The organism is Akkermansia sp. (assembly GCF_020860705.1).
GTDB lineage: Bacteria > Verrucomicrobiota > Verrucomicrobiia > Verrucomicrobiales > Akkermansiaceae > Akkermansia.
Map to the genome: position 1 here is coordinate 1 of NZ_JAJBTT010000044.1, position 57671 is coordinate 57671.

At 57.8% G+C, this 57671-nt stretch carries 40 protein-coding genes and 1 pseudogene (1 of these 41 running past the window's edge); 29 read left to right on the plus strand and 12 right to left on the minus strand.

Annotation, left to right across the window (positions count from 1 at the left end):
• Positions 1-304 (minus strand): annotated as a pseudogene (locus tag LIO64_RS10215) (hypothetical protein); the annotation flags it as partial.
• A 282-nt stretch (positions 305-586) separates the two neighbouring features.
• Between LIO64_RS10215 and LIO64_RS10220 the strand changes: the two are divergent.
• The 3 genes from LIO64_RS10220 to recJ all read left to right on the plus strand — a co-directional run bounded on the left by LIO64_RS10220 (position 587) and on the right by recJ (position 8632).
• Positions 587-3646, plus strand: a complete 3060-nt coding sequence (locus LIO64_RS10220; RefSeq protein WP_290549342.1) for an autotransporter domain-containing protein — start codon at positions 587-589, stop codon at positions 3644-3646.
• Between the two features lie 217 nt (positions 3647-3863).
• Positions 3864-6725: a beta-N-acetylglucosaminidase domain-containing protein gene (locus LIO64_RS10225; RefSeq protein WP_290549343.1), complete on the plus strand. Its 2862-nt coding sequence runs from the start codon at positions 3864-3866 to the stop codon at positions 6723-6725.
• A gap of 224 nt (positions 6726-6949) precedes the next feature.
• Positions 6950-8632 carry a single-stranded-DNA-specific exonuclease RecJ gene (recJ, locus tag LIO64_RS10230; protein WP_290549344.1) on the plus strand — a complete coding sequence of 561 codons (1683 nt, stop codon included), beginning with the start codon at positions 6950-6952 and terminating at the stop codon, positions 8630-8632.
• An 86-nt stretch (positions 8633-8718) separates the two neighbouring features.
• Here the strand turns inward: recJ and LIO64_RS10235 are convergent, their stop codons facing one another.
• Positions 8719-9000 carry a DUF3892 domain-containing protein gene (locus LIO64_RS10235; RefSeq protein WP_290549345.1) on the minus strand — a complete coding sequence of 94 codons (282 nt, stop codon included), beginning with the start codon at positions 8998-9000 and terminating at the stop codon, positions 8719-8721.
• An 854-nt stretch (positions 9001-9854) separates the two neighbouring features.
• Between LIO64_RS10235 and LIO64_RS10240 the strand changes: the two genes are divergently transcribed.
• The 3 genes from LIO64_RS10240 to LIO64_RS10250 all read left to right on the plus strand — a co-directional run bounded on the left by LIO64_RS10240 (position 9855) and on the right by LIO64_RS10250 (position 13527).
• Positions 9855-11015, plus strand: coding sequence for a 2-isopropylmalate synthase (locus LIO64_RS10240; protein WP_290549346.1), 1161 nt, complete (start codon positions 9855-9857; stop codon positions 11013-11015).
• A 731-nt stretch (positions 11016-11746) separates the two neighbouring features.
• Positions 11747-12574, plus strand: a complete 828-nt coding sequence (locus tag LIO64_RS10245; RefSeq protein WP_290549347.1) for a PEP-CTERM sorting domain-containing protein — start codon at positions 11747-11749, stop codon at positions 12572-12574.
• A gap of 122 nt (positions 12575-12696) precedes the next feature.
• Entirely contained in the window at positions 12697-13527 is an 831-nt protein-coding gene (locus LIO64_RS10250; protein ID WP_290549348.1) for a PEP-CTERM sorting domain-containing protein, read from the plus strand.
• A gap of 64 nt (positions 13528-13591) precedes the next feature.
• Here the strand turns inward: LIO64_RS10250 and LIO64_RS10255 are convergent, their stop codons facing one another.
• Positions 13592-15463: a 4-alpha-glucanotransferase gene (locus LIO64_RS10255; protein WP_290549349.1), complete on the minus strand. Its 1872-nt coding sequence runs from the start codon at positions 15461-15463 to the stop codon at positions 13592-13594.
• A gap of 192 nt (positions 15464-15655) precedes the next feature.
• Complete coding sequence (locus LIO64_RS10260; protein ID WP_290549350.1) at positions 15656-15991, minus strand: hypothetical protein; 336 nt, start codon at positions 15989-15991, stop codon at positions 15656-15658.
• A 225-nt stretch (positions 15992-16216) separates the two neighbouring features.
• On the opposite strand from LIO64_RS10260, the gene LIO64_RS10265 reads away from it, so the two are divergent.
• A complete protein-coding gene (locus LIO64_RS10265) occupies positions 16217-16837 on the plus strand; it encodes a hypothetical protein (protein ID WP_290549351.1) in 621 nt (206 codons plus the stop codon).
• Positions 16838-16957: 120 nt separating this feature from the next.
• On the opposite strand, the gene rimO is transcribed toward LIO64_RS10265, so the two are convergent.
• The 3 genes from rimO to LIO64_RS10280 form a co-directional block, all read right to left on the minus strand.
• Positions 16958-18316 (minus strand): 30S ribosomal protein S12 methylthiotransferase RimO, encoded by a 1359-nt coding sequence (rimO, locus tag LIO64_RS10270; protein ID WP_290549352.1) that lies wholly within the window; start codon positions 18314-18316, stop codon positions 16958-16960.
• A 26-nt stretch (positions 18317-18342) separates the two neighbouring features.
• Positions 18343-19779 (minus strand): NfeD family protein, encoded by a 1437-nt coding sequence (locus tag LIO64_RS10275; RefSeq protein WP_290549353.1) that lies wholly within the window; start codon positions 19777-19779, stop codon positions 18343-18345.
• A gap of 78 nt (positions 19780-19857) precedes the next feature.
• Entirely contained in the window at positions 19858-20895 is a 1038-nt protein-coding gene (locus LIO64_RS10280; RefSeq protein WP_290549354.1) for a tyrosine-type recombinase/integrase, read from the minus strand.
• Positions 20896-21275: 380 nt separating this feature from the next.
• Here LIO64_RS10280 and LIO64_RS10285 point away from each other — a divergent pair, with 380 nt between their 5' ends.
• The 10 genes from LIO64_RS10285 to LIO64_RS10330 all read left to right on the plus strand — a co-directional run bounded on the left by LIO64_RS10285 (position 21276) and on the right by LIO64_RS10330 (position 32331).
• Positions 21276-22076, plus strand: coding sequence for a glycosyltransferase family 25 protein (locus LIO64_RS10285; protein ID WP_290549355.1), 801 nt, complete (start codon positions 21276-21278; stop codon positions 22074-22076).
• Positions 22077-22143: 67 nt separating this feature from the next.
• Positions 22144-22953: a glycosyltransferase family 2 protein gene (locus tag LIO64_RS10290; RefSeq protein WP_290549356.1), complete on the plus strand. Its 810-nt coding sequence runs from the start codon at positions 22144-22146 to the stop codon at positions 22951-22953.
• Positions 22954-23003: 50 nt separating this feature from the next.
• A complete protein-coding gene (locus LIO64_RS10295; protein ID WP_290549410.1) occupies positions 23004-24053 on the plus strand; it encodes a glycosyltransferase family 8 protein in 1050 nt (349 codons plus the stop codon).
• Positions 24054-24214: 161 nt separating this feature from the next.
• Complete coding sequence (dnaG, locus tag LIO64_RS10300; protein WP_290549357.1) at positions 24215-26023, plus strand: DNA primase; 1809 nt, start codon at positions 24215-24217, stop codon at positions 26021-26023.
• Positions 26024-26082: 59 nt separating this feature from the next.
• On the plus strand, positions 26083-28167 hold the full coding sequence (gene rpoD / locus LIO64_RS10305) for an RNA polymerase sigma factor RpoD (RefSeq protein WP_290549358.1): 2085 nt from the start codon (positions 26083-26085) through the stop codon (positions 28165-28167).
• A gap of 20 nt (positions 28168-28187) precedes the next feature.
• Entirely contained in the window at positions 28188-28937 is a 750-nt protein-coding gene (locus tag LIO64_RS10310; protein WP_290549359.1) for a M15 family metallopeptidase, read from the plus strand.
• Positions 28938-29035: 98 nt separating this feature from the next.
• Positions 29036-30088: a TQO small subunit DoxD gene (locus LIO64_RS10315; protein ID WP_290549360.1), complete on the plus strand. Its 1053-nt coding sequence runs from the start codon at positions 29036-29038 to the stop codon at positions 30086-30088.
• 179 nt (positions 30089-30267) lie between these two features.
• Positions 30268-30672, plus strand: coding sequence for a hypothetical protein (locus tag LIO64_RS10320; protein WP_290549361.1), 405 nt, complete (start codon positions 30268-30270; stop codon positions 30670-30672).
• Positions 30673-30898: 226 nt separating this feature from the next.
• A complete protein-coding gene (locus tag LIO64_RS10325; protein WP_290549362.1) occupies positions 30899-31312 on the plus strand; it encodes a hypothetical protein in 414 nt (137 codons plus the stop codon).
• A gap of 5 nt (positions 31313-31317) precedes the next feature.
• A complete protein-coding gene (locus LIO64_RS10330; RefSeq protein WP_290549363.1) occupies positions 31318-32331 on the plus strand; it encodes a hypothetical protein in 1014 nt (337 codons plus the stop codon).
• A gap of 132 nt (positions 32332-32463) precedes the next feature.
• Here LIO64_RS10330 and rpiB read toward each other — a convergent pair whose 3' ends face one another.
• Both rpiB and LIO64_RS10340 read right to left on the minus strand, forming a co-directional pair.
• Entirely contained in the window at positions 32464-34152 is a 1689-nt protein-coding gene (rpiB, locus tag LIO64_RS10335) for a ribose 5-phosphate isomerase B (RefSeq protein ID WP_290549364.1), read from the minus strand.
• Between the two features lie 175 nt (positions 34153-34327).
• Positions 34328-36541 carry a carboxy terminal-processing peptidase gene (locus LIO64_RS10340; RefSeq protein ID WP_290549365.1) on the minus strand — a complete coding sequence of 738 codons (2214 nt, stop codon included), beginning with the start codon at positions 36539-36541 and terminating at the stop codon, positions 34328-34330.
• A gap of 599 nt (positions 36542-37140) precedes the next feature.
• On the opposite strand from LIO64_RS10340, the gene LIO64_RS10345 reads away from it, so the two are divergent.
• The 12 genes from LIO64_RS10345 to LIO64_RS10400 all read left to right on the plus strand — a co-directional run bounded on the left by LIO64_RS10345 (position 37141) and on the right by LIO64_RS10400 (position 55422).
• Positions 37141-38106 carry a phosphatidate cytidylyltransferase gene (locus tag LIO64_RS10345; RefSeq protein ID WP_290549366.1) on the plus strand — a complete coding sequence of 322 codons (966 nt, stop codon included), beginning with the start codon at positions 37141-37143 and terminating at the stop codon, positions 38104-38106.
• Between the two features lie 39 nt (positions 38107-38145).
• Positions 38146-40731: an ATP-dependent helicase HrpB gene (gene hrpB, locus LIO64_RS10350; RefSeq protein WP_290549367.1), complete on the plus strand. Its 2586-nt coding sequence runs from the start codon at positions 38146-38148 to the stop codon at positions 40729-40731.
• A 114-nt stretch (positions 40732-40845) separates the two neighbouring features.
• Entirely contained in the window at positions 40846-43086 is a 2241-nt protein-coding gene (locus LIO64_RS10355) for an inorganic phosphate transporter (protein ID WP_290549368.1), read from the plus strand.
• Between the two features lie 479 nt (positions 43087-43565).
• On the plus strand, positions 43566-44867 hold the full coding sequence (locus LIO64_RS10360; RefSeq protein ID WP_290549369.1) for a hypothetical protein: 1302 nt from the start codon (positions 43566-43568) through the stop codon (positions 44865-44867).
• 8 nt (positions 44868-44875) lie between these two features.
• A complete protein-coding gene (locus tag LIO64_RS10365; RefSeq protein ID WP_290549370.1) occupies positions 44876-46258 on the plus strand; it encodes a CCA tRNA nucleotidyltransferase in 1383 nt (460 codons plus the stop codon).
• A 71-nt stretch (positions 46259-46329) separates the two neighbouring features.
• Entirely contained in the window at positions 46330-48054 is a 1725-nt protein-coding gene (locus tag LIO64_RS10370) for an alpha-amylase family glycosyl hydrolase (RefSeq protein WP_290549371.1), read from the plus strand.
• Positions 48055-48189: 135 nt separating this feature from the next.
• Positions 48190-50709 (plus strand): Amuc_1098 family type IV pilus outer membrane protein, encoded by a 2520-nt coding sequence (locus LIO64_RS10375; RefSeq protein WP_290549372.1) that lies wholly within the window; start codon positions 48190-48192, stop codon positions 50707-50709.
• 21 nt (positions 50710-50730) lie between these two features.
• A complete protein-coding gene (locus LIO64_RS10380) occupies positions 50731-52374 on the plus strand; it encodes a hypothetical protein (RefSeq protein WP_290549373.1) in 1644 nt (547 codons plus the stop codon).
• A 16-nt stretch (positions 52375-52390) separates the two neighbouring features.
• On the plus strand, positions 52391-53119 hold the full coding sequence (locus LIO64_RS10385; RefSeq protein ID WP_290549374.1) for a lysophospholipid acyltransferase family protein: 729 nt from the start codon (positions 52391-52393) through the stop codon (positions 53117-53119).
• Positions 53092-53967 carry a bifunctional methylenetetrahydrofolate dehydrogenase/methenyltetrahydrofolate cyclohydrolase FolD gene (gene folD / locus LIO64_RS10390; RefSeq protein WP_290549375.1) on the plus strand — a complete coding sequence of 292 codons (876 nt, stop codon included), beginning with the start codon at positions 53092-53094 and terminating at the stop codon, positions 53965-53967. Before LIO64_RS10385 ends, folD begins: the two co-directional genes overlap by 28 nt.
• Before the next feature lie 67 nt (positions 53968-54034).
• Complete coding sequence (locus LIO64_RS10395) at positions 54035-54817, plus strand: enoyl-ACP reductase (RefSeq protein WP_290549376.1); 783 nt, start codon at positions 54035-54037, stop codon at positions 54815-54817.
• Positions 54818-55017: 200 nt separating this feature from the next.
• Positions 55018-55422, plus strand: a complete 405-nt coding sequence (locus tag LIO64_RS10400; RefSeq protein WP_290549377.1) for a hypothetical protein — start codon at positions 55018-55020, stop codon at positions 55420-55422.
• A gap of 44 nt (positions 55423-55466) precedes the next feature.
• On the opposite strand, the gene LIO64_RS10405 is transcribed toward LIO64_RS10400, so the two are convergent.
• The 3 genes in view from LIO64_RS10405 to LIO64_RS10415 are tightly spaced (at most 12 nt apart) and all read right to left on the minus strand, a layout consistent with a single transcriptional unit that may run on beyond the window.
• Positions 55467-56324, minus strand: a complete 858-nt coding sequence (locus tag LIO64_RS10405) for a diacylglycerol kinase family protein (protein WP_290549378.1) — start codon at positions 56322-56324, stop codon at positions 55467-55469.
• Positions 56321-57460 carry a transglutaminase-like domain-containing protein gene (locus LIO64_RS10410; protein WP_290549379.1) on the minus strand — a complete coding sequence of 380 codons (1140 nt, stop codon included), beginning with the start codon at positions 57458-57460 and terminating at the stop codon, positions 56321-56323. Before LIO64_RS10410 ends, LIO64_RS10405 begins: the two co-directional genes overlap by 4 nt.
• 12 nt (positions 57461-57472) lie before the next feature.
• Positions 57473-57671: the 3' end of a tRNA-dihydrouridine synthase gene (locus tag LIO64_RS10415; RefSeq protein WP_290549380.1), read on the minus strand. It continues 860 nt past the right edge of the window; the window shows 199 of its 1059 coding nt (coding positions 861-1059); the start codon falls outside the window, past its right edge; it ends in the stop codon at positions 57473-57475.

Consider the following 57671-nt stretch of genomic DNA (forward strand, 5'->3'; position numbering starts at 1 on the left):
TCCTGGCGGTCTGCGGGCTGTTTTGAGGAGAAGGGGCGGGGGACGGTACCCGTACCGGGACGGCGGCGGGAGGCGTCCGGACGGCCTGCACCGGACTTGCCGCAGGGGTGGGAAGGATCTTTCTACTTTCCTCCGGGGCTTTCTGCGGGGAGGAAAGGGAATCCAGGCGTTCCTTCAGTCCGGTGACCTCCTTTTCCAGCGTTCTGACTTTTTGTTCCAGAGAAACGACCTGGCAAGCCTTCACAAACGTGAAGACCATTCCGGAAAGCAGGCCGAGCACCAGCAGAAGAATAAAAAAATCCATTGGGAAGGAAGGGGTAGGGAAGCGTATTCTAACAATAAAGGACGGGATTGCAAAATACAAAAGGGGACATGTCCCGCTCTCCTGAAGGCGCAGAATAATACCGGCCGTGGCAAAGTCCGCGGATGGCGTCGGCCGTAATGACAGAAGTGATTCTCCGCAATCATTTAAAAATGAAGAGTGGAGAGTTTCGGTGCCGGGAAGATGACTCAAAGCGGTTTTTTTGCTATTGCTGCTGGATAACTAATTTGTTATTTTCTGCTATGCATTAACGTGCAAATATTTATGAAAATTACGATTCCTGTTTCATTGCGCCGCAGCCTCGTTGCGGGCTTCTTCCTGTCCCTCTCCGCTTCCGGGGCGGATTATACCGTGGACGTCTCCCGGCCCTCCGACCCTGGCCGGAAGGTGTACCAGACTCTGGCGGAACTGGCCTCTGCCGGAGTCCTGGCAGCAGGAGACACGGTCATTCTGAATAACGACGATTCCACCCTCACTTCCAGTCTGCCCGTTCTGGTCAACTTCCGCTCCAGTGATCCGGAGACGCCGCGTATGGTGGATCTGTCCGGATTGGGAAATGCGCCTTTGTTTAATCCGGCCACAGGCAATTACACGCTGGGTATGGAATCCGTCGTCTTTTCCGACGCTCCGGCCAGAGTGTTTCTCTACCTCGGCAGCTCCAGCTCTGCTCCCATCTCCTTAAAAATTTCCGACAACGCCACTTTTACGGAAAATGACAGTTCCGACAGCGGTTCTGCCTCCCGCTACGGAGGGGTGATTTGCCTGTATTCATCCGCGGCTGCCGCGCTGACGATGGGAAACAACGCGACGTTCACCTATAATCACGCTGCCGGCAATGGGGGAGCGATTGGCGTGCACTCACACGGCAACACCGCTGCGCTGACCCTAGGGAACAACGCCGTATTCACCGGGAATTACGCTTCCAACAACGGCGGAGGAGCGATTCATGTGTACGGGGCAACCGGTTCCGCAGCGGTTATAGGAGACAACGCCACCTTCACCGGCAACTATATTTCAAGAGGCTATAGCGGCTCCGGGGGAGCCATTTACGTCGTCATGCCGGACAGCACCAAATACGGTGGAAACAGCCTTGTCATGGGCGCCAACGCCGTGTTTTCCGGGAATTATGTTTCCGGCCGTTACAGCAACGGCGGAGCGATTGCTCTTTTATCATCATCCCGTTCGGAAACTTCCACGCTGGTTCTTGGGCCCGGCGCGACGTTCACCGGGAATTACGTTTTTTCTTCCGCCGGCCCCTCCTACGATAGCGTATGCTCCGGAGGAGCGATTTACATAGTTTCATCAAGATATTCCAACATTACGGTGCAGGACGGCGCGACTTTCACCGGAAATTACGCGGGAACCAAAGGCGGGGCCATTCTTGTGCAGGGCAGCTACGCAGGCAGTTCCAGCCAGTTCCTGGCCCTGACCCGTGACGTCCTTTTCAGCGGCAACATGACCGGAGGCACGTTTACCCAGCACGCGGACGGTTCCTTCTCCGTGGAAAACGGCATCGCCAACGCGATCCATATGGGAGGCGATCAGAGCATCCAGCTGGCCGCAGCCGAAGGCAGGCAGGTTCGTTTCAATGATCCCGTCACCAGTGCGGCCCTGAGTCTCAGCGGGGAAAACATTGCTTTTTCCATCAACCGGTACACGGACGGCGACAATCCCCGCACCACCGGCGGCACAGTCGTCTTCAGCGGGGAGCTCTACCAGGGGGAAGATTCCCATCTGGTTGCCAGCCGTTATAACAACTTCAAGGGACAAACCACTCTTTACGGGGGTACCCTTGTTTTGGAACACAACGTGGTCTTCGGCAATTCCGACCTGAGGGAGGATACTTCCATGACCCTGCAGAACGGCACTCTGGAAATCACCGGCGGCAGCACGGTCAACGCCGCCTCCTTCACCGTCTCCCATGCGGATATCGTCCTGCGTCCGGGAACCAGCGCCTTCATCAATGCCCGGGACGTAGATATTTCCCACGGCTTCATCTTCGACATGCAGAAACAGCTTCCGGGAGCTTCTTCCCCGCAGTCCTCCCACGGGATTTCCATTTCCGCTGCGAATTCCTTCACGCTGGGCGGTTCCATCGGTATTCTGGACAACAGCGTATCCGCGGACTATTTTTATGCAGACAACTCCTGGGCGCAGGAGCGCGTCTTCGTGGTGCTTACGGACTCGGACAAGACGCATGAGGGCGATTTCTCCGGCCCTCATTCTCTGGCCACGGGCTCCGAGCATGTGGACAGTCCCTACGCCTACACGGGCACCTGGAGCCACCAGTGGCTGGACGCGGACGGCGACGGCTTTGCCGAACAGCTCCGGCTTGTCTGGACGCCCACGCCGGGGGAAGAGATCATCCAGGACATCCTGCCCGAACTGGCAAGTGACATGACCCTGAATTCCATGTGGTCCTCCGCCTCCAACGCCCTCGGCGTGTCGGGCGCCGCCCTCGGCAGCCTGGACGCCCTGCGCTTCCTGACGGGGCCGGAAAACAACTATTGGGTCAAGGGCCTGGGGGATTTCCTCTATCATGGCTCTGAAGGCGCCCGGGACGGGTTCGACTACAACGGCGGCGGATATGCCGTGGGAGCGGACCGCAGGGTGGCGAAGAATACCATCCTGGGCCTGGGATTCGGCGACCTGTACGGCAGGTTGTACAGCCGCAGCTTCGTGGGAGACATCGGCCAGCAGACCCGCATCGCCATGCTTTATGGAGGATGGTACAAGGACCTCGGCAGGAAGGACGCCCTCATGTTGACAGGTTCCGCGGGCTACGGCTGGACGGCCAACAGGATGAATTCCTTCCATACCGGCGGATGGTCCCACGGAAAATGGACCAACCGTACCCTGGCCGCCACCCTCAACGGGAAGTGGAGCCGCCGGGTGAGTGAAGTGTTGGCGGTGGATTTCATGCTCGGGCTGGAATACACGGACGTGACCCAGGGATCGTTCACGGAGACGGGATGGGACGCGAGCCGTTTTGAAAAAGGGCATTTGAAAAATCTGTCCCTGCCTGTGGGCGTGGGCCTGACCTGCCGCAGCGAATTGAAGGGAAGGGAGTGGATCAACAGCGTGGCGGTAAGCTACCTGCCCGATGTGTACCGTGAAAACCCGAGCGCGCCTGCCCTGCGCCTGCTCAACGGTTACCGTTGGGAAGCCAGGGGAACCGCGCCCGACCGGAATGCGGTGAGGGTGAACGTGGCCAGTGCGCTGCAATTGAACGCGCGCTGGAGGGCGTACGCGGGATACGAGTTTGAGGGAAGGGACAAGGCTGTGGCGCACCGGTTTAATGCCGGGGTGAGTTACGCCTATTGATGGCATCCTAAAAGACCCTCCGGCTCCTCTTTCCCATGGAAAAAGGCCGGAGGCTATCCCGTGATCCTGATGTGCTCCGGGAAAGGTTCCGGGAGGCCTGGACGGTGCGTCCGTCCAGGCCTCCGCGCTTGTTCTTTGTTGACATAGTGCCGGATGGGAATGGACGGTTTTTTCTTGAGGTGGAAAGTATTTTCTGATTCCATTATGGCGCATCATCATGAACGGTTTTCAACTTCTCCAATGTGGTTTAAGCGTGGCGACCCTGCTGGGCGGTTCCGCTTTTGCGGCGGCGCCCGCCGTGTATCCGGCTCCCCAGCAGTCCAAACTTTCCTCCCAGACGGTTGCTTTCTCCGGAAAGCCTTCCGTGGTGATCCGTTCCGCCAGGACGGCCGGAAACAAGCTGCTGAACGGCGTTCCGGAGAAATCCGGGGCCTACAAGCTGGTCATCTCCCCGCAGGGAAAAGTGGGCATAGGCGCCCATGACGAGCGCGGCGCGTTTTACGCCATGCAGACGCTGCGGCAGCTGGGAACGAAAACCGGCGGTGAAGGCGTGACGCTGCCCGTAGGGGAAATTACGGACTGGCCGGACATTGAGTTCCGCGGAACGGTGGAAGGATTCTACGGTACTCCGTGGAGCCATGAGGCCCGTTTAAGCCAGCTGCGCTTTTACGGCCAGAACAAGATGAACACCTACATCTACGGGCCGAAGGACGATCCCTACCACTCCTCCCCCCACTGGCGGGACCCCTATCCCGCGGACCAGGCCGCCCAGATCAAGGAACTGGTGAAGGTGGCCAGGGAAAACCATGTGGACTTTGTCTGGGCCATCCACCCCGGCAAGGACATCAAATGGACGGAGGAAGACATGAACAACGTCATCAAAAAATTTGAGATGATGTACAAGCTGGGCGTGCGTTCCTTCGCCGTGTTCTTTGACGACATCTTCGGGGAAGGCACCAAGGCGGACAAGCAGGCCCTGCTGCTGAACAAGATCAACAACGAATTCGTCAAGGCCAAGAAGGACGTCACTCCCCTGGTCATGTGTCCCACCCAGTACAACCGCAGTTGGTCGGATTCCAAGCCGGGAACCTATCTGGACATTCTGGGCGAACAGCTTGATCCCTCCGTCCATATCATGTGGACGGGCGACTCCGTGTGCCATGACATCACGCTGGAGGGCCAGGAATGGGTGAACAAGAGAATCAAGAGGCCGTCCTATGTCTGGTGGAACTTCCCCGTTACGGACTACTGCCGCTCCAACCTGTGCATGGGCCGCGTCTACGGCCTGCCTCAGGAATCCGGATCACGGGAATCCATGAGCGGGCTTGTCTCCAATCCCATGGACAAGCCGGAAGCCTCCAAGGTAACTCTATTCGGCATTGCCGACTACGCCTGGAACATCGACGGGTTCAAGTCGGATGAAGCCTGGAAGGAGGGTGTCGTGCGCCTGTTTCCGCAGGCCGCGGGGGCCATGCAGGTCTTTGTGAACCACAACTCCGACCAGGGACCCAACGGCCACGGCTACCGTCGTGAGGAATCCGTGGAGATAGAGCCCGTGGTGAAGCGCGTACTGGAAGCCGCCCGGGAAGGCAAGGTGGTGAAGGCTGATGCGGACCTGCTCAAAAAGGAATTCGCACGCATGGCCGCCGCTGCGCCCGTGATCCGGGCCAAGGCGGACAATCCCCGCCTCATGAAGGAAATCGGCGCCTGGGTGGACGCCTTTGAACAACTGGGAATTGCCGGGCAGCACGCTGTGGTCGCCCTGGAAAACAGCAATCCCAAGGCGGCCGTGACGGATCTGGTAAAGGCCACGCAGGCGCTGGCGGCCATGGATGGCATTTCCCGCCGTCACAACCAGGAAGGCCAGCTGTACCGCTCCGTGGTGAAAACCGGTTCCCGCGTGATGACGCCCGCCGTCAATGAACTGGCGGACATCGTCTCCAAAAAGGTTTTTCCCTCCCTTGCCGGCGCTCCCGCCCTTTCCCCCAAGCCGCTGGTCAAGGGCGGCAGCATGGACAAGGCGGAACTCTTCTGTGACGGGGACCGCGGCACCTTCTGGCATTCCGGCTCCTATGGTCAGCCGGGAGACTGGTATGGCGTGGACTATGGCATGCCCGTCCCCGTGCGGAGCGTGGAGGTGCTGATGGGCCGCAATGACAAGGACGGCGACTATGTGGACAAGGGGCAGCTGGAAGGCTCCCGGGACATGAAGACATGGAAGCCGCTGGGGCCGGAAACCTCCGGCAGACAGGTGGTATGGCAGGCTCCCCACCCCGTTTCCCTCCGGGCCGTCCGCTACCGCGTTATTGAACCGAAAAAAACGGACAACGGCCGGGCCGTGTGGACCGCCGTGCGGGAAATCGCCGTCAATACGCCCCCTTCAGCCATGGCCTCTTCCAATGTGGCGGGACTGGAAGGCGTTTCCGTACAAAAATCTGACAAAATCGTGCGAATCAACCGTGTGATGGAGACGCACAAGATGAAGCCCGGCGAATTCGTTTCCCTGCAGCTGGAAGGTCCCACGGACGCCACCTGGCTGGAAATCAACCTGGAGCGTGACGACCTTAACTCCTGGGCGGAAGTGGAGCTGGATGTGGAAGGCTCCGCCAAGCCCGTGGTGCAGAAGCTGGACAAACAGGGCAAAAACTTCATTGCCAGGGCAAATCAGCTTCCCAAGGGCATCAAGGGTATGAAACTGGTGAACAAAAGCGGAAAGGAACAGGACGTCATCCTGAACATGTTCAAATTCGATGTGCCTCCCTCCGACCCGGGAACCAGCTTGGCCTCCTTGAGTGACCGGAACCTGAAAACGGTTTACCGCGCCGACGGCCCGCTGGATGTGATCGTGCCCAACCTGGACAATCCCAGGGCCACCAAGGTAATAGTGGTAGGATCTGCCGCCTTTGCCGTTCAGGCGCGCCGGGGCGAAGGCTCCTGGACTCCGGTAGGCAAAAGGAACGCCTCTCCCGGATTCTCCGAATTTTCCATTCCCGCCGGGACTTCCGCCGTGCGCCTGACGTACAAGGCCCCCCAGCCGGGCGCGATCATCAATGAGGTGATCTTCACGTCCAAGAAATAGCCGTTTCAGGCGCGGATTCCGTCTGTTCCAGCTCCGTCCGGGAAAAAAACCGGGCGGAGCGTTTTTACAGATGGAGCCATGCGGCGTGAAGGCCGCTTTTTCCCGGCTTTGACAGCCTGTTGCGGAAACAACCTTGACCCCGTTGGACGCCGGGATAAAATACTGTTATGACACCGGGCTTTCATTGGACTCTCCGCCCCTCCGTGAGGGAGGATGATCCGGTCTTGAAAGCGTTTCCCGCGGAACTGCCCCTGCTGGTCAAGCAGCTTCTGCTTCAGCGCGGATTCACCGGAGGGCCGGAGACGGACCTCTTTCTGGACCCCAGGCTTTCCCACCTGAGCGACCCCTTCCTGATGGGGGAAATGAGAGCCGCCGTGGAACGCATTTTCCAGGCCGTGGACGAGGGGGAAACCGTGTGTATTTACGGAGACTATGATGTGGACGGCGTCACCTCCGTCGCTCTTCTCCGGGCCATTCTGATGTCCTATGACCTGGACCCCCAGTACTTCATCCCCGTCCGTTCCCGGGAGGGCTACGGCCTCAGTGAGGCGGGCATGAAGCGCTGCCTCTCCGAATGTGCGGAAAAACCCAGCCTGCTCATTACGGTGGACTGCGGCACCTCTTCCGTCAAGGAAGTGGACATGCTCAACAGCCAGGGGATAGACGTCATCATTCTGGACCACCATGAAGCGGGGCCGTTGGGCCGTCCGGATGCGGTGGCGGTGGTCAATGCCAAAATTGAGGAAAACAGCCCGTACACCTACCTGTGCAGCGCGGGCGTGGTCTTCAAGCTGGCGCACTCCCTCCTGAAGGAAAGGAAGCTGAAAACCTTTGACCTGAAACTTTATCTGGACCTGGTGGCCGTGGCTACCGTCGCGGACATCGTCCCGCTGGTAGCGGAAAACAGGATTCTGGTGCGCCACGGGCTGGGCAGGCTGGCGCACAGCCGCCATACGGGCCTGAAAACCCTGACGGAAATAGCGGGCATCCGCCCCTCGGACTCCGCCAACCATGCAGGCTTCCTGAGCGCCGCCCATGTGGGATTCAGGATAGGCCCCCGCATCAATGCCGCCGGGCGCATGGACTCCCCGATGGATGCCCTGGAACTTCTGCTGACCATGGACAATCGGCGGGCCGTGCAGCTTGCCCAGATGCTGGACACCCACAACCGCAAGCGGCAGGAAGAAGAGGAAGCCATCCGGACGGATGCGGTGGAAATGCTCCATAACTCCTTTGATCCGGAACGGGACAATGTCATTGTACTGGGTTCCCGCGCGTGGCATCCCGGCGTGGTGGGTATTGTGGCCTCCCAGCTCATGAGGCGGTACCACAAGCCGGCCTTCGTCATCGCCTTTGATGAAAGCGGCGTGGGGAAAGGGTCGGGCCGCTCCATTCCCGGAGTGTCCCTGGTGCAGGCCATCCACCACTGTGCGGATACGCTGGTTTCCGGTGGCGGCCACGACATGGCGGCGGGCCTGGTGATTGAGGAATCCCGCATGGACGACTTCCGCCGGGCCTTCAACCGGTACGTGTCTGAAACCACCACGGAGGAACAGCGCAGCCCCGTGCTGAACATTGACATGGAAGTCTCCTTCCAGGCGCTGACGCTTGACCTGCTGGACAGCTATGAAAAGCTGGAACCCTTTGGCAACTCCAATCCCCAGCCCCTCTTCATGAGCTCCGACGTATTCCCCACGGAACCGCCCAAGCGCGTGGGAACCAACCATCTGAAGCTCTTCATGCGGCAGGGGATGGTGGAGCGTGACGCCATCTTCTTCAACGGAGCGGAGCGGGAACTCCCGGAACCGCCGTGGGACATCGCCTTTACGATTGACCGCAACGTGTACCGCGGCCGCGCCTCCTTGTCCATCTCCATCCAGGAGATACGTTCCCATCAGGAGATGTAGAGGATTAAGCCCATAGAGCAAGGAGTAAAAACGGCCTATTGCCGTGAATAGCAATAAGCCGCTGAATTATGGATGATTTACTCAATCTAGGCTCTGGGCAATCGTAACAGATTGTCATTAGGCGTGTCGTTTGGCTCCGAACGCACATATTTTTCTCCCTTTGGACCTGTGACAGCAATAAGTTTTGGATAATACGGTTCTTTGTACACTCGGATTATGAGACCTTTTTTGACAAATTCATGAACAACTTCTTTATCAAAGAGGACTCTCTCGTTGTTTAACCCAACAAGGTAAATTTTATCGATTTCCAAGACAGATGTAGGATAGCTACATCCTTGCTTCACTGTAATATATCGAGCATATAACATATGTTTGTGAGATTGTACCTCGTTCGCCGAATTGACATCATCGGAGGAATCTTGTATAAGACGAGTATAGTTTAGCAACTCTGATATCAACTTCTGTACGAGGTCGTGTTCAAAAAGAAAAGAGTGAGGTATTGGTGTACCTTGCTCTTTTTTGCTTCGGCACTTCCTTATTAGGGAGAATTTGCACTTTTGTCAAACCATATTTTCCGTATCCCCTAATAGGAACAATTTTTTCATTGGAGGGTTGACACATTTAGACTCTTCAATCATAATCCCGATGTCTAGAGAGTGTTCCTCTCTTTCTTATGTACTCACTTAATTGTTACAGTTCAATTATCCTTTATAGGTGTTTGAATTAGATAATAGTTATTTGTGGTACTTATAGATGAACGATGTCGCATCCTTACGGATGTGTGGATTGAAACCTATTGGGGGAAACGGATAAAAGAGAAAGATGCTCTGCCCAGCTGAATTAGTGTCAGCTGGGCAGTTCTTTATGTCGGAATTATATTATTTTCCAATAGTCCAGTTGACGAAGTAGAACTGACAAGATCATAGAGAATTAGTAGGCTTGACAGAAGTACGGATAAAGAGCATCGTTTAATCCGTTCTGCCCATTCAGGGCGGAACTACGGTAAAAATAAGCAAGATGAATCCCCTGTTCCTGCAAGGTCGTCTATTGCTACTTCTCGGACGGTAGTCCGTGAAGATATCTTGATATGCGCCGGTGAGCCGTTCCGGCGCGAGGGAAGTAAACGGCTGGTCTTGATTTTGCGTCAAAGGAATGATTCCGGAAGAGGAACGTATTCCGTGCGCAGTTTCCAAAGGAATGAACCTTTAACATTTTTACTGTAATGAAAGAACATATACACATTTTTGATACGACACTGAGAGACGGAGAACAATGCCCCGGCGCGGCGATGACCGTGGAGCAGAAAATACAGGTGGCCATGCAGCTGGAAGCCCTGGGAGCGGACATTATTGAGGCGGGCTTTCCCGTCATCTCGGAAGGTGACTTTCTGGCCGTCCGGACCGTGGCGGAACGCACGGAAAAAAGCCGCATCTGTGGGCTGGCACGCTGCGTGGAAAAGGACATTGTAGCCGCTCATGAAGCGCTGAAGGCTGCCGGAGACCGGGAACGCATCCATCTGGTGGTGGCTACTTCCCCTATCCACCGGAAGTACAAGCTGGGAAAAAGCCGTGGGCAAATCAGGGACATGGCCGTCAAGGCCGTCACCATGGCCGCCGGATTATGCGGGGAAGTGCAATTCTCCGCAGAGGACGCGTCCCGCACAGAACCGGAGTTCCTGGCGGAAGTGGTGGAGGCCGTGATTGATGCGGGCGCTGCCGTCGTCAATATTCCGGATACGGTAGGGTACACGATGCCTGAGGAATACTACCAACTGATTTCCTACCTGAAATCCAACGTTCCCAACGTGAACCGCGCCAGGCTGTCCGTCCATTGCCATGATGATATGGGGATGGCCGTAGCCAATTCCCTGGCGGCCATCCGCGCGGGAGCGCAGCAGGTGGAGGGAACCATCAACGGCATCGGGGAACGGGCGGGAAACACCGCTCTGGAGGAAGTCGTCATGGCGCTGCATTCCCGCCCGGACTTCTTTTCCGGCGTGCAGACCGGAATCCGTACGAAGGAGCTGGTGCGCACCAGCCGCATGGTGGCAGCCATGAGTGGCATGCCTGTCTCACGTTCCAAGGCCGTGGTGGGGGCAAACGCCTTTGCCCACGGTTCCGGCATTCATCAGGACGGCGTTCTGAAAAACCGGAGCACGTACGAGGTCATGGATCCGGAGGAAATCGGGTGGGGAAGGACGGAATTGCCCCTGACCAAGCATTCCGGAAGGCACGCCGTAAAAATGCGCCTGGATGCCTTGGGCCACTCTGTTCCGGAGACGGACATGGGGCGCCTGTTTGAACTGTTCAAGCAGCGGGGAGACCAGTGCAAGTTCGTGTACGATGAGGACTTGTCCGCCATGGTGGCCTCCATCCAGGCGTGAGCCTCCGCCGTCCGGGAATTCAGCGGAGAATTCCCGGACGGCCCATTCCGGAAGGAAAGGGCGGATTCCGGTGGTTTTGCTGGGCCAAGTACAATCGTATGTGCCTGGAATTCTTGTTTCTCTTTTATCTGAAGCTGTCTGTTCAAGGCATTACGTTTTAAGCAGGAAGAGGCCTGCGGAGCAGGTTTGTGGAGAGAAGTGCCGTATTGATAAAGAAGCTTGGGAGTAGGAAATGAGACGGCCGGAAATACGGAATCCTTTTCTTCGTTATGCCATGCATCTCGTTTTTCCTATCCATGAGACGGTTCTTGTTTCTTGTTAAAAGAACCGGCACATTGCCCTTGAGCTTTCTTTTTCCACGTGGGAGTACCATATCCACGTCAGGGAATTGTTTCTTGGAAACAAGTGCAAAAAATTATCCATAAGAGTGTTACGAGTCAATTAAACGAAAGACGGATTTGGAATCCGAAGTCAAAGGAAAAATCTGTGGAAAAGTTGGTTAGGGGTAATAGGGAACATAAGGATGATAGGAATAATAGGGGGCGGCAAAATTGCCCTATTGCCCCTATTATCCTTATATTCCCTATCATAGGCATCTTTGACGGCGGCTCTGACTGCTCACGGATTCCAAATTCGTTAAGAACCAGCCGTACGGTATTTCTGTACTTTTGTTCATTCTAACGAAAGTTAAAACTATAAGAAAAACATTATTAATATGTACCTGCGGTGTAATGATAGGTTCCGCATCTGCGGCCTCACTTGTCTGGAATGGGGGAGAATCCGGTGCATGGGGCACGGCCGGAAACTGGATTGATAGCGGTACGGGCAGCGCACCGGCCTCCGTCCCATCCGGCAATATAAGTGCTGCCGCTGCCAATACGTATACTCTGAACGGGCATGTGAATATTACCGAAGGCAGTATGTTCAATAACGGCAATCAGACTATTGTCATCACCAATGGTTCCTCCGTGACGCTGTCCGATGCGACGGCCAACGGTACGGCCAGGAGGTTTGACGGCGTATTCCATATTGAGGAAGGATCTACTCTTACCGTGGGCACCTCCTATTTCTACGGAGCTTCTCAAATTTACGGGACTCTGATCGTTTGTACCCAATTCGCCCCCCAGGAGGGGTCCTCCCTGGACTTTGGCTTCTCCGGCATTATGAAGCTTTCTACCTCCAATACCTATCACGGAATGGAGGGGAACGGACGCACTACGAGCATCAGCGCCACGCTGGATCTTGGTACGGGTTCCAATTACGAAGTGGTTCGGCGCCAATTGTTTGATTTGAACGGCGTTACGGATTTCGATCTGAACAAATGGGGTAATCCGTGGCAAGTTACTGCCGGAACGATCCAGGGCACAAATGGAGAGGCGCTGACGGCTGCGGATGGAGACCTTGTAGCCGGAGCCGATACGCTGGGCCAGTACAAACTGGTGCTGGATGCGAAAGACGGGTTGTACATTGATTACGTGGCGGCAGTTCCGGAACCAGCCACCGCCTCTCTGAGCCTGCTGGGAATGGCCGTTTTAATGATGCGCCGCCGCAGGGCCTGATTCGTTTATTTGCCTGTTGAAATAATCTGCCGGCCGTTTCCCTGCATTTGCCTTTTAGGGAAACGGCTGTTTTCCTGCCGGTTTTTTACGAACCGGGAATAATCCGATCCTGTTGTTCATTCATGAAGACCGCTCTCTTTTACCTTTCCTGCGCTGCGGCGTTTGGCGTTTTTCCGGCGGGCGCCGCATCGTACTGCATTGACTTCGGTCCCTTGAGTTCGGCAGCGTCTTACAAATATATTTCCACGACCAAGTTGCAGGGGTGGAACAATGTGGCTTTTTCCTCAGACCAGACAAAGACGGGGGATATTACTTTTTCGTCCAATTATTACGGAGGGGACAAGGACAAGACGCATGAAAATGCATCCGGGAAGGAGATCATTGTTTACAGTACGGAGGGAGCCGGGCAGAGCATTACCATGTCCGGCGTTAAAAACGGCTCCAGCGGAAATCTGTCCATGATTGGCGGGAGCGGTTTCGCCTACGCCCCGGATTCCCTGTACAAGAAATTTGATCCGGCAGCGGATCTGACGGTCATGCCTTCCACGGCCTATCAGGATTTCGTCACGGCCGACCATGGAGCCAGCTTTACGCTGACTTTTTCCGGACTGGCCGCGGGCGTGTATCATATCTCTCTGGCGGCAGGGCGCACTTACGCCTCCGGAGGAACGGCTCCGGGAGCCTCCTATTCGTTAAACGGAGTGAACCGTACCATTGCCGGGAATGACGGCGCGGCCGGCCAGTATGCAGGCATGCTGGAATGGCAGGAAATGGAAATAGGGGAGGATGGGACGCTGACACTCACGGTGAGCGGCCTGTATGATGAAAGCAAGGGAGAATGGAGCAGCGCCGCCCTGAACGGTCTGGTCATGATGCAGGTTCCCGAACCCTCTGCGGCCTTCCTGAACCTGCTGGGAATGGCCGGTCTGGCGTTCCGGCGCAGAAGGGGGTGAGACCCCGTATTTTCCGTAGCCGCCCGGCAAAGCACGCTTTCCGGGGTTCCCTTTCTGCTTTCCGTTAAAGCGATTTTCCGTTGGGCCACATCAGCATTTTCTTCAGGAACCGTTCATCGTTGACGGTCACTTTCGGGAAGATGCGTCTGCTGGACGCCTTGAGGGCATTGATGGCGTCTTCTCCCTGGAGCGGGGTGCGGTCAGAGCCGTCAATGACGGTGCGCAGCCATGCCGTCTGGGGCATGTTACAAGCTTCCACCGCCTTGAAGGGCATGCGTTCCCTCCAGTTGGTTCCTCCCGTGGTGCCGGGGATGTTCAGGCGCTTGTTGACGTCAAAGAGGGCGGGCCAGAGAATGGCCGCATAACGGGAGTTGGACCGGAACAGGGCATCGTACATGGCCGTCTTGATTTCCAGGTTCCAGTAGGAGAGCCATGTGTCCGGCTGCATGCCGGAAAAGTCCGCAAACCATTTGAGCAGACGCGCTCCGTCTTCCGCCTGGCGGACAATGTTTTCCTGCTCCGGGTTGGAAGGCGTTTTGGGGGAGCTTCCCTTCCACAACCCCAGCTTCCGGGCGCGCTCAATTTTGGCGTAGCTGTCGTTCCAGGTCTGTATGATGGTTTCAAAATCATGCGTGCCGAACGCCGCAAAGGAACATTCGTGATATTCCTTTCCAGGGGTGATGGTGCCATCCGTCCTGATTTCCCAGTGGGGGATCTTGAAGCCGGGGATGTCCAGCTGCCGCATGTTCGGGCGCACGTAATCCGGCACACAGCCCAGGTCTTCCCCCACCACGCTGACTCCGGGAGCGGCGGACAGCAGAAGGCGCAGATACAGGTCTCCGTCCGCCAGGTTCAGGTTGCGGTCCACGGCGTTGTCATCCGTGCGCGGCTTGAAGCCGGGGAGTCTGCCTCCCGTTCTCTGGGCCGCCTGTTCAAGGGTAAGCGGCAGAAAAACCTCGTTTTCCGTGGGTTTCCACGGGAAGGAGTAAATGCGGTAAAAGCCCAGGATGTGGTCAATCCTGTACATGCTGAAAATCTTGGTGCAATACTTCACCCGGCGGCGCCACCAGGCGAAGTTGTCCTGGGCCATGACCTCCCATTTGTACAGGGGAATGCCCCAGTTCTGCCCCCATTTGGCCGTGAAGGGATCCTCCGCGTAATTACCTTCCGCCGGAGCTCCTCCGCACCAGTCCGTATCAAACAGGTAGCGTTCAAAAAAGACGTCAGCGCTGGAGAGGGAGACGCCGATGGGGATGTCCCCCATCAGTTTCACGTTGCGTTCGTCCGCATAAATCCGGATAAACTCCCACTGTTTTTCACAGAGCCATTGAAGCCAGCGGCCGAAGTCCTTTTCTTCCTCGTAATCGGCGGCGATGGCCTTCGCCCGTGCAGGGTCCTGCTCCGGCCAGTGCCACCAGATTTCCGTGCCGAACAGGTCGCAGAGGACCTGAAAACACACAAAGTCTTCCAGCCAGCTGCCCTGTTCTTTCACCCATTCCCGGAACTTGGGCATGATGCCCTCGTACTCCGGCTTGGTTTTGAAGTTGTTCCATGCGCCCCGCAGAATCCACATCTTCCAGAATCTCACCTTGGGGTAGTCCACCAGGTCCGGACCGGAGGGCTGTTCCCATGGCAGGGTGTCTCCGGTTTCATTGAATACGCGTTCTTCCAGGCCGGGAATGGTCCAGGGTTCCAGGGAAAGGTACAGGGGCTCCAGCGCCACGGAGCTGATGGCGGAATAAGGGGATGGGCATTCGTCCCGGCCCAGGGCGTTGACAGGCAGTAATTGAAGGAATCCCACGTGGGCGTCCGCCGCCCAGTCAATCCACTGGCGCAGAGCCGTCAGGTCCCCAATGCCGTGATCGTTGTTACGGCGAAGGGAGAACAATGGCAGAACCACTCCGGCTAATCTCTTTTCATTCATATCAGAACCCATGCTTGAACGGTTCCCCGGATGGACCTGTGCCAGCCGTGGGAACCGTAGGTGGCACCATAGCATTCCCGGAAGGAATGCGGCAAGCCTAATACGTTGCCTTTGCGCCATGATTTGCGGCGTCCGCGTGAAGAGAACATGGGAGGGAGTCCGGGAGGAACGCCTGTTTTTTCCTGCCGGGAGAATCGCTCCCTTTTAAAAAGGCAGGATGTCCGCTTTTTCCATGTGGCCGGATGTGAGGGGAAAGGCATGAGGTCCGGCTGCGGGAAACAACATGATGACCCATTCTCCCTGTTTGTTGATGGAAAGCCCCGTTTTCTGCCTTTCTCCATCCTTCTTCCATGAAGTGAAGGGGCGACGGTATTGTTCAAGCATGACTTCTTCCGTCCGTGGAACTTTGTATTTGCAGAGCGCCGTGGAGAAGTAATCAAAGGAGGCATCGGAACCATGGTAGGACAAGGGAGGGGGAGCCGTCTGGACCATCAGGGGATGCATAAGCTGGCGGCCATGGACTTCCTTTGCTTTCATCATGCAGCATGATGGAACAATAAGTAAAAGTGCCGGAAAACACATCTTGATCATTTGGAAATGAAACTGGTACGTTTTACCACTATCCGGAAAGTTTTCCGATTGTCCAGCATGAAGAAGGCGGGGACTGGCAGGAAAGCGGGAATTTTTCCTTGGAAGTGAAATCCTGCGGAACAGGCGCAAATTCTACTTCCCTCCGCCATTTTCAATGGTTAGTATAACAGGCAAATGAAATTGGCACTTCTCCCTTACGCCCTGCTGGTGCTGCTGGCCTCCTGCGGCACGAACAAGCATGTGAATGCCTGGGACCGTCAGAGTTCGGCGCTGGATCCCGTAGGCATCACTTCCAAGAAAATGGCGGCCAAAAACAAGGCGGACCAGGCGATGTACAAGCCGGGAGAATCCGTGACGTTCAAGAAGGAAAAAATGATGGTGTTCCAGCAGAACCCGGAGAGCAATTTTTCCACAAGCGGAACCGTCAGGGGGGACGTGAAGAACGCCAAAGTACTGGTTTGCGGAGATTTGTTCGCCAAGGTTGAATTTGAAGACGGCAGCCAGGGATACGTGAGCCTGTCCGAGATCGTCAATCCACAGGAAATGATGGGCTTTTATCCTGTCTCCACCCCCGATATGATAGGGCCGGACGGAATGCTGCTTCCGCTGCCTGCCAATATGGGCGCCGTCAGTCCTGAAGCCGCTTCCGCTTCCCGTGAACTGGATTTGTCCCGGATGAACACCTCCCTGAGTCCCGTGCCGCCGTCCGCTTCTTCTTCCCCGGCTGCGGGTGCCGCACCTCAGGCGCCTCCCCCCGTCAACATGCCTCTTCCCGCATCCAGCGTGAAACAATAAGAGCCTGTGGCGCAAATACCAGGAACGAAAGGTCAGGGCAGGGAAAAATGGGCGGTTTAATCACCTGCCGCTTTTATCGTTGCACCTTCGCGTGTTGTCTTTGAAACCGCCTGTGGCGGTTCATTCCGCCGTCAATTCATACGCCATGGCGTCCGTTACGGTGACTGTGGCGAATTCGCCTACGGGCAGCGTGAGGGGAACGGAAACAGTTCCGTCAATGTCCGGGGCGTCCCATTCCGTTCTGGCAACGCCGGGAGCGTCCACCAGGACGCGGATGTTTTTGCCGATCTGTTCCTGGCCCGTTTCCGAGGCAATGCGCGTCAGCAGCAGGGTGGCCTCATTATACCGTCGCGCCTTGGTGCGGTGGTGCACCTGGTTGGGCATCTTGTAGGCTTTGGTGCCTTCCTCCCGGGAGAAGGTGAAAATGCCGGCCCGTTCAAAGCGGAACTCCTCAATGAATTCCATCAGTTCCTGATGGTCGTCTTCCGTTTCTCCGGGGAACCCGGTGATGAAGGTGGTGCGGATGGCTATTCCCGGAACGGCCTTCCGGATGCTTCTGAGCAGGTTGCGGATGTAGTCCCCGTCCGTGACGCGCTGCATGGCGCTGAGCATGTTGTCGGAAATGTGCTGGAGGGGGATGTCCACATAGCGGGCCACCTTGGGGCTTTCCGCAATGGCGGCGGTCAATTCATCGCTCCAGTGGGCGGGGTGGGTATAAAGAAGCCGGATCCAGAATTCCCCTTCAATGGCGTTCAGGGCGCGGATCAGGGAGGCCAGGGACTCCCCGCGGGAAGAATCCACCGCGCTGCGGCGGTTAGGGCGCGCGTCCGTCCATTTGTCCATGCCGTAATAGGTAATGTCCTGGGCGATGAGGCAGATTTCCTTTACTCCGGACCGGATGAGGGCTTCCGCTTCATTCACCACGTCCTGCTGGGAGCGGCTGCGGTGGCGTCCCCGGATCATGGGGATGATGCAGTAGGCGCAGCCGTGGTTGCAGCCTTCCGCTATCTTGATGTAGGCCGTGTGCGGCGGGGTGAGGCGGTAGCGCGGCGTTTCCCAGTCCGGCACGTACTTGCACTTGCCTTCAATAAAGTTCCGCTCCGGCGCGGTGCGGTTCATCACCTCCGTGATGATTTCCGGCAGCCTGGTGATCTGGTCCGGGCCGATGAAGGCGTCCACCTCCGGCAGCAGGGCGGGCAGTTCCTTCTGGAAACGCTGGGACAGGCAGCCCGCCACAATCAGCTTCTGGTTTTCCGGATAGGCGCCGCTCTCCCGGGCGCGCACGACGTCCAGAATGGCATCAATGGCTTCCTGCTTGGCCTGGTCAATGAAGGCGCAGGTGTTGACCACCATCACATCCGCCAGTTCCGGCTCCGGGGTCATGGTCATGCCGGCCTTCTGCAGGTGGCCGATCATGATTTCAGAATCGATCAGGTTCTTGGGACAGCCCAGGGAAATGAGTCCAACGGTGAGAGGCATGGCAGTGAATGGAAAGCGTGATGAGGTCAGTCCCCGGAGGGGGATTCGTCCTTGACGACGACGAGGTCGAACGGGCGGATATCCACGACGCGCACAGGGGTACCCTTAATGAGTATGCCTTGTCGAGAGAAAACCTCGCATATTTCGCCATGGATCATGGCCTTGCCGTTGGGCTTCAGTTCCGTGACGGCGTTCCCGCGGTCGCCTATCTGCACGCGTGCAATGCTCACCGCTTCCCCGGGGGCGCCTCCGCTGACCGTGGCGTTGGTGACGCGGCGCATCAGGATGGAATCCGGCAGGTACTTCATCAGCACGGCAATCAGGATGGCTCCTCCCGTCAGGCCCAGGGCCAGTTTCAGCAGGGGAACGCCCAGGACCACCGCCAGCGTGTTGACGTCCTCCCATTGTCCGTCCCGGATGATATGATCCCATTCCCAGGAGCTGATCATGCCGCCGAACAGGGCCAGGAAGATGCAGATGCCGCCCGCAATGGCCGCAATGAAGGTGCCGGGGATGACGAAGAATTCCACGCACAGCAGGATGACGCCCAGAATGAGCAGGGCCGCCGTTTCATACCCGGCCAGGTTCCCCGCAATGTTGTTGCCGAAGAAGAACAGGGCGAACGCGGCAATCGCCACGATACCGCCGATGCCGAACCCCGGCGTCTTGAATTCCATGTAAATGCCGCCGATGCCCAGCAGGATCAGAATGGGGGAGGCCCAGGCGATCCAGAGGCCGATGCGTTCAAAGGCGGTGGGCTCCGCCGTGACCACGGGGGCGTCCACCTTCTCCTGGGCCAGCAGGTCCGTGACGGAGGTGGCCGTTCCCTGCGCCAGCAGGGGCCTGCCGTCATCCAGCCGCGTGGCAGCCTCCTTCCCGGTCAGGGTCAGCAGGGCGCCTTTTTCCAGTTTGACGGGGCCGAACTGCTGGTCCACGTCAGACGGAATCATCATGGCCTTCACCACTTCCGGGCGGTATCCTTTTTCCGTAACCACGGAGCGGGTGAAAGCCCAGAAGGCGCTTTCCGCCTTCTTGCGCATGACGGGGTCCATTTCCTCCCCGGAGGAGGTGATGATGCCCGCCGCGCCGATGGAGGAGACGGGCGCCATGTAAATCTTGTCGCACGCCGCGGAGATGAGGGCTCCCGCGGACATGGCCTTGGGGTTCACGTAGGCATAGGTGGGGATGGTCAGCGGCTGGATGCTTTTCATCATCATCTCGCTGGTTTCCCAGGCCAGGCCTCCGGGCGTGTTCAGGTCAAACACCACGGCGCGCGCCTGTTCCTCCTGCGCCCGCTTCAGGATGCGGTTCATGAAACCGAAGCTCTGCTTGCTGGTCAGGGAATCCTCCCCCACGGGGATGACGACTACCTGGCCACGGAAGGTTTCCTCCGCGGCCGCCCGGAACGGGGACCCGGCAAACAGGGCCAGCAGAGCCAGCAACAGAAGGTGGATGTGCTTCATGCCGGAAGGCTAACATGTTCCGCCTGCACGCTCAATGGAGAAGTATGTTTCCTGGGGGCAGCCCCAGTGGAGACCGCCTTAAACGGCTTCAGACCAGAAGAGGGCTGCATCCTTGGAGGTGATGCCTTCCATATTCAAATAACGCGTTTTCAGCAGGGACAGGCAGGAGTGGCCCATTTCATACTGCAATTCAGGATAGTTGCGGAACCTTTTGGCATGATAGCTGGCGTAGCAGTGCCTCAGCACGTCCTGAATCCAGGGAATCCCATTCCGGCCCCAGCCCGCTTTTTCCCTGATTTCCTTCCATTTCCGGTTCCAGTTTTCCGGACAGATGGGGGCATTCTTCCCCGGCATGGCTTCCATCAGCCATTTTCTCAGCACGGGCCGGATGCTCACCTGCCTGCCTCCTCCCGTCTTGCTGTGTCGCGCGGGAAGGCTGACGACGTTTTCCTCCAGGTCCACCATGCCCCAGGTCAGCCTCTCCACTTCCGCCGGGCGGATGCCGGCATACAGCATCAGGCCGAAGGCCGCCCGGCATTCTCCATGGTGCAGATTCCTGACTGTATGTTTCAATTTTTCTATTTCCGGTATGGAGAGCACCCTGATGGTTTGTTCCGCGGGGGGAGGAATATCAATCGCGTTGCCGGCTGTCGGATTGCGCTGGCACCATCCCCTTTTCCGGGCTATGGAAAAAACTCCGCTTAAAATCAGCCTGGCCTTGTAGCGCTGGCGGGGGGTGGAAAAGGCGCAGTGGATCCAGGCGCGGCATTCTTCCGGACGCATGGAGCGCACGGGGTGTCCGGAAAGGCCGGGGCACTTTCGCATCAGCCTGTCACAGATATATCTGATTTCCGATACAGTGCGGTGGCGGCGGTGTTTTTTTGCCAGAAGCGTTTCCCGCACCGCTTCACGAAAAGGAACCGTTTTTTCCCTCCGTACCATTTCCTGCCTTCCCAGTTCCATGCATTTTCTGGCTCTGGCCAGTCTGGGGCCGCGGCCGGGAAGCGCCGCAAACATTTGCTGGATGAGCTCCGCGGCCTCCATGATGGAAATGCCGTATTGCCTGATGAGTTGGAGGGCGGTCCGTTCCGTGGTCTGGGTGTGTTTTCTTCTCATGGTAAATTTGTTGGGGGGTTAGTACCTTCGGATTAGTTATCCGGCATCAAGACAAAAATAAATAATGATGTAAATGTTAAATATGAATATATTATGAGAATTTTTCAATGATGGGAAATAGTTTGTTACCGAAGTTTTTTGAGAAAAATTCTCAGAAATGGATGTTTCGGAAATCAGAAGTTTGCCTGTTTTTGAACGGATAACTAATCCGGTATTAATAGGGCATCACGAGTCACGGACGGAGGAGCTTGTTGATTATTCCGGCGCCTGAAGGAATGCGGGTACGGGAATATGGGGAGTCCCGGAAGATTCCCGCTATCCGGAATCATGTTCCGTCATTCCAGGCACAGGAAGGACTCAACCGGAAAATTCCCATCACCATGGCAGTATCCCAGCCCTCTTTGTTATATTTGGCCGTTCATCTGGAGCGCGCGGAGCACCGCCTTTCCTCCCTTTTACGGCAGGCGGAACGTTTCGGAATCCCCATTCAACTTGTTCCCGCCATAGATGGCGGAGATTTGACGGACAAGGACCTGTGGAGATATGACCAAAAACGGCGCCATGCCGAATTTACCTCAGACTTGCTGCCCAATGAACACGCCTGCATCCTGAGCCATTGCAAGGCCCTGGAGGTATTTTTGAGATCCGGCGCGGATTACGGCATCATCCTTGAAGACGATATGGCCCTGCATCCCCTTTTCAATGAGGGAATCGCATGGCTGACCCGGCATACTTCTGGATGGGAATGCATCAAGCTGTTCAATGAGCATGGCCGTCTGTCTTCCCTGACCCCTCTGATGCCGGATGCCCCCGTTCAATTGGTATTCCCCAGAAAAGTGACCTGCGTGGCCGTTGGCAACCTTTATACAAGGGAAGGGGCTCTCCGTGTACTTGAAGGTTTTGATTATTATTGGAAGGCGTATGACACCTGGTGGGGTGAACTTGTCATCCGCCGCAGGATTCCCGTCTGTGGCGTATTTCCCAGCCTGGTCTATACTCTTGATCCTGAGAACAAGCACAGCACCATAGATGAAGACTGCGTCCGCTCCTGCATGGTCCGGAATGGAAAACAGGGAAGGACGATGCGTCAATGGCTGATGCACAGGGCGTGCTCCTGGCGGTTATCATGGGGGAAATGGCGCATGCGGACATGGATGAAAAGAAGGCTGTGCATTCATTGACTCCCATGGCGGCTTCTTTCCTGTTACGGAGGCCGCGGATTTTTTCAATTTGACCAATAAAGATAACATGAAACGCTTATCCATTATTACCGTATGCCTGAATGAACGGCATGGCATTGAAAAAACATGTAAAAGCATCGTCTCCCAAACCTGGATGGATTTTGAATGGATCGTGATTGACGGAGCCTCTACCGATGGCACGCTGGATGTCCTGTCCCGGTATCCCGTGACGCGGCTCGTTTCCGAACCGGATGGAGGCATTTACGAGGCCATGAACAAGGGGATCCGGCTGGCACAGGGGGAATTCGTCATTTTTCTGAACGGAGGGGATTATTTCCACCATCCGGAAGTCCTGTCGGAAGTTTTTGAAAAACAGAATTATCAGGAAGATATTCTGTGCGGTAACGTTCTATTGGCCAATAGTCTGGATAAAATCAACAGGCCCCCGCGGAACGTGTCTTCTCCCCTCGTGTTCATCGGGGAGAGTATACCGCACCAGGCGGCTTTTATCAGGAGACGCCTGTTCACGGACTATGGATTTTACGATGAAAAACTGCGCATTGTCAGTGACTGGAAGCAATGGATTGTCTTTGCGTTCAACAAATGCAGGTTCAGGAACCTGAACCTGCTGATTTCCGTTTTTGATGATAAGGGGATTTCTTCAGTCAGGCCGGACCTGCTTCAGCAGGAATATATCCAGGTGGTGAATTCCTTCTTTCTTCATGGGGAGAATTACAGAAGCGTCAAAAGCATCCGGTGGGTGAAGCTGCTGGGTTTCCTTCCCATCCTAAAAATCCGCCGTTCACGGAATAAAAGGAAAATTCTGTTATTCGGCATCTTGCCTTTGTTTTCCGTGGGAGACCAGGCCTGGACATGAAGCGGATGCCGCCCCCGGAAATTGTTGCAAACAGAAAACGGTCCGCCGTGATGAAAGCAGTAGAAAGGTTGAATGATATGGAACAGTCCTCCAAGGAAGCGGTGCACGTGGTATTTTCCACGGATGATGAGTATGCGCCTTATTGCGGCGTAGCCGTCAGTTCCCTGATACGGCACGCCTCCCCCGACCGGAATTATGAGATCTTCATTCTTGCGGACGGATTGTCTGAGGAATACCAGACCCTCCTGACAGGACTGGCCGGGGGCCGGAGCCGTGTGTCCGTTCGTCTGTTTTCCGTTTCCGCCCATTTAAGCCAGCTCAGGAACAGTGTTTTATCCCGCCTGCCGCTCGCCGCGTATTACAGGCTTCTGCTTGCTACGCTGTTTCCACGTCTGGACAGAATCGTTTACTGCGACTGCGACGTTCTTGTCTGCCATGATATTGCCGAACTTTACGATACGGAACTGGGCGACAGTCTGGCGGCAGCCGTTCCGGACCGGGCAGTCGGCATGATCGGCGGGGAATGGCTGGACCGGGCCAGGGAGATGCTTCCCGGATTGGGACTTTCCGCGGACCATTTTTTCAATTCGGGAGTGTTGCTCATGAATCTTGGCCTGTGCAGAAAGGAACAGCTGGAGTCGGCCATGATTGAGCTGTCCAAACTTCCCGGCCGCATGTGGCATGACCAGGACGTTCTCAACATGGCATTCAAGAACAGGTGGGTGCGCCTTGACGATTCATGGAACCTGACCCTCCATATGTATGGGAAGGAAGAATTTCTGCCGGGCATGGAGGCTGGGCCGTTTTCCGGCGGAGAACCGCCCCGGGTGATTCACTTCGCCCGTTCTTCCAGAAAACCGTGGGATGGCTATGACAGCCCTTATGTGTCTTTATGGTGGAGGGAGGCCAACCGTTCGCCCTTCCGCCGGGAAATCCATGCTCGCTATAACAGGAAATTCCTTACTTTGAAAAAAAGGATCAAACTTTTCCTATCCATGCTGGCGTTTTTCCTTTGTCCGCTTCCTTCCCTGAAAAGGAAGGTCCGGAAACGGCGCGTGCGGTTTGATTTGCCCCGGGGTATTTCCCGGTTCAATGTTTAGCGTGGAGAGTTTTTCCCGCCGCGGACGGGGCAGGGAATGGCGTCTTCATTCATGGGAGCGGCTGCGGAAGAAATGTTTTCCGTGATTCCGGGGCGACGGCTCCGCATCCGATTCTGTCTTCTTGAGCATCCGCCGGCGCTGTGATAGAGTGGCTGCGCCTTATGGGAAGGATTGATGAAGACAGCATCCGGCGCGTTCTGGAAGCCACTGACATTGTGGATGTGGTGGGATCCTATCTTTCCCTGAAAAGGGCCGGGTCCCGGTGGAAGGCGTGCTGTCCGTTCCACAATGAAAAAACGCCTTCCTTCATCGTGGACCAGAGCCGGCAGAACTTTAAATGCTTCGGTTGCGGGGAAGGGGGGTCCGCCATCACCTTCGTAATGAAGATGGAGAACCTGGGCTTTGCGGATACCGTCCGGAGGCTGGCGGAAAAAGCGGGGATCTCCATTGTGGAGGAGGTGTATGACGCTGCGGAGGAAAAGCGGCGCAAGGCGCGCACGGCTTTGCTGGTGGCCCACAAGAAGGCGGCAGATTTTTTTCACCGGCTTCTTCTCCGCTCCCCGAAAGCGGCGGAGGCCAGGGCCTACCTGAATTCCCGCGGCTACGGGGCGGCCATGGCCAAGCGCTGGCAGGTAGGCTGGGCTCCGGAATCCTCACGGGAGTTCCTGGCCTGGGCGCGTGCGGAGGGCCTTCCGGACCAGGTTTTGATTGATTCCGGCCTGGCCAACCGCGGGGAGCGCGGCGATTTGTACGCCCGGTTCCGGGACAGGCTGATGTTCCCCATCAACAACGTGTACGGGGAATGCGTGGCGTTTTCCGGCCGCATTCTGCGGCCCCAGGAAAACGTGGGCAAGTACGTCAATTCTCCGGAAACGTCCATTTTCAAGAAGGGGGACGTGGTGTTTGCGCTGGACAGAGCGCGCGGCCCCATGGGGAAGAGCGGAAAGGCGCTGTTGTGCGAAGGGCAGATTGACGTCATCGCCTGCCATGAAGCGGGGCTTTCCTTTGCCGTGGCTCCGCTGGGAACGGCGTTCACGCCGGAACACGCCAGGATTCTGTCACGCTACGCTTCCCGGATTGTGCTGTGTTTTGACGCGGACAAGGCGGGCATGGCGGCGGCGGACCGCGCCTTCCGGGAGCTGGCTCCTTTCGGCAAGGATGTTTACCTGGTGAACCTTCCTGCGGGGGACGATCCGGACTCCTTCATGAAGAGGGAGGGGAGGGAAGCGTTCTCGGAGATGGTGGATCAGGCCCGCCCTTTCTTTGAAGTCCGCATTGAACGCGCCAAGGAACGCGGCCTGCTGAATGACGCCGCCGCCAGCGCCGCGTTTGCCCGTGAGATGACGGCCCTGCTGGCCTGCATGAGCGATCCCGTGGCCCGTGACCTGGCTACGGCGGATGTCGCCACCAGGATGCGCACGACCGTGAATGGCCTGCGGAGCGCCGTGAGAACGGCCGGCCGCCGCAAGGGGAAGGAGCAGGCCCAGTCCGCGGACCGCACGGCCGCCATGGAGATGGAGGACGCCCAGGCGCTTCCTCCCGTGAAGATGGACCGCGCAGTAGCCGTACTCTGTGAATTATCCCTCCAGAACGCCCGTGCGCAAGGACTTATTGCGGACCGCATTGAGGAGTTGCTGGAACCGATGCGGATGCTGCAAGGGGGCGGAATTCTGAAAAAAATCCTGGCCCGGCTGCCTTCCCCGGACAGTCCTGCGGCCATCCAGGCCTTTCTGGCGTCCCTGCCCCAGCCGGAACGGGACGCCCTGGACTTGCTGAATCTGGACCCGGTACCCATTCCGGACGTGGACAGGAGCGTTCAGGAAGCCTGCTCCGGCATTGCGAAGGCCGCTCTGGAGAGGCACATCGCCTCCCTGATGGCAGAACTTGCGGACCCCTCCACGGATGCCGCCAGAAGGCTTGAATTATCGAAACTTAGTGTTGACTTGAAACGTTTACTGGGTACAATGTAGTGCCTCGATACCTCCGGGTATTGATATAATGGTGAATTGCGCCCTGTTCTTTTCAAGATATGTCCAAATCCGGTGACCCATCCTCCTCTTCTCCCAAGAAGACTCCCTCCAGCAAGAAAGCTTCTGAATCCAAGGAAAAAGTAGCGGCCAAACCTGCTGCAAAAAATTCCAAAACCGCTTCCGCCCCCAAGGCGGCTCCTGCCAAGAAAGCCCCCGCCAAGGCTGCCGCTCCGGCGGCCAAAAAACCTGCGCCCGCCAAACCCGCTGCGGAAAAGAAGGCCCCGGTGAAAAAGGCATCTCCGGCTCCCGCCCCCAAAAAGGCGGCGGCCCCGTCCAAGAAGTCTGCCGCTGCTCCCAAAAAAGCTCCCGCGCCCGCCGCGGACAAAAAGGCCCCTGCCAGGCCGGTGGAGAAAAAGCCCGCCGAGAAGAAGGCCGCGAAATCTTCCTCCAAGGGGGAAACTCCCAAGAAGTTGAGTGAAATTCTGGAAGAGGAACGCAAAAAGGCCGCCAGCCGTAAAATCACGAATCCGATTGACGCCCCGGAAATCCAGGAGAAAATCCGTGAACTGATCAAGCTGGCCAAGGAGCAGGGCTACCTGACCTTTGACGACATTAATGACTCCCTTCCCAACGACATCGTTGACCAGCAGGATTACGAGGCCATCATGGACCGACTGCGCAGCATGGCGTTTGACATCATTGACGCGTCCGACGTGGACAGCTACACGGACCGCACCCGCATCAACACGGAGGAAGAGGACGAAGAGGAAAAGCTGGAAGCCAAGATGGACATTCTGGACGATCCCGTCCGCATGTACCTCAAGCAGATGGGCCAGGTGTCCCTCCTTACCCGTGAAGAGGAAGTAGCCATTTCCAAGAGGATTGAGGATGCGGAACAGAACGTCCAGCGCTGCGTGCACCGGTTCGGCTTCATTGCGAATGCCTATCTGGACGTGGCCTACCGCCTGCTTGACAACGAGGAACGTTTTGACCGCGTCATTCTTGACAAGAAGATCGACTCCCGCGAACGCTACATGAAGGGGCTGGCCCAGCTTTGCGCCCAGATCCAGCAGACCCATCAGGACGCCTCCGCCGCCTTCCGCAAGCTGTACCGCAGCAAGGAGGTTGCCAAATCCGTGAAAGCCCGCCAGGCCGAATTCGACAAGATTACCGGCGTCCTGGTGAAGCTCTTCGGCCGCCTGTATTTCAAGCACAAGGTGATTGAGGATTTCTGCTCCATGATTGACGAAGCCCGCGACCGCGTGCTCCGCATGCAGAAAAAGATTGCCCAGAACCCGGAAAACAAGGAGCTCAAGGAACACCTTGCGGAACTGGAACTGCGCATGTGGATGACCGCGGATGAAATGGGAGAGGCCTACCAGGAACTCCGGAAGTGGCTCCGCGAAGCCCGCAGGGCCAAGGATGAAATGGTGGAAGCCAACCTTCGACTGGTCATCTCCATTGCGAAGAAATACACCAACCGCGGCCTTTCCTTCCTGGACCTGATTCAGGAGGGCAACATGGGCCTGATGAAGGCGGTGGAAAAATTCGAATACCGCCGCGGCTACAAGTTCTCTACGTACGCCACCTGGTGGATCCGCCAGGCCATTACCCGTTCCATTGCGGACCAGGCCCGCACCATCCGCATTCCCGTGCACATGATTGAAACCATCAATAAATTGATGCGCGTTCAGAAGCAGCTGGTGCAGGAATACGGCCGCGAACCCACGCCGGAAGAAATCGCGGAGGAAATCCACCTGCCCGTGGAACGCGTGCGTTCCGTGCTGAAGATGGCCCAGCAGCCCATTTCCCTGCAGGCTCCCGTGGGGGATTCCGATGATACCTCCTTCGGTGACTTCATTGAAGACAAGGCGGCGGAAAATCCCATGGAAGAAGCCTCCTTCTCCTTCCTGAAAGAAAAAATCAAGGACGTGCTGGACACCCTCACGGACCGTGAGCGCGAGGTCATTGAACAGCGCTTCGGCCTCCGGGACGGCAGCCCCCGCACCCTGGAGGAAGTGGGCCGCCAGTTCAGCGTCACCCGCGAACGCATCCGCCAGATTGAGGCCAAGGCCCTCCGGAAGCTGCGCCACCCCACGCGCATCAGCAAGATCAAGGGATTCCTGGAAATGACGGAATCCTGACCGGATTTGCGCCGCATGCCATGCTACGCTCCATGGTCATGAAGACCTGCGTGGCCGCGGCATGCGGCATTCTTGTTTTACTGGCTTCCTGTTCCGGCAGCGGCGAATTCAAGCCGTCGTTCAACCAGCCTCTCCAGCCCGTGATGCAGCCGGGCTTTGTCTATGTGGACCAGGTGGCCCCGCTGGTGAAGACCAATCTGAAGTATGCCGGGTATGACAACTTTGTGGGGCGGCCGCTGGACGGCTACCATGGCAAAAGGGCCATCCTGCGCACTCCGGCGGCGAACGCCCTGAAAAAAGTTTCCGAAGACCTGTACAGGCAGGGCTACCTGCTGGAGATTTATGACGCCTACCGTCCGCACACCGCCGTGCTGGACATCTGCCAATGGGGCGCTGATGCCGCCGACCAGAAGATGAAGGCCCGGTATTATCCGAACATTGACAAGGCCAAGGTCTTTGGAGACCACTATGTGCGCGATTTTTCGGAACATTCCCGCGGCGTGGCCGTGGACGTCTCCCTGCTGCATGCCAACACCGGAAAGCCCGTGGACATGGGCGGCCACCATGACCTGCTGGACCCCAGCTCCGCCACGGACTCCACGCTGGTGACCCCCGCCCAGCACCGGAACCGGATGATTCTGAAGAAGGCTTTTGAAAAACAGGGGTTTGCCAACTACTCTCCGGAATGGTGGCATTACCGCCTGCTGAATGAACCGGCCCCCACCCTGCATTATTATTTCCCGGTATGGGACGGCATGGCTGCGCGGTAGCGCATCGGATGACAAGGACGGGTTAAAGCCGGGTATTTTATCCTTTGATTTTTTGCATCGCGCGAATAGGATAGCGGAACCTTAAAGAATTGGACCAGATGAAAGAGGAACCTTCCCATCATTCCGTGTTGCAGCCGGACGCCTTCCGTTGGGCGGCTGTGATAGCGCTCCCCCTCCGCCTGGTAGTGGGCTGGACGTATTTCTCCGCCTTCTGGCGCCGCCTGGTGCTGGAAAACAAGCTGATTCCGGATGATCCGGGGTACATCGGCGTCAAATTCAACCATTTCCTGCCCAATGCGCTGGGAATCAAGCCGGCCATTGAGTATCTGGTGACGCACCCGTCCGAACTCTGGTGGTTCATGGTGGTCTTTACCGTCATTGAATGCCTGGTCGGGTTGATGCTCATGCTGGGGCTGCTGACGCGCCTGGTGAGCGTGGGCGTTTTTTTCCTGGCGCTGGGGATTCTGCTGGGTTCCGGCTGGCTGGGCACCACCTGCCTGGATGAATGGCAGATAGGTATTCTGGGCATGTGCGCGGGGCTTCTTCTTTTCCTGACGGGGGGAGGCTCCTGCTCCCTGGACAGCAAGCTGGTGCGGCTTTCCTGCTGTGAGCGCCGTTCCTCCCTGTTTGCCTGGGTGGCGTCCGGTCCGCTGCCGCTGGGCTACCGGAAGATGGCCCGGATTTCCATCTGGGGAGCCGTATTCATGATGCTGGTCACGCTGGGGACCAACCAGTTCTTTCATGGCGGCGTCTGGGGGCCGCTTCACAACAAATCCGTGAACCCCCTGCTGGAAGTCAGCGGGGCTTCCCTGTCCGGGCAGGAACTGCGCTTCAACGTATTCCGCACGGAAGGCGTGGATACCTACGGCTCTTTTCTCGTCCGCATCCGGCTGACGGACGGCCAGGGAAACACCCTGTGGAAGATGGAAGCGGACGAGCTTTCCTCCCTCCCTCCATCCGCCATTGAGAACGATTATCTGGCGCGGATCAAGCCGGGAGCCTTCGGGCTGGTCGTTCCGCTGGGGGCCAAAGCCGGCGTGACGCTTCCTGCGGCTCTGCCCGTGATTCCGGAAGGCCCGGTTTCCGTGGTGCTGACGGATGTAAGCGGCAAGGAATGGTCCGCCCCGGTTCGGAAAGACGGGGGTGTATGACCAAGGCCCGGAAGGGAGGGGCAGGACGGGGGAAGGGATCGGTTTTCCGGCAGGAGGACTTCCTCCTGCCGCCTACTCTCTTCCGCAACAATTTTCTTTGCCGTAATTTTTTCTTTTTTCAGGCTTATACGTCAATTTCCATCTTGACGAGGCTGCCGGGAAGGGTAAAAGGAGGATTAATGAAAACTACCCTTTGTATTCTCTGTCTTGCCTTCCTTTCTTCCATCTCTCCGGCGCAGGAAACGCTGAAATCCCTTCTCAAGGAAAGGGAGCAGCTTTTAACCAGCATGGCTGAACTGGCGCAGCAACAGTACAAATCCGGTATTGTTCCCTGGGAGGAAGCGACTCAAGCCAAGTTGAAACTGCTGGAATTCCGCCGTGATAACGCTGAATCCCTGAAAGAAGGCGTTGCCGTTCAGAAGGAACTGGTCAAGTTTCTGGAGCAGGCCTCCCGGGATGCGGAAAAGGCTCTCGCTTCCAGTGTGGGCGATCAAATGATGGTTCTCAAGGCTCGTGAAGCGTGGATTGCGGCCAAATATACCTTGCTCTCCATGGAAAGTCGTTTGGCCGGGGAAGGGAAATAGCCGGAGGCTGCGGTCGCACGGGTGACCGTGCAAACGGCATTTGTTCATGCCGGGTTTCTCCATGCCGCTGAAAGGCGCGCATGGCTGTTGTGCATGATGGTTCCCCCTGTTGGGAAAGCCCCTGTTTTCTTTCTGATGGCATGGGGCCAGGGTATTCATGCAGCGTTTGCCGTTGGACGCATCTCTTCCGGATGCGGCGGCAGACCGCAACCCATGTTGAAACATCATGTCCGACGAGAAAAACAATGATTCATCCTTCCGTTTTCCGGAATCGGATGAACAGCGGTTCCTGGATAAAATGGAACGGCTGGAAGGCAAGCTGGATGATCTGGAGCAGCAAGTGCTCCAGGCTCTGGCTGAAGTGGAAATCCCGAACACCTGGCTGAAGGAATGGGAAAAATTCACGGACTCCGTGTCCGAACCTGACGAACGGAAAATCCGGGAGTGGGTGGAAACCCAGCTGCGCAAATTGAAGGGGTTTGAAGTTCTGGACCGGCTGGAACAGGACCAGATCGCATCCCTGTATCAGGACGCCCTCCTGTTTTCACGGGAGATCTTGTCCAGAAAAGAGAAACTCAGCGGCGTGCTCACGGAGGAAGAACGTGATGTGCTGAACTATATTCAAAATTCAGTCCGATAAATACCATGACTCCATTACTTCATCTCAGACACCTGTTTGACTTTATTGCTACCAGGTATTTTTCCCACCGGGACGGGGGACGCAGACTGGATGCCTTTCTTGTTCAGGAAGGCCATGCGGCGCTTCCTCATTATAATTATATCATGGAAAGGCTTTTGGGGCTGCCCCTGACCCTGCATTCCGCTTTAGTTCAAATATTGGCCGGCATTGTGACGGCCAGGATAAGTTGCCACATTCATTACAGGAACAATACGCATTATCCTGCCTCCATTCCCACTTGGATCACTTTTTCCCGGTATGCCTACCTTAATCCGGGAGGCGGAGGGTATCTGATGGGAATGGCGCCGCATCCTGACGCGGCCCTTCTGCCAGGGGTTCCATTGGCCTCCCTGAATCCTGCTTTCTCTCCTTTTGGCGGAGCAACCGGTTACGATCCCGCCAGCGGACATGTTCATGTGCGCCATGGGTTTAATGCCTACATCAAGCAGGAGGTTGACGAGAACGGTGATTGCAACGTGTATGTGGCGTTTCGCGGAACGGATATGGGGCATGGGAATGTTTTTGTTCCCAATGTACTGACGGATTTTTTCCAGTTGTATTCCTGTGACATTTGCTACATCCGGGCGGCGGGATTGATTCGCCATTTGTTGAATCATGTTCCGGGAATAGTATCCGTGCGGGCTACCGGGCATTCCCTGGGCGGCGGCATGGCCCAATTCGGAGTGGCGGCCAATGTGCCGTTTCCTCTCCCGGTCAGCGGCGTTGCGGTCAATGCCGCGGGATTGTCCAACGCTTCCCTGCAGGCGCTGGGTACAGCCCATTTGACCGCCGCTGCCGGCGTATTGGACCATATAACCACTTATTGTGATCCGGTCAGCACGTATGGCGGAGGATTGGTGGGAGGCCGGTACCGCATTCCCAGGCAGAATGCGCCTCTTTCCAACGGCCATGGCATTGCCGATGCAGCCGCCTGTTATATGGCGGCAGGGGGAGGAATCATTCCGGCAGATCCCCGCTAGGGGGCCGGAGGAAGTGGGATGCCGGAAGGAATGCCTTGAAGTGCTTCCCGGCAGTTCTCATGCTTCCCATCAAGAGCGCAAGCCGTCCCATTGCTGGCAATGGGACGGCTTGAACGTGAAAAGGCAATTTGATTAGTGAGGAAGGCGGAAGTTGCGGTTGAAGGCGGAGACTTCCTCCTTGAGCTGGGCAAAACCGTCCGGGTTCGGGCAGACCTGGTCGCCCACGTACAGGGCCAGGGCGCGGGCGATGAATTCAGCCACCTGCTCTACGTCTTTTTCCTTCATGCCGCGGGTGGTCACGGCGGGCGTGCCGATGCGGATGCCGGAGGGCTTCATGGGGGAACCGGTGTCAAACGGGATGGCATTTTTGTTTACGGTGATGCCCACGCGGTCCAGGGCTTCCTGGGCGTCCGCGCCGTTGATTCCCTTGTTGCGGAGGTCCACCATGAACACGTGGTTGTCCGTGCCGTTGGAGACGACCCGGAAGCCGAGTTCCGTCATTTTGGCCGCCATGGCCTTGGCGTTTTTCACCACCTGGGCGGCATAGTCCTTGAATTCGGGCTTCAGCGCTTCTCCAAAGCAGGCCGCCTTGGCGGCGATCACGTGCATGAGGGGGCCTCCCTGCATGCCGGGGAATACGGCCGCATCCAGCTTCTTGGCATATTCCTCCTTGCAGATGACGAAACCGCCGCGCGGGCCGCGCAGGGACTTGTGCGTGGTGGAGGAGACGAAGTCCGCATAGGGAACCGGGTTCGGGTGCTGTCCCCCGGCCACGAGGCCGGCAATGTGGGCCATGTCCACGAACAGGTAGGCGCCGCAGGCCTTGGCGATCTGGCCCATGCGTTCAAAGTCGATCGTGCGGGAGTAGGCGCTGGCGCCGGCCGTGATCATTTGGGGCTTCACTTCCAGGGCCAGTTTTTCCAGGGCGTCATAGTCAATGGCTTCCGTTTCCTGGGATACGCCGTAGTGAACGACGTTGTACAGCTTGCCGGAGAAGTTTGCGCGGTGGCCGTGGGTAAGGTGGCCGCCGTGGGAAAGGTCCATCGTCAGGATGGTATCCCCGGGCTTCAGCACGGAAAAATAAACGGCCATGTTGGCCTGGGAACCGGAGTGGGGCTGCACGTTGGCATGGTCGCCGCCAAAGAGGTTCAGCACGCGGTCAATGGCAAGCTGTTCCACCTTGTCCACCACCTCGCAGCCGCCGTACCAGCGCTTGCCGGGGTAGCCTTCCGCATATTTGTTGGTCAGCAGGGAGCCCTGGGCTTCCCGGACGGAGGGGGAGGCGAAGTTTTCAGAGGCGATCAGTTCAATGTTGTTGCTCTGCCGGCGGCCTTCCTCTTCAATGAAGGAGGCCAGTTCCGGATCGCTCCATTGCAGGGGGCTTCCGGAGGATTTGACGACGCGGCGTTCATGGCGGCCGCCTTCAAAGTCTGCGTGCAGCCAAGCGTCCAGAACGTCTTCCACGCTTTCATTGTCCACGTAGGCGGAGGCCAGGCAGAGCAGGTTGGAATTATTGTGCTGGCGGGAAAGAGCCGCGGCGGGAGCCGTGCGGCAGAGGGCGGCGCGCACGCCCACCCAGCGGTTGGCGGCAATGCTCATGCCGATGCCGGACCGGCAGATCAGGATGCCGCGGTCATTGGTGCCGTCAGCAATGCTGCTTGCAACCGCATTGGCGTAGTCGGAATAATCGCAGGAATTCTTGGTCATGGTACCCATGTCGGTCACTTCATGGCCCCATGCCTTGAGGAGTTCTATGACGGTTTCCTTGAGGTCGACTCCGGCGTGGTCCGCGCCGATGGCAATTTTATATGTCGTATTCATGATGTTGCTCATTGCTGACGGGCAAGGATACTGCCTTATTTCCCTGCGGCTGGCAAGTCCCGGATTCATGCCGGAGCGTTCCGGGAGGCGCTGCGCCCCGTTTTCCGCCGGGAAAAAAAGCGCCCCGGTTCCTGAAGGAGACCGGGGCGCATGGTGGAGAATGGGAAAGGAGCCTTTATCTTCCGGAGGATTCCAGCTTCAGCATATCCTGGACAATGTTGATTCCTTCCCGGAGTTCGGGATCCAGGCCGGAGGGATATTCCGGGGAATCATCCAGTTCCGCCGTGGGATCTTCCGCCAGGTGCATGAATTGTTCATTATCCTTGTCCGGGTCCGCCAGGGGGAGTTCCTTGGCGTTGACGTCGTCCAGCGTCAGGCGGTAAATCTTATACTTGGTGGAGTCTTCCTTGGCCATTTCCGCGAAGCGGCCCTTGCGTTCCTTGTTGATGGATTTGCGGCGTTCTTCCAGGGTGGAGTTTTCCTGTTCACGGGCCTTCTTGTTCAGGGAGAGCTTGTTTTCCTTGATGCGCTGCTTCATCATGGCGATGTCTTCCTTGGCCAGCTGAAGGTCGCGGTCTTTTTCCACGCGTTTGGCGCTGGCTTCCTTCAATGCGGGCAGCATGGCCGCGATGGAAGAGTCCTTCTTGTAATTGGTGCAGGGAGAGATCTGGTCATAGGGCATCGCGTAGTCCAGGATTTCTTCCCCCAGTTCAAACGCGGCCGTAGCCGTGGGCAGTTGGATGTCGCTCTCCACCCCTTTCAGCTGGGTGGAGCCGCCCGCCACGCGGTAGAACTTCTGGGTAGTGACTTTCAGCAGGCCGGCGCGGTCACGGGCCGCAAAGAAGGGCAGGTACTGGCCGATGTCCACCGGCTGTTGCACGGAACCCTTCCCGAAGGTGGAGCTGTCGCCCACAATCACGGCGCGGCCATAGTCCTGGAGGGCCGCGGCCAGAATTTCAGAGGCGGAGGCGCTGAGCTTGTTGATGAGCACTACAATGGGTCCGTTGAAGAGCTTCTGGCGGTTGTGGGCGGATTTGATGTCCACGTTGCCGCGGGTGTCCTTAATCTGCACCACGGGGCCGTTTCCGGTAAAGAAGCCCGTCATCAGGCGCACTTCCTCCAGGGAGCCGCCGCCGTTGTTGCGGAGGTCAATGACCAGGCCGTCCACCTTTTCCCTGTTCATCCGTTCCAGGATTCTTTTAACGTCCTTGGCGCAGCGGCGGTCGCCGCCTTCCATGTCCGCATAGAAGGAGGGAAGGCTCAGGATGCCGATGCGGTTCTGCCCTTCCGGCGCTCCGGTGAGCTCAATGATTTCTCCTTTGGCCAGCTCATCCTTCAACGGCACCTTGGACCGGGTCAGCGTGACGATCTTGGCCTGTCCGGGCGCGTCCGCCGGTTCCACCTTCAGGCGCATCTGGGTATTTTCAGCTCCGCGGATCATGTCCACCACCTTGTCCAGCTTCAGGAACAGGATGTCCACCATTTCTCCGGAGTTATTGGAGTCAATGGCTACGATGCGGTCGTTCAGCTTGAGCTCTCCGGATTTGTCCGCCGGACCGCCCACGACGATGCCGGTGATCTTGGTGGAGCCGTCGTCCTCACTGCCCAGCAAAGCGCCGATGCCGGTGAGTTCCGTGCCCATGGAAATCTTGAACCGGTCCACCTGGCGGGCGCCCATGTAGTCCGTATGGGGGTCATAGGTCAGGGCTACGGCGCTGAGCAGGGTTTCCGCCACGTCTTCAAGGTCCGTTTCCTGAATGTTGCGCTGGATGCGTTCATAGCGCATGAGCAGTTTTTCCTCCGCAGGCTTTTCATTAGCCAGGGGATCGGGCTTGTTCTGTTCCTTCGCCAGGCGCGCCACGGTTTCACGGCGCAGGATTTCAGACAGGAGCTGTTCCTCCACCATGTCTTTCCAGACCTGCTGCATTTCCTCCTCATCCTTAGGCCATGTGGCGGTTTTGCGGCGGGAGCGTTCAATGGACCTGTCCTTGTCAAAAGTAAAGCCGCCCTTCTTCAGCAGGTCCCGGGCATAGGCGATGCGCTGCATGGCGCGCTGGCGGTACAGGGCGTGCATGGCCTGGGCCGCGTCCATCATCTGGCCGGACATCAGGTAGTCGTCCAGTTCCTTGCCGTATTTCTTCTTGAGGGCGTCCACATCCTGCTGGGTGAAGAAAATCTTGTTGGGATCCACCTTGCGCAGGTAAGTTTCCAGGAATTTACCGGACAGTTCGTCACTGAATTCCTTGCGGGAGAAGTGGAAGTTCTGGAGCAGGAGGGACATTTGCTTGCCCACCTGGTTGAAATCCGTAGCCGCAGAGGCGCAGGAAGTGATGGCGGCTGCGGCCAGGGCCGAGAGTGCTGTAAGTCGAATCCAACGGAATGAGTGCATGTTCATAACGGAAAATGGTGCAGTTTTCTCCCCGGGCGGAGAAAAGCCGGTGCTGGGATGTGAGTGTTACTGATTTGCATGTGATTGTCTATCTTATAAAATGTCCACATGACGCTATTTTTCCCTTGCCCATGGCCTCGGGCAAAGAGCGCCGGGAACCAGGGCGGAAAGCCGGGGCATGCGGATGGGAGTGGTGCGGATAACGCAGTACCGGGAAGCTGCTGCCGTTCTTTTCCGTCAGCGTTTTCCGGAAAAATAAACGTTTTCTTCAGGATGTTTACGGCCCTCATGAGGGCATTCCTCTGATCGCTGGTAATTCACCCTATCAACTATAAGAAGAATGTGAATCACGGATCTTGGTTAGAGGAATGGAAGAAGGCACGATGAAAATAGACCAGGATGGTTTTTTCTCCTGTCAATGGTTTCATGTGGCGTTTGTCCCGGAATCTGGGGAAGGGGCGGTGCAAGGGAAATATTCATGCGTTTCTTGATGATGGCGGCGTTGGCCCGGGGCGCAATTTGAGGCATTCCCAGCCACGGTGATGCAGAATCATCAATTCGGGATTGAGGTCATGGAGGTTTTTTGTACACTTCGCGTGATGATGAGAGCACCGAACCAGGACAGGAACTCTTCCGGAAGCAAGGTGGGCATCCTGCTGCAGCGTTCGTTCAGCACGGTGGTGCTGCTGGGTTTGCTGGCCGCCGCCCTGTGGTGGAACAGTGAAGCGGGGTATTACGGCCTGGTTTGCGTTTTTTGTATTCTGTCCGCCTGGGAATGGCGGCACATGCTGCGGCGCTCCAGAAAGGCCTCCCAGCCGAATTTGAGCTTTTTGTTCGGCGCGGCGTATCCGGTGGTGCTGTCCCTGGCGTGCTGCATGACCAAGTTCCGGGAAACCGCTCCCACGCAGGAAACGCCGTTCCTGATTCCTTTCCCCCTTCTGCTGGCCCTTGCCGCTCCCGTTCTTCTGGTGATCGTGTCCTTCATCCGGGAGATGAAGAATCCGGTGGTGGGGAGCCGTGCCCTCCGTTCCGTGGGGACCACGCTGCTCTCCTTTATTTACCCCGGCTGGCTGTTCGCTTTTTCCATCCTGGCCCTGCATCTGGCTTATATGAAGGAGGGTTCTGTTCATCCGGCCGTCGTCATGTGCGTGCTGTGGGTCATTCTGGTGACGAAGATGGCTGACATTTTTGCCTATGTCAGCGGGTTCCTGCTGGGAGGGCGCCTTTTTTCCCGCAAGCTCATTCCCCACATCAGCCCCAAGAAAACGTGGGAAGGAATCCTCGGGTCCTGGGTATTGACGAATGCGGCGGCCATCGGACTGATTTTCCCGATGTTCGGCGTGTCCGTCCTGTCCATGCCCCAGATACTGGTGCTGGTGGGCTGCATCTCCTTCATTTTCCTACTGTCCGTTTACGGGGACCTGGCGGGTTCCCTGGTCAAGCGCAGCCTGGATGTCAAGGATTCCGGCGCCCTGCTGCCGGGAATAGGCGGCATTTTTGATCTGATTGACAGCCCTTCCTTTACGGTGCCGTTCTTATGGTTTCTCCTGGCCTTCATCGGCTGAACCTTCCGGGCGTGAATGGATTCCCCCTGTAAGACCGGTATGGTTTCCCCCTCCCTGCCCATTGAGGAAATCCGCGGAGCATTGCTGGATGCGCTCCAGGGCGTTTCTCCGCGCATTCTGCTGAAAGCTCCTACGGGTTCCGGCAAATCCACCGGCGTTCCTCCCATGATGGATGACGCCGGGCTGGGGGAGCGCGGTCTCATCGTCGTCGTTCAGCCCCGCCGGATGGCCGCGCGCCTGCTGGCGCGCCATGTGGCCCGTTTGCGCGGAGCGGAGCTGGGGAAGGAAGTAGGGTATGTGGTGCGCTTTGAACGGCACATTTCCTCCCGCACCCGCATTGCCTATGTGACGGACGGCGTGCTGGAGCGCTGGCTGACGGAACGGCCCGCCCTGGACGGGGTGAGCGCCGTGGTGTTTGATGAATTCCATGAACGGAGCCTCTCCGGGGATTTGTCCCTGGGGCGCGTGCTGGATTTGCAGGAAGGGCCTCGCCGGGATTTGGCTGTCGTGGTGATGTCCGCCACGCTGGAAATATCCGGCCTGCGGGAATACATGGGGGACTGCTGCCGGGTGCTGGAGGCGCACGGAAGGCAATATCCCGTGGAAACCGTTTACCGGGCTCCCCGGCTGGTCAGCGACGGCCGCGGCAGGGTGGCCCCCCCTCCCGTGTGGGAGCAGGCGGCGGACGTGGTGCGGGAGGCGGTGAAGGAAGAAGACTGCGGGGACGTGCTGGTTTTCATGCCGGGCGTGTATGAAATCCGGAAAACGGCAGAATTGCTGGCGGGCAGGCCGTGGATGAAGGGCAGGGACGTTTTCCCCCTTTACGGGGCCCTGAGCGCGGAACAGCAGAACAGCGCCGTGGAGCAGGGGGAGGTTCCCCGCGTGATCGTCTCCACCAATGTGGCGGAAACCTCCCTGACGATTGAGGGCGTGCGCACCGTGGTTGATTCCGGATTGGTGCGCCGGTCCGGCTGGGATCCGTACCGGGGCATGGATACGCTGCACTTGGCGAAGATTTCCAAGGCTTCCGCCGCCCAGCGCGCGGGCCGTGCCGGGCGCGTGGCTCCGGGCCGCTGCTTCCGGCTGTGGAGCGAGGCGGAACAGGCCCGGAAAGCGGATTTTGACCCGCCCGAATGTTTCCGGGTGGACCTGGCCGGGGCCGTGTTGAACCTGGCCGCATGGGGCGTCACCGCGCCGGAGGAATTCCGCTGGCTGGATACGCCGGATGCCCTGGTGATGCAGCGGGCCGTGCACCTGCTGTCCGCCCTGGGCGCTACGAATGAGGACGGAAGCCTGACGGAGGTGGGAAGAAGGATGACGGCTTTTCCCCTGCCGCCCCGGCTGGCGCGCCTGATCGTGGCCGGGCAGGATGAACAATGTGTGGTGGAGCTGGCCGCCATTGCGGCCCTGATGCAGGGGGAGGGCGTGGCGATGAAGGGCGGATTGAACGATGACTTGCGGGATTCCTCCGATTATACGGATTTCCAGGCGGAGTGGCGCGCGGTGGAAAAGGCTGTGGACGCTGGGTTTGATGCCGGGACGTGCACCCGCTGGGGCGTTTCCGCCCGCGGGGCGCGGGAGGTGTGGATGGCGTACCGTCAGCTTTTGTCCATCGGCAGCCGTGGAAAGTTCCGGGACGTGCCGGAGCCTGATTTTACGGCGGCGCGGCCTGCCGTGGTCCGGGCGATGATTGAGAGCTTTGCGGACCATGTGGGCGTCCGGAACGGCGTGGCCGTCAATACGTGCCGCATGGGCGGCGGCGTGGGCGGCAGGCTGGCGGAGGGCAGCGTGGTTTTCCACGGAGAGCATTTTGTGGCTGCGGAAGTGGCGGAACTGTCCGGAAAAGCGGTGGAAACCCGCGTGGGCCGCTGCACGCTCATGGAGCCGGAGGAGCTGCGCGCCGTCTGGCCGGAACGTTTTTCCGGAGGAGAGGAGGCCGTTTTTGACGCCGTGCTGCGCCGCGTGCGGTTGCGCCGGAGGCTGATGTACGGAGACCTGGTGCTGGAAGACCGGGACCGCGGGGACGCCCCTCCGGAACTGGCCGCGCCCATTCTGGCGGAGAAGGTGGTGGACGGAACCCTGAAGCTGGTGAAATGGGATGATGCCGTGGAGCAGTGGATACGCCGCTTGAACGGCCTGAGCGTCTGGATGCCGGAACTGGAGCTGCCCCGCTTTTCCGGGGAAGACAAGCTGGTGGCCGTCTCCCTGGTCTGTGAAGGGGCCGTGGGCTATAAGGACATCAAGGAACGGGAGATTCTTCCCGTGCTCCGGGACTGGCTTTCCGGCTGGCAGGCGAAGGCGCTGGACGACTACGCTCCGGTAAGCATCACGCTGCTCAACGGACAGCACGCCAAAGTCAGGTACGGGGAGGATTCCACGCCGGTGATCGCTCTGACGGTGCAGAGGCTGTTCGGCGTGGCGGAATCCCCGCGCATTGCCGGCGGGGCCGCGACCGTGAAGGTGGAAGTGCTGGCCCCCAGCCAGAGGCCGTGGCAGGTGACGGCCTCTCTGGAAAGCTTCTGGCGGAACGGCTACGGGCAGATGAAAAAAGAGCTGGCGGGGCGTTATCCCCGGCACCGCTGGCCCGATCCTGCGGAGCTGGATTTCCTCCCCCGTTCCCGTTGAGGAGGCGAAAGGATTTTTCTGTAACAAAACAGTAGCAAAATCGTCCGTTTCCGTGTAAAGAGGCGGTGGTGCAGCTCGCGGACGCCCTCCGCCCACCATTCACAAGAGACAGTTATGGACTCAATTTACTGGATTATTATCGTGGCCCTGCTGCTTCTGGCGGCATTTGACTTGATTAACGGCGTAGCGAATGACGCCGTCAACTTCCTTAACTCCGCCATCGGCTCCAAGGCCGCCCCCGTGAGGGTGATCCTGACCGTGGCTTCCATCGGCGTGCTGGTGGGCGCCTGCTTCTCCGGCGGCATGATGGAAGTGGCCCGCAACGGCATTTTCCACCCGAACATGTTCAGCTATCACGAGGTGATGCTGCTCTTCCTGGGGGTGATGATCAGCGAGGTGATACTCCTGGATACCTTCAATACGTTCGGTCTCCCCACGTCCACCACCGTTTCCCTGGTGTTCGGCATTCTGGGTTCCGCCGTAGCCACCGCCCTGTTCAAGATTTCCAAGCTCCACCTTGCGCAATCCGTGTGGGACTTCATCAATACGGACAAGGCGTTTGAGATCGTCACCGGCATTCTTCTTTCTGTAGCCATCGCCTTCACGGTGGGCACCATCGTCATGTGGATTTCCCGCCTGGCGTTTACGTTTAAATACCAGGCCCGGTTCAAGTGGTTCGGCTGCTTCTGGTGCGGCATTGCCATGACCGCAGTGGCCTACTTTGCGGTGTTCAAGGGCTTGAAGGAGTCCACCCTGATGGATCCCCAGTTCATCCAGTACATCGACCAGAATCTGGGCATGGCCCTTCTGGCGTCCTTCGGCGGCTTTTCCGTGCTCATGTTCCTGCTCCAGCACCTCTTCATGACGAACATCCTGCGCCTGACCGTGCTGGCCGGCACCTTCTCCCTGGCCCTGGCCTTTGCGGGGAACGACCTGGTGAACTTCATCGGCGTGTTCATGGGGGGCCTGGACTCCTTCCAGTATGCCAGCGGCGTAGTGGCTGCCGGCGGTTCCACATCATCCATCACTGCCATGGAATGCCTGATGCCCGGACAGGGCGCTCCGGTGAACCATTACATCCTTTTTGCCGCGGGCTGCATGATGATCTTTGCGCTGTGGTTCTCCAAGAAGGCCAAGACGGTCATCGCCACCGGCGTGGAACTTTCCCGCCAGGGTGAAGGCGGCATTGAACGCTTCGGCTCCGTTCCCCCGGCCCGCGCCATCGTGCGCAGCGCCATCGCGCTGGGGCGCGGGGTGAAAAGACTTATTCCCGCCCGTATGCTGGTGCGCATGAACCACCAGTGGGATCCGGCCCCCCAGCCCCTGAATCCCAAGGACCGGGTGGCGTTTGACTTGATTCGCGCCACGGTGAACCTGACGGTGGCCTCCCTGCTGATTGCATGGGCCACCGGCAAGCAGCTCCCCCTTTCCACCACGTATGTAACGTTCATGGTAGCCATGGGGTCTTCCCTGGCGGACAAGGCGTGGGGCAGGGAAAGCGCGGTTTACCGTGTGACCGGCGTGCTGACGGTGATTTCCGGCTGGTTCATGACCGGCCTGGCCGCCTTCACCCTGGCCGCCATCATGGCCACCGTGCTTCACTACGGGCAGGTGTATGCCATCTTCGGCCTTCTGGCCCTGGTGATCCTCATTCTGGTGAAATCCACCGTCATGCACCGCAAGCGGGAGCACAAGCTTTCCGTGGAGCGTTTTGACCAGATCACGGAAGAAAACATTCTGGACGTGTGCAGCCACCAGATTGTGGACAGCACGCTCAAGCTGCGGGAAATTTACAATGATACCGTGGAAAACTTCTTCCAGGGGGACCGGAAGTCTCTGAAGGAACTGGCGGATGCCGCGGAACGCCTGGCCCTCACCAGCAGCGAGCATCACAAATACGACATTCTTCCCATCTTGTACAAGATGCAGTCCCGTTCCCTGGACATGGGGTACCACTTTGTGCAGGCCCTGGAACATTTGAACGAAGCCACGCAGAGCCTGGCGCAGTTCTCCGAGTCCATCTTCACTTACGTGGACAACAACCATACGCCCTTCACCATTGACCAGGTGGACGACCTGAAGGAGGTGCATGCGGCCCTGATCAAGCTGCTGGATGAATACTGCAAGATGCTCCAGACGGGAACGTACATCCAGTTTGATTATACGATGGTGTCCCAGGAACAGCTGCTTCAACTGGTGGCGAAGGCTACCAAGCGCCAGATCAAGCGAGCCCAGCGCAACCAGACCCGCACCCGTTCCTCCCTGCTTTATTTGAACATGCTGAATGAAATGAGGTTCATGGCCGTGCAGGTGCGGGCCCTGACTAATGACGAACGGAACTTTGTGGCGGCGTGATGCTGCGAAAATCCGGAATTGCTGCATGTAAAATCAGAAAAAATACGGAACGTTCGATCATGGAAGGAAAAGAGCCTCTGGATCAATGGTAATGTTATTGATTTTCAAGTAGTTCATTGGAGCGGTTGCGGAGATGTCCGCAGCCGCTTTTTCGTGCCCCGCGGAGGCGTTCCGGACTTTGTGTCATACAAATGAAAAGATATTTGAACGTATTTCCCGGAAGGGTGTCTCACCCATAACGGTTATGATCCGGATGCAGTGAAAGAGAGAGCACTTCATCCACTTAAGGACTCAACCGTCTTCATAGGTAGTTAGTTGAACAGCAGCCCCGGCGAAGGGATTCGCCGGGGTTTGTTCGTCTCCGGATGATGCGTGTTGCACCGTAAATGGCTGGAAGGAAGAGGGAAAGGAAGATTGTTTGATGTTTTGCCGCGGGGTTTGATTGACGAGTAGGGCGTGTCAGGGCATAGTGGCAGCGTATGAAGAGAGCGTTTTGCGTGATAGCCGGTGCATGCAGCCTGCTTGGATGGGCTCCGGCGGACGAGGCCGGCATGAAGAATGTGCTGGCGGACTGGCACATGAGGCAGTCCGACTGGGAATCTGCATTCAAAACGGCTGAAAGCGATGAAAAAAGAGCGGACCTGATGAAAAGCCGTCCGGACGCCGTTCCGGTGGCGCGGGAATTGTGGAGGCAGGTAGGGCGTGATCTTCAACGGTCCGAGACCCAAAAACCTTATCTTCTCCCGGCTGTGGTCTGGTTTCTGGATCATCCGCAGGCCGTAGCGCAGGCGTTCCCACAGGGGGACACCGCCAGAAAAGTAGTCGTGCTTTGCCTGGACTCCCTGGAAAACACCCTGTTCCGGGAACAAGGGGCCGGAAAGGCGGCGTATGCGCTGAGCAACTCCCGTGACCTGCGCTGCCGCGTTATTCTGGAACAGATCAAGGATTACAACCCGTTCCAGGAAGACCAGGGGCTGGCAGCCCTGGGACTCTCCATAGTGATGAAGGAAACGACGGGAATGCTTCAGGATGACATCAGGCTGGTGGCTGCCCGCGGAAAACTGCTGAAAGACGCCATCATCAAATGCTATGATTCCAATTTCGGTCCCGTTCCGGTCCAGAAGCTGGTGAAGGAGGAACTGTATGAAATACGCAACCTCAACATCGGGCAGACCGGGCCCAAGATCATTCTGCCTTCCTCTGCTACGGGGGAAGAAGTAACGCTCCCCACCGGTGACAAGCCCGTTCTGGTGGTCTTCTGGGATCCGGGGGATGTGCGTTCCGTCCAGTTTCTGGAAAAGGCCGCTTCCCTCCGGAAGGAATTTCCGGGCCTGATGGTGATGCCGGTGGCCCCGGGAAGCAGTGAGAACGTGAAAAGGGCTCTCTTGAACTTGAAGAAGGATATTCCTTCCCTGGTGGATGAAAAAGCGGTAGCGTTCAAGGATTACCGCGTGATGATCACGCCGCGGGTGTACCTCCTGGACCCCAAGGGGAAAATCCTGATGCGCGGTGCACCGGACATGCTGTTTGACGCGCACCTGTACGCGGTCATGGGCAAGCTGGAAGGGAAGAAGAATGGAAAGCCGGACGGGGAAAAAGCTCCCGCTGCGCCTTCCGCCGCCCGGCCGGAGCCGCTGCCGGCCAGGATCAATTCCCCGGATACGCGCGTTCCGGTGGTTCCGGCTCCTGCCGTTCCCCGGCGCGCCGCTCCCCCTGTTTCTTCCGGTGCGGAAAAGTCTTCCACCCTTTCCGCTCCTCCCCTGCGGCCCATGCCTGAATAGAGTGTCTCATGGAGAATCTTCCGTTGAGAAAAGCTGCGGAGGCTGTGGCGCGCGCGCTGGCCGGAGCAGGGCATACGGTATACTTTGTAGGGGGCTGTGTCCGGGACCGGCTGCTGGGGTATCCCGTGAAGGACATTGACATCGCTACGTCCGCCCGTCCGGAGGAAGTGCTGCGCCTGTTTCCGGATTCCTGGGAAGTGGGTGCCGCCTTCGGCGTGGTGCTGGTCCGCCATGACGGTTTTTCCTTTGAAGTGGCTACATTCCGCAGGGATGGCTGCTACAGGGACGGAAGGCGTCCGGAATCCGTTTGTTTTACGGACGCGGAGGAAGACGCGCGGCGCCGTGATTTTACCATGAACGGCCTGTTTGAAGATCCTTTTTCCGTTCCTCCGGGCCGTGTGGTGGATTATGTGGGCGGCGTGGCGGACATTCAGGCCGGCGTGCTGAGGTGCATCGGGGATCCGGATCTGCGTTTTGAAGAGGATTCCCTCCGTCTGATGCGCGCCGTCCGTTTCGCCGTGACCAGGGAAGTGCAGGTGGAGGCGGAAACCTTCTCTGCCCTTTGCAGGAACGCCCCCCTGCTGGCGCGCATTGCGCCGGAGCGCATCCGTGAGGAACTGGACAGGATTCTACTGTCTCCCGAAAGGAAAAGAGGCGTGGAAATGCTGGTGGAAACAGGGCTGATGAAGCATGTCATTCCGGAAATGTACGGCATGATCGGCTGCACGCAGCCGCCGCAGTGGCATCCGGAGGGGGATGTGTACACCCACACGCTGATGATGCTGGATGCGCTGGGGAAGGACGGGGCCGCCGTGTCTCTGGAACTGGCCCTGGGCGTGCTGCTGCATGACATCGGGAAACCCTCCTGCCGCCAGGTGGATGAAACGGGCCGCATCCGTTTCTCCGGCCATGACAAGGAAGGCTGCGTCATCGCCCGGGATATTTTAAGAAGGTTGAAGTATTCTAATGCCGTGGTGGATACGGTGTGCGCCATGGTGGAGCGCCACATGCGTTTCATGAACGTGCGGCAGATGAAGAAGTCCACCCTGCGGATGTTCATGAGCGCCCCCCGTTTCCGGGATGAACTGGAGCTTCACCGTCTGGACTGCCTTTCCTCCAATGGATTGATGGACAATTGGCAATTTGTCAGGGACGCCATGGATTCCTACCGTGACGCCCCTCTCGTGCCCCCCCCTCTGGTGACCGGGCGTGATCTGGTGGATCTGGGGCTTTCGCCGGGACCTGACTTCGGGAAATGGCTGTCCTGCTTGAAGGAGCTTCAGCTGGAAGGAACGCTCCGCACCAGAAAGGAAGCCCTGCTGATGCTGGGGCAAATTGCCCCGGTGAACCAGAATACACTTGCAGAATACCTGGAAAAGTTATCATTATAGTCTGCAAGACTTCATCCTTTCAGTTCATGCGCCCGGTCATTTACCAATTATTTGTTCGCCATTTTTCCAACATGGAGACCCATGGAGTGGACTGGGGAACCAGGGAGGCGAATGGGAGCGGCACATTTAACGGCGTAACAGACAAGGCCCTGCGGGAGATAGCCCGGATGGGGTGTACCCATATCTGGCTGACCGGGGTGCTGAGGCATGCCACGCAGACGTCCTATCCCGGGCTGGACGCCCAGCCGGAATCCATCGTGAAAGGGCTGGCCGGCAGCCCTTACGCGGTGATGGATTATTTTGACGTGGACCCGGATCTGGCTTCCGTGCCGGAAAAGAGGATGGAGGAATTCAAGGCCCTGGTGAAGCGCTGCCGTACCGTGGGGCTGGTGCCGCTGATCGATTTTATCCCCAACCATGTTTCCCGCGCCTACCTGGCGGACTGGGACGGCCATGACGATTTTGGGGAGGGGGACGACCACCATACGTTTTTCTCTCCGGAGCAGGGATACTTTTACCTGACCTCCAACAGTCCGGGGGACGGCCCCCCCCTGCGCCTGCCGGACGGCCTGTTCGAGGGGGAAACGACATTCGGCCGCGTAACGGGCAATAACGCCGTTACGTGGGAGCCCAGCCCGTATGACTGGTATGAGACGGTCAAACTCAACTACGGCTATAACTTCCTGGCCGGCTTGCCGGCCCTGCGCCTGCTGCCGGACTGGACCAGCCCCAAGCAGCGCGTGCCCAAGACCTGGCGCATCATGGACGACATCCTTTCCTTCTGGCAGGGGCTGGGCATCGGCGGCTTCAGGTGCGACATGGCCCACATGATCCCCATGGCTTTCTGGAAATGGGCCATTTCCCGATCCCGCGTGCGCCTGCCGGACGTGTTTTTCATGGCGGAGGCGTACAATGACCACATGAAAACCACTCCCGGAGATCCCTGCGCTGCGCTTCTAGAGTCCGGGTTCAACGCCGTTTATGATTCCGCCTGCTACCATCTGGCGCTTCATGTTTATACGGAGAAGAACTGGGCCAACGACTTCGACCGCCTTTTCCGCAGCGATCCCAAGTACATGGCCAGCGGCGTCCGCTACGTGGAAAACCATGATGAAACGCGCGTATGCTCCCCGCTCTCCTGGGGCGGGGTGGGGCGCATCATCCTGCCGGCGATCATGACGCTGGTTTATGCGTCCGGCCGCGGTCCCGTGCTGGTGTACAACGGGCAGGAAGTGGGGGAACGGGGAGAGGGCCCCGGCGGCTATAGCGGCCATGACGGCCGCACCAGCATTTTTGATTACACCTGCCTTCCCCAGCTCCAGCCCTGGGTGGCGGACGGCCGGTTTGACGCCTCCCTGCTGCCGGAAGATTCCGCGGAGCTGAGGAAGTTTCATCAGCGGCTGCTTCCCCTGATGCAGCATCCTGCGCTGGACCACGGGGATTTTTACGGTTTGAACTGGGCCAACATGAAAAACACCACCTTCGGCAGGGAGCCTGCGGAAGATACCTCCGGCCACTGGGTGTACGCCATGCTTCGGCATGATGCCCATTCCAAATCCACCGTCCTCATCGTCGGGAACCTGTCTCCGGACATCAACTTCTACAACCTCCGCATTTCCATTCCCCAGCATGCCTTCGGGTGGTGCGGCATCCAGACGGACCGGGTGCGTGTCAGGGACCTGCTGGACGGGCAGGAGGAAGACAGGTTTTTTGACCGGAAGGAACTGATGGACCGCGGGCTTCCCCATCCCCTGAAACCCGGGCATGTGGGCGTGCTGGAACTGTCTGCCGTTTAAAGAGGCACTCCCATGGAACGGGGGCGGCTGCCTTTTCCGATATTTTTTGCTCCGCTGGGCGTTTTTATAATGACGGGCGGTTTTTAATTCGGTATAGTCCCGGAAATTCCTATGACTAGACGTTTCCCTCACTCCATGTCTGCCATTCAGCAAATTGCTCTGGCGCTTGCCGTTGCCGGCATTGGCGCCGGACAGGGGCTGGCCCAGGAAGGAGCAGGGGCCGCCCGCCGGGCCGCCGCCCGGATGGAAGAGCAGGCCCAGGCTTCCATGATGCTCCTGGGACAGGCGCGTCAGCAGTATTCCGAAGGCAAGTATCAGGAAGCCCTGGAAAATTACCGCAAGAGCCTGGCCGCACTGCCCGAGTCTCCCAGCATGGAGAAGCGCCGCCGTTTTCTGGAAACCAGCATTGCGGACGCCAGCGTGGCCGTGGCGCAGGAATACATCAAGGTGGGGCGTTATGATGAGGCCGACAAGCTGTTGCAGGATGCCTTGAAAGCCGCTCCGGACCATGCCCTGGCCAAGCGTACGCTGGAAATAGCCCGGGATCCGGAGCGCACGAATCCGGCCCTTTCCCCGGAACATGTCAAGAATGTGGAGGAAGTCAACCGCCTTCTTCATCTGGCTTACGGCTATTATGAACTGGGCCAGTATGATGCGGCCCTGAAGGAATTTACCTCCGTCCTCCAGACGGACCCTTACAATACGGCGGCGCGGCGCGGCATGGAGCTGGTCAACCGGGCTAGAAGCGCCTACTTTGACGCAGCCAGGGATGAAACCCGCAGCAGCGCCCTGGCGGACGTCTCCAGGCAGTGGGAGCAGCCTGCCCCTGTCACGGAAACTCCTGAGGAACCTTCCTCCTTCTCCCGCCCGCTGGACAACCCGGTGGTGAATGTGGACCAGAAGCTGGGCATGATCCGGCTGCCCCGCGTGCAGCTGGACGGCGCTACGCTGGAGGAAGCCGTGGATTATCTGCGCAATCAGGCCAGGGAGCATGATACCACGGCCCTGACTGCGGCGGAACGCGGCGTGAACATCTCTGTGGATCCCGGTCCTGCGGACAGCGTTTCCGCCAAGGATGCCGCCGCCAAGAAAATTACGCTGAATCTTCAAAACGTGCCGCTTCGCGATGCCCTGGGATATGTGGCTCGCGCCGCCGGCCTCATCCTGCGTACAAATGCCTTTGGAGCGGAACTGGTATCCAGTTCAGACGGCACCTCTTACATGGTGACCAAATCCATTACCCTTCCTCCGGGCTTTTTCTCCGGCTTGTCGGAATCCTCCGATACCGGGGATTCCGATCCCTTCAGTTCCGGGGACTCCGGTTCTTCCGGCATGACCCTGAAGCGGGTGGATCCGCAGAAGGCCCTGGCCTCCCTGGGGGTGAAATTCCCGGAAGGCAGCTTCATCAAATACAATTCAGGCAACTCCACCCTCCTTTTCCATGGCACGCCCAAGGACCTGAGCATGCTGGAAGAGCTGGTGGCTTCCAAGACTGCGGAACAACCCTTGCAAGTGGTTGTCAGCGCGACGTTCCTGGAAGTCAATCAGACGGACTTGGAGGAATTGGGCTTCAACTGGATCGTGAACCTGAATCTGGACCCGACCAAATGGTTTATGGGCGGCGCCGGAACCAACAAGAACGACTACAACAACACCGTGCTGGACAGTGCCGCCAGCGTGGCCGGAGCCGCCGCCCCGGCTGGAGTGGTGGGTGGACTGAGGTCCGGCAACCAGGTCTTTACGGAAGACAGCATCACCGGCATGATTGAGCGCGGTTCCTCCGCCAGAAGCACCGGGGTGGCCTACGTTCCCGGCGGCGCGCCCAGCATCGTCACCATGCGCGGCATGTGGAGCCAGGCGGACATCACGATGATCATGCGCGGGTTGAGCCAGAAAAAGGGCACGGACATCATGCAGCATCCTTCCGTGATTGTGCGGCCCGGTGAAAAAGCCACGTTCTTCAGCGGCAAGGAACTGATTTATCCCACGGAATATGATCCGCCCGAAGTGCCCAACAGCACGGGCAACAACAATAATAACAATAATGGGGACTACTGGGATGACTATGACAATGGCGGGGACCGCCTTCCGGTCATGCCCATGACTCCCGCCCACCCCTCCGCCTATGAAACCAGGCAGCTCGGCACCGTATTCAACGTGGAGGTAACCGGCATCAGCGATGACAAGTCCATTGTGGAAATGACGGTAGTGCCGGAAATCGTGGACTTTGACGGCTTCATCAACTACGGCACGCCGCTCTTCGTTCCCGTGGCTTCCCAGGAAAAGAACGCGAAGGAAGACATCGTCATGGTGAAAGCCTCTGACAACTTCATTCTTCAGCCCGTGTTCTCCACGCGCCGCCTGACCGCTCCGGTGCGTATTGCTACGGGCAGCACGCTTGTCATCGGCGCCTTGAAAAAATCCACGTCCATTACGTATGAGGATAAAATTCCCATTCTGGGGGATATTCCCTGGGTGGGGCGCCTGTTTCGTTCCCAGGGATCCAAGGAAGAGCGCAAGGCCATTATCATCATGGTAAAGGCGGAAGTAGTGGATCCGGGCGGCAAGCAGCTTTACACGCCAAGTACTTCCGTTCCGGATGCGGATGCTCCCGCAGGGCCGGCGCCCCTTCCCGCACTCAGCAATGCCAGATAACCTTTAACCGGAGTATAAACATTGAAGAACAGCGATTCCAATCCTGAGTCCTTTTCTTCCTCCCAGGGGGCCGACAATATCATGCGCCAGCTGCATGCCTCGGATTCCCGCGGAGTGGAACGAAGAAGGGAAGTGGTGGTGCGCCCGGACGGCAGCAAGGTCATCCGGGTGGAAAAACGCCGCCGCACTTATAATGACGACCACAGGGATGCGAAGCAGACCGTACTGAAAAACAAGCGTTTTTTAATTTCCATTTGCATCCTGGTCCTGCTGGCCGTGGGTGCTTTGGCGGGAACGTACATGTACCGGCTGACGTCATTCAATACGGAAGAATTTGCCGGGCGTCTCCAGTCCGACCTCTCCGCCGCCTGGGGCGGCAAGGTGGAAATTTCCGGAATGGCGATGGACGGCCTTTCCCTGAAAGCCTCCCGCATCAAGGTCTCCTTCCCGGAAGATTCCTGCCTGTCCTTCGTGGCGATGGAAGGCGTTTCCGGGGAAATCTCCGCCGCATCCCTGTTCATGGGAAAAATCAAGGGGGAAAGCCTGAACATGAGCAAGGTCATGATTGGCCTGCGCCCCGGATTTGTCAAATTTACCGCCCCGAAGGCGGAACGGGGATTGCCGTTCACCTTCCGGCGTTATACCGCGCCGCGCCTGGAAGTGGGTTATGCCCATCAGACGGAGGAATTCACCCTGGAACGGAATGACGGCCCCTTCTACATGACGGCGGAAGCCTACATCCGTACGTCCGGAACCGGTACGGAAGCGGAATACGTGCTGGATCTGTCTCAGCAAAAGCTGAAAATCAAAGGCTGGCCGCTGATGGGCGTGGATTCCGGCTCCATCATTTTAAATGGAAACGGCGTCAAGCAGCTCACGTTCTCCGGCTTTCTGGACAAGGGAAGCCTGCTCAACAAACCTACGGATTTAAGCCCCTTCATGATTACGGGGAGTTTCGGGCTGGGCACTGATTTTCGTCACCAGGCCTGGACTCTGACGGGAAGGAATTTTGACCTTCTTTCCCTCGTAGGGGATGACTTCGCTTCCTTCCTCAAGGTGCAGATGGGGGAACAGGAAGTGGATGAAAAGCATGAATTGAAGCTGAACTTTGCGCTGCCCGTGCTGGCCGAACAAAAAAGGCCTTCCGTGAAGGGGTACAGCGGTTCCGTCATCAAGGCGACCATGCTCAGGCTGCCCGTCTTCCGCCTGCTGGCGGCCATGACCGCCCGGAGCACGGAAGTAAAGCTCCCGTACTCTTCACCCGTCTTTACGTCCGGCTCCTTCCTTCTGGAAAGCGATGGAACGGACAATTCCGTATCCCTGAAGGAGATTTCCCTGTTTGAACAGAGCTTCCTGGGGGTGACCGGAACCTTGTACAGCAACGGCTCCTCCGTGACGGGGGAACTGGTCTTCAAAATCCCTTCCTACATGGTGAACGGAACCCGCATTCCGTCCGGCCTTACGCAGGAAGGGCATGAAATCATTCTCCCTGTAAAAATTTCCGGTACGCCGGCATCCCCGCAGGACAACTCCGCCGGGATGCTCCGGGAAGCGGAGTCGCGAAGGGAACGTCCGGAAATGCAGGCTGCCCCTTTACGCGGGACGGATCTTCCCGCTCCCTCAAGCTCCTCCCCCTCCCGGATTACGGTGGACGGGTTCATGTGATATTTGCCGAGGATTCATGCTGTTACTTAACCCTGTTGTCCATAAAACGTCGGAAAAGCGTTCCCGCTGGTGGACCAAGCTGGCCGGTTTCGGCCTGTGGTCCGTGCTCCAGCCCATTTGCATGAGCCTGAATATCCGTTCCGTCAAGGAAGAGCATGACGACGTTTATACGACGCCCTTTCTTGTGGCGCTCTGGCACAACCGCACGGCCGTGCCGGGCTATGCATGGTCTCTGGCCCAGAAACCGCTCAAAATGTGCGTGCTTACCAGCGCCAGCAAGGACGGCGCGCTGGTGGAAGCCGTTTGCAGCCACTTCGGCCTGGATGCCGTGCGCGGTTCCTCCGGGCGGCGGGGCGCCCTGGCCTATATGGAAATGATGCGGAAGATCAAGGAAGGGAACGTCTGTTTCTGCCTTACTCCGGATGGCCCCCGGGGCCCTATCTACGAGGTGCATCAGGGCATCATCAAACTGGCCTCCCAGTCCGGACTGCCCATCGTTCCCGTATGCATTGAGTATGAAAGCTGCTGGCGACTGAAAAAATCCTGGGACCGTTACGCCATTCCCAAGCCGTGCTCCAACGTGAACATTTTATGGAAAAAGCGCCTGTTCATTCCCTCGGATGTAACGAATGAACAGGTGGAGGACTATGCCCGCCTTCTGACCGGGCTGATGCAGGAAGGCCTTCCGGATTTTCCACCACTTAATCAATCATTATCATGCAAATCATCGACGGAAAACAAGTAGCCTCCCAGGTGCTGGAAGAGGTTGGAAAGGACATCGCCCGGCTCAGGAACCAGGGAATAACGCCCGGCCTGGCCGTGGTGCTGGTGGGGGAAGACCCCGCCTCCCAGGTATACGTTAACTCCAAGGTGAAAAAATGCGCGGAACTGGGGATGAACTCCAGGAAGATCGTTCTTCCTTCCGACGCCTCCCAGGAAGAACTGCTGCAAGTCGTCCGCGACTTGAATGCGGATGCTTCCATCCATGGCATTCTGGTGCAGAGCCCGCCTCCTCCCCATATTGACGAGGCCGCCGTGGTTCTGGAAATTGATCCGGCCAAGGATGTGGACGGGTTCCATCCGGAAAACGTCGCCAAGCTGGTGCTGGAGGATGAAACCGGTTTTGTGCCCTGTACTCCGCTGGGCTGCATGAGGCTGTTGAAGGCTGCCGGCATTGAAACGGCCGGGGCGAATGCCGTGGTCATCGGCCGCAGCATGATCGTGGGCAAGCCGATGGCCCATCTGCTGATGTCCAAGCAGGCGAACGCCACCGTGACCGTGGCCCATTCCCGCACGAAAAACCTGCCGGAGCTTTGCCGCTCTGCGGACATCATCGTGGCGGCCATAGGCAGGCCCGCTTTTGTGACGGCTGATTTCGTGAAGGACGGCGCCGTGGTGGTGGATGTGGGCATCAACCGCGTGGAAGACGCTTCCGCCAAGCGCGGCTACCGGATTGTGGGAGACGTGGCGTATGATGAAGTGGCTCCCAAATGCCGCGCCATTACTCCCGTGCCCGGCGGCGTGGGACCGATGACCATTGCCATGCTGATGGCCAACACGGTCAAGGCCTGTCGCCAGCAGACGGGAGCCTGACGAAGCTCCGGTGACGTCCGTTTTTCTTGTCAAGGAGGAGAAAGTAGGGCAGTATTCATTCACCATTATGTCAAGTAAATTACTCGAAGGCAAAGTTGGTGTCGTAGTCGGCGTGGCGAACAAGCGCAGTATCGCGTTCGCGATTGCCAAGGCATGGCATGAAGCAGGTGCAAAGCTCATCTTCAATTATCAAGGTGAACGTCTCAAGGACGGCGTGCTCAAACTCATCCATGAAAACTTCGGTGAAGATGTCCCCGTCTACGATCTGGATGTCAGCAATGACGAATCCATCAATGCATTCTTTGAAAATGTCCGGAAGCATACGGACAAGGTGGACTGCATGCTGCATTCCGTGGCTTTTGCCCCGAAGGAAGCCCTTGGCGGCAGTTTTCTGGAAACGGGCCGTGAGGCATTCAAGATTTCCCTGGATATTTCCGCCTACTCCCTGGTGGCCCTTTCCCGTGCCGTGGAACCCATGATGTCCGACAACGGCAGCATTCTGGCGATGACCTACCTGGGTTCTGAAAAGGTGGTTCCGAACTACAACCTGATGGGCGTTTCCAAGGCCGCCCTGGAAGCCTGCACCCGTTATCTGGCATATGACCTGGGCCGTGCCCGCGGCATCCGCGTCAACTGCATCAGTGCGGGGCCCATGCAGACGCTTGCGGCCCGCGGCGTTTCCGGCTTCAACACCATGTTCAAGGTATATGAAGAACATGCCCCGCTGGGACGTTCCTGCACGGGTGAGGAACTGGGTGCCACCGGTGTTTTCCTGGCCAGCGATGGCGCGGCCTCCATCACCGGACAGGTGATTTACGTGGACGGCGGCTATCAGATCATGGGCATGTAAATCCTTCCTTCCGGAACATGTTTTCCTTTTTTCAGGCCGTACCGCTTGCCGGTACGGCCTTTTTACGATGCCGCTGCAGTTATGACAGGGATGTTCCTTAGCTTTTGCCAAAAAACCTTGTGTTTCGGAACCTCGTTTTTATAAATAAAAAAATGACAATCTCCCATCGTTATCTGTTTAACGGAGAAACGTGTGGCAGCTTGAATGAAATGCTTCTCCGCAACGGAGAAGCTTCTCATAACGCCCATATCTGCCTCGTTAGAGAGGACGGGATGTACATGCAATCCGTTCCGGTGGGTAACGGCTTGTTTTATTGCGAGGTGGGGGATGCCTCCCATGGCTATGTTTGTCCCCGTGAAATGATGGTTGAGGAATTGGAGGAACAATTCCGCCGTTTTGATTCAGGGGAAGACTTTTCCTTTGTGAAGGAAGAGTGGGGTATTTATGATTCTTCCCCGTCTCCGTTGCCGGCTATCGTCAAATGGATTGCCGTTGCCGCCGTGATGGATGTGGCCATTATCCTGGCTTTTACGGGACTTCCGGAGAATCAGACCGTCCATCTTTCCTGCATTGTGGATACGTTTACCCGCTTCCTTTTTAGCTGAGGGGGGGACGGCGTCTTGAAAGGAATCTTTCCGACGGAGCCTTTTCAGGGGACGAGTACCTTCAGCGTGCCGTGGCGTGTGATGCGGACCGGAGCGGTTCCCGCATAATCGCCGTCCAGTTCACAGGCGGCCTGTCCTACGGAGGTGACGGTTCCGCCTGTCATCTGTATATATTCAAAGCGCCCGTTTCTCCGGGAGTGGAACCCGCCGTGGACGGCGGCCAGCAGGCATTCCCCAATGATGGAAGAAATGGAATGCTGAAACACCACTGCATCCAGAAGGCCGTCGTCATTGCCCGCTTCCGCAAAGAAGTTCAGCGGACCGCCATACCTGCGCCCGTTGCCGAAAAGGATGGAACCGCCTTCCAGCACCCGCCCGTCATCTGTAGTCAGGGTCAGCCGGGGCTGGCGTTCCACGCAAACCCTGGCGCCGGCGATCACGTAGGCGAAGGCCTTCCATTTCTTCTTCATTTCCCAGGTGGTCAGTTCCACGGCGCGGGCGTCTGCGCCGATGCCCGCCATCTGGAGAAAAGGTTGCCCGTTGAAGGCGAACAGATCCACCTCTCTGGAGCGTCCCGTATTCAGAACATGCAGGGCGTGGTCAAAATCCTGCCGGATTCCTATTTCCCGGGAGAAGACGTTCATGGTCCCGGCAGGGAAGGAGGCCAGGACCGTTTCCGTATTGCAAAGGGCGCGCGCCGCGACACCCAGCGTACCGTCGCCGCCGGCCACGGCTACGACGGGCTGTCCGGCATCCGCCTGGGCGGCCAGGTGGTGCAGCATGTCTTTCCGGCTCTCAGGTTCAATAACGTTAAAAAGCTCCCGGTGACTGTCCAGCCAGCGGCGGAAACGGTCGACTCTGGCGCTGCGCGCCGTGTTGTTGAAAAACAGGGGAATTCTCATCGGGAGGTCGCGGAGAAATTCAAAATTTGCACCGGAGCTTCCGTGTGGGCTACAGGTTCGTTGCGTACGGTTCCATCCGGCAGCATGAATTCCAGAATGCCGCGGGAGACGTTGTCCGGAAGGCGTATTTCCAGGAATTTTCTCATATCGTCTGATGGTCCGGGGGTGGTTCCTTCCGCCAGGATTTTACCTTCTTCCGACTTGAGGACGACGCGCAGGGGCAGCCGCCTGATTTTACCTTCGTTCCTTTCCGTAATGTCCAGCATCAGTTTGCTGCCCGGCAGGTATTCCGGTTGCGCCGCCACCCAGTCCGCCGCCAGTTTCATGTAGCGGTCCGTAACTTTCACGGCGGGAACGGTCCGGCTTTCCGGCGGGAACGTCAGGGCGTGCCGTTTTTCGTCGTAACGGGCTTCCCAGATCAGCGGGAAGAAATCTCCTGAAGGCTCCTTCTTCCAGGAAGTGGCATAAATGGCGTTTTCCGGCTTGCGGGGATCCAGCATGCTGATGGCGGACATCACCCACGGGGTGTTGAAATCCTTCTCGTTATATTCCAGCATCCGCCATTCCCCGTCGCACCAGGCTTCCACCCAGTTATGGTTGCCGCGCACATGGTTCCAGGTAAGGAGGCCGGCCATGCGGGCCGGAATGCCTACGGAACGGAGCGCGCAGATGAGCAGGATGCTCTGGCCCGTGCAGGAAACCTTGCCGGATTGCAGGGACTCCTTCACGCCCTGGTGGGGCACCCTCCTTTCCGTGGAATAACGGACGTTCAGGGTCTTCTGGATGCAGGAGGCAATGGTGAGAGCGGCTTCCCGGCCTGTTTTGCATGCGGCAACCAGCGGGGAGAACAAGTTGTGGAACTGCTCCCTCCATTCGTCGCGCGGTTCGTTGACCACGGCATAAGGGAGCACGTTATTTTCATAAAGCTCCCACGGAACCTTTCCGGCCCAGGGAAACTGCTTGCGGGCCTCCATCGCCAGCCGAACTTCCCGGTCCAGCCGGTCTTCCGTAATCGTTTCCCTGTCCTGCGCGGGCATGTAGGATCGCAGAAAAGCCACCCCGTCCGGAATAGCGTCATGGGCGGCGCAGAGGGCGGCGGTCAATCCCAGGAGAAGGGCGGAAGGCAGCAAATTCATGAACGCCGATATTCATACCTGAATTCCGGGCGGCAGACAAGCTTCGTCTTGGGTAAGAAGGGTATTGAAATGGGCGAACAGGTGGGTGTCTTCCGGCGGCGTGAGGGAAAAGGGGGTGTCGTTATCCAGCATGTCCTCGCAAAGGTGCATGAAATCGCGGGAGGTTCTGGCCCTCTTCATCTGGTGGTCAAATCCATCCGGAAGGCCCCGA

What these genes read in the sequence shown, in the direction of transcription:
- LIO64_RS10315 (WP_290549360.1), top strand. Translation starts at nt 29,036, where the DNA reads ATGAAAGAGGAACCTTCCCATCATTCCGTGTTGCAGCCGGACGCCTTC.
- LIO64_RS10340 (WP_290549365.1), bottom strand. Translation starts at nt 36,541, where the DNA reads ATGCACTCATTCCGTTGGATTCGACTTACAGCACTCTCGGCCCTGGCC.
- folD (WP_290549375.1), top strand. Translation starts at nt 53,092, where the DNA reads ATGCAAATCATCGACGGAAAACAAGTAGCCTCCCAGGTGCTGGAAGAG.
- LIO64_RS10235 (WP_290549345.1), bottom strand. Translation starts at nt 9,000, where the DNA reads ATGTTATATGCTCGATATATTACAGTGAAGCAAGGATGTAGCTATCCT.
- LIO64_RS10330 (WP_290549363.1), top strand. Translation starts at nt 31,318, where the DNA reads ATGACTCCATTACTTCATCTCAGACACCTGTTTGACTTTATTGCTACC.
- rpoD (WP_290549358.1), top strand. Translation starts at nt 26,083, where the DNA reads ATGTCCAAATCCGGTGACCCATCCTCCTCTTCTCCCAAGAAGACTCCC.
- LIO64_RS10265 (WP_290549351.1), top strand. Translation starts at nt 16,217, where the DNA reads ATGAAATTGGCACTTCTCCCTTACGCCCTGCTGGTGCTGCTGGCCTCC.
- LIO64_RS10385 (WP_290549374.1), top strand. Translation starts at nt 52,391, where the DNA reads ATGCTGTTACTTAACCCTGTTGTCCATAAAACGTCGGAAAAGCGTTCC.
- LIO64_RS10295 (WP_290549410.1), top strand. Translation starts at nt 23,004, where the DNA reads ATGAAAGCAGTAGAAAGGTTGAATGATATGGAACAGTCCTCCAAGGAA.
- rimO (WP_290549352.1), bottom strand. Translation starts at nt 18,316, where the DNA reads ATGCCTCTCACCGTTGGACTCATTTCCCTGGGCTGTCCCAAGAACCTG.
- LIO64_RS10405 (WP_290549378.1), bottom strand. Translation starts at nt 56,324, where the DNA reads ATGAGAATTCCCCTGTTTTTCAACAACACGGCGCGCAGCGCCAGAGTC.
- LIO64_RS10410 (WP_290549379.1), bottom strand. Translation starts at nt 57,460, where the DNA reads ATGAATTTGCTGCCTTCCGCCCTTCTCCTGGGATTGACCGCCGCCCTC.
- LIO64_RS10375 (WP_290549372.1), top strand. Translation starts at nt 48,190, where the DNA reads ATGTCTGCCATTCAGCAAATTGCTCTGGCGCTTGCCGTTGCCGGCATT.
- LIO64_RS10260 (WP_290549350.1), bottom strand. Translation starts at nt 15,991, where the DNA reads ATGATGAAAGCAAAGGAAGTCCATGGCCGCCAGCTTATGCATCCCCTG.
- LIO64_RS10355 (WP_290549368.1), top strand. Translation starts at nt 40,846, where the DNA reads ATGGACTCAATTTACTGGATTATTATCGTGGCCCTGCTGCTTCTGGCG.
- LIO64_RS10365 (WP_290549370.1), top strand. Translation starts at nt 44,876, where the DNA reads ATGGAGAATCTTCCGTTGAGAAAAGCTGCGGAGGCTGTGGCGCGCGCG.
- LIO64_RS10395 (WP_290549376.1), top strand. Translation starts at nt 54,035, where the DNA reads ATGTCAAGTAAATTACTCGAAGGCAAAGTTGGTGTCGTAGTCGGCGTG.
- LIO64_RS10240 (WP_290549346.1), top strand. Translation starts at nt 9,855, where the DNA reads ATGAAAGAACATATACACATTTTTGATACGACACTGAGAGACGGAGAA.
- LIO64_RS10275 (WP_290549353.1), bottom strand. Translation starts at nt 19,779, where the DNA reads ATGAAGCACATCCACCTTCTGTTGCTGGCTCTGCTGGCCCTGTTTGCC.
- LIO64_RS10220 (WP_290549342.1), top strand. Translation starts at nt 587, where the DNA reads ATGAAAATTACGATTCCTGTTTCATTGCGCCGCAGCCTCGTTGCGGGC.
- LIO64_RS10360 (WP_290549369.1), top strand. Translation starts at nt 43,566, where the DNA reads ATGAAGAGAGCGTTTTGCGTGATAGCCGGTGCATGCAGCCTGCTTGGA.
- rpiB (WP_290549364.1), bottom strand. Translation starts at nt 34,152, where the DNA reads ATGAATACGACATATAAAATTGCCATCGGCGCGGACCACGCCGGAGTC.
- LIO64_RS10320 (WP_290549361.1), top strand. Translation starts at nt 30,268, where the DNA reads ATGAAAACTACCCTTTGTATTCTCTGTCTTGCCTTCCTTTCTTCCATC.
- LIO64_RS10370 (WP_290549371.1), top strand. Translation starts at nt 46,330, where the DNA reads ATGGAGACCCATGGAGTGGACTGGGGAACCAGGGAGGCGAATGGGAGC.
- LIO64_RS10285 (WP_290549355.1), top strand. Translation starts at nt 21,276, where the DNA reads ATGGCAGTATCCCAGCCCTCTTTGTTATATTTGGCCGTTCATCTGGAG.
- LIO64_RS10255 (WP_290549349.1), bottom strand. Translation starts at nt 15,463, where the DNA reads ATGGGTTCTGATATGAATGAAAAGAGATTAGCCGGAGTGGTTCTGCCA.
- dnaG (WP_290549357.1), top strand. Translation starts at nt 24,215, where the DNA reads ATGGGAAGGATTGATGAAGACAGCATCCGGCGCGTTCTGGAAGCCACT.
- LIO64_RS10310 (WP_290549359.1), top strand. Translation starts at nt 28,188, where the DNA reads ATGCTACGCTCCATGGTCATGAAGACCTGCGTGGCCGCGGCATGCGGC.
- LIO64_RS10290 (WP_290549356.1), top strand. Translation starts at nt 22,144, where the DNA reads ATGAAACGCTTATCCATTATTACCGTATGCCTGAATGAACGGCATGGC.
- hrpB (WP_290549367.1), top strand. Translation starts at nt 38,146, where the DNA reads ATGGTTTCCCCCTCCCTGCCCATTGAGGAAATCCGCGGAGCATTGCTG.
- LIO64_RS10280 (WP_290549354.1), bottom strand. Translation starts at nt 20,895, where the DNA reads ATGAGAAGAAAACACACCCAGACCACGGAACGGACCGCCCTCCAACTC.
- LIO64_RS10225 (WP_290549343.1), top strand. Translation starts at nt 3,864, where the DNA reads ATGAACGGTTTTCAACTTCTCCAATGTGGTTTAAGCGTGGCGACCCTG.
- LIO64_RS10245 (WP_290549347.1), top strand. Translation starts at nt 11,747, where the DNA reads ATGATAGGTTCCGCATCTGCGGCCTCACTTGTCTGGAATGGGGGAGAA.
- LIO64_RS10250 (WP_290549348.1), top strand. Translation starts at nt 12,697, where the DNA reads ATGAAGACCGCTCTCTTTTACCTTTCCTGCGCTGCGGCGTTTGGCGTT.
- LIO64_RS10325 (WP_290549362.1), top strand. Translation starts at nt 30,899, where the DNA reads ATGTCCGACGAGAAAAACAATGATTCATCCTTCCGTTTTCCGGAATCG.
- LIO64_RS10345 (WP_290549366.1), top strand. Translation starts at nt 37,141, where the DNA reads ATGATGAGAGCACCGAACCAGGACAGGAACTCTTCCGGAAGCAAGGTG.